A 57,508-nucleotide genomic window follows, 5' to 3' on the forward strand; every position below is an offset into this window, starting at 1 on the left:
GGGCGTCTCCCGCGAAGGCGGCCTGATCGACATGGGCGTCGAGCACGGCTTCGTCCGCAAGTCCGGCGCCTGGTACACCTACGAGGGCGACCAGCTCGGCCAGGGCAAGGAGAACGCCCGCAACTTCCTGAAGAACCACCCCGACATGGCCAACGAGATCGAGAAGAAGATCAAGGACAAGCTGGGGGTGGGGCCGCGCCTCGACAAGCCCACCGACGCCCCGGCGCCCGCGCCAGCCGCCGCCGCTCCTTCGGGCCGCGGATCCAAGGCCGCCACGCCGAAGCCCGGTGACGTCTGATCGGTAGCCGCGTGAGTGCCACCGACCCGCCAGAGGCGTCTCGCGACTGGGGCGCCTGGCCTGATGTCCCCACCCCGTCGCGGGGCCGCAAACGCAAGCGCGGCGGCCCCCCTTCCTCCGGATCCCCCGACGACACCGGCCTCGCAGACCACGCCAGTCCCGGTGCTCCCTCTTCATGGCCCGACACCCCACCCACCAACACCCCGCACCACGAGTCCGGACCCAGCGGAGATGGGCATGGCGGAGCCGGTCACGGCAGGTCCGGCCATAACGGAGCCGGTTACGGCGAGACTGACCATGGCGGAGACAGGCATGGCGGGGCCGGTTACGACGAGGCTGGTCCAGGCGGTTATGGCGGGGAGCCGGGCGGTAGGCGGGCGGCGAAGAGGCGAGGGTCGGGTGGCCGGAGTGGAAAGAGGGGGCGGTCAACGGGGGGAGGCCGTGGATGGACCCCTGATGGGCCTGACGAGGGTTCGACAGCCGCCGCCACACCTCCTGCCGATCCGGAGGCCGTGGCACGGGCCATCTGCCTGCGGCTGCTCACCATGGCCCCGAAGACTCGGGCCCAACTGGCCGAGGCTCTGCGCAAGCGTGACGTGCCCGACGAAGCGGCCGAGGCCGTGCTCGACCGGTTCTCCGAGCTGGGGCTGATCAACGACGAGGCGTTCGCCGAAGCCTGGGTCGATTCCCGGCACCACGGTCGGGGCCTGGCCAAACGCGCGCTGGCCGCCGAGCTCCGTCACCGCGGCGTCGACTCCGAGACGGTCAACGAGGCCGTCGAACGGCTCGACCCGGATCAGGAGCTGGAGACCGCCCGGCGCCTCGTGGGCCGCAAACTCTCCGGCACTCGCCACCTCGATTCCCAGGCTCGCACCCGCCGCCTCGCCGGCATGCTGGCCCGCAAGGGCTACCCTCCCGGCCTGGCCTTCCGAGTGATCAGGGAGGCGCTGGAACAGGAAGGGGTGGAGGTCGAGGATGATTTCTCCTGACTCTCTCCTCCCGGCCGGCGAATGACTCTCCTGTCCCGTCCGGCGAGCGTCGCTCACCCCGGTCATCGTCACCCGTGATCAGGCGCGAATAGTCCCGATCTTGACGGAAGGTGCCGGCGGACGAGGATGGGAGGATGCGCCTCCTGGCACGGCTACGTGCCGACCTCAGCACCGGCAAGAATCTCGAGATCTACCTCACTGCGCTGATCGCCCTGGTGGTCGGCGTGCTCGGCGTCTTCGATGTCGTCGATACGAAGGTGGTGGGCGCCGCCACACTGGCCACGCTCGCCCTGCTGGCTGTCAACGCGCTCGGGCCGAGACATCATGTGGCCGAGCTGGAGTCCCGGATCACGCGTCTCAACGAACTGGTCGAGGAGAGGATCGCCGGCGAGGTGGCCGCCGACGCCTTTCTCGCGACCACCCGGCAGGGGCTCGAGCAGCGGATCGTCCGGGCCGATGACATCCGCATCGCCGGCGTCACGCTGAGCCGGACCGTCCGCAACCACGTGGGCGAGTTGGAGAACCGGCTGCGCCGGGGGGCCTCCATCAAGGTCCTGCTGATCGATCCCGACGGGACGGCGCCTCTGGAAGCGGCTCGCCGGAGCACGATTCCCGATCGTCCTGAGGTCTTCGAGCATCGCATCAAGTCCACGATCGACCTGCTCCGCCACCTGGCCGACACTCCCGACGTGCCGGGCCGGATCGAGGTGCGGTTCATGTCGTTCGTGCCCGCGTTCGGCCTCGTCCTGATCGACGTCGACAGTGACGACGGGATCATCGACGTCGAGTTGGGGACGCACCGATCCCCTGGCCCTGATCCGGTGTTCACTCTCCGCGCACGGCACGACCACCGCTGGTACCAGCACTTCCATGCGGAGTTCGAGCGCATGTGGCAGGTCAGCCGCCCGGCCTCGGCGACTGACGGGTTCGCCACCAGCGGTGATAAGTTCTCCGAAGTGTAGTCTGTATACAGTCTCCCAAAACCCTCCCCTTCATGAGCAGACGCCAGCGCGTAATGATCACGATTACGGTGACCCCGCTTGCCGCGCCTGCTGATCGCCGACGAGCCACGACCGCCCCGGACCTGACCGTCCAAGCCGACGTGCTGGACGTGTTCCGCGACCGGCTGGGCGCGGCGTTCATCCCCCTTGCCCCCTTGAGAGGAACACGCGTTGTTCACCACCAGACCTGAGCTGACCGGAGACTTCGGCATGGTGGCCGGCACGCATTGGCTGGCCGCCGCCACCGGCATGAGCGTGCTCGAACGCGGCGGCAACGCCTTCGATGCCGCGGTGACCGCGGGGTTCGTGCTGCAGGTGGCCGAGCCGCACCTGAACGGTCCCGGCGGCGAGGTGCCGATCCTGCTGTGGAGCGAGGAGGAGCAGCGGGTTGCGGTGGTGTGCGGTCAGGGCGTCGCCCCGTCGGCCGCCACCATCGAGCGGTTCGCCGGCCTCGGGCTCGACGTCGTGCCGGGCACCGGGCTGCTCGCGGCCACGGTGCCGGGAGCGTTCGGCGGCTGGATGCTGATGCTGGAGCGGTGGGGCAGCTGGCGGCTGGCCGACGTGCTGGCGCCGGCGATCCACTACGCCGAGCGCGGTGTCCCGGTGCTGGAGCGGATCTCCGCCACGATCGAGCAGGTACGCGACCTGTTCACGGCCGACTGGCCGACGTCGGCGGCGACGTGGCTGCCCGGCGGCCAGGTGCCGGCGCCCGGCACGTCGCTGGCCAATCCGGTGCTGGCCGCGACCTACCGCCGGCTGGTGGCAGAGGCCCAGGCGGCCTCAGGCACCCGCGAAGGACAGATCGCGGCCGCCCGTGACGCCTTCTACCAGGGGTTCGTGGCGGAGGCGATCGCGGATTTCAGCGCCCGGACGGCCTGGCGTGACAGCTCGGGCGAGGTGCACGGCGGGCTGCTGACCGGCGACGACCTGGCCGGGTGGACGGCGTCCGTGGAGGAGCCGGTCACGTTCGACTACCACGGGCACACCGTGTGCAAGACGGGGCCGTGGGGCCAGGGCCCGGTCTTCCTGCAGCAGCTGGCGTTGCTGTCCGGGTTCGACCTGGGCGGGATGGGACATCTCAGCGCCGACTACGTGCACACGGTGGTCGAGTCGGCGAAGCTGGCCTTCGCCGACCGCGAGGCCTGGTACGGCGACACCGACGTGCCCCTGGCCGACCTGCTGAGCGAGCCCTACAACGCCGGGCGGCGCGCGCTCGTGGGAGCCGAGGCCAGCACCGAGCTGCGTCCCGGCAGCCCCGGCGGCCGGATCCCCCGCCTGCCTGCCCCTCCGCCGGCGACGAACGCGCCCGGCGTTCCGGGGGCGGTGGCGGGTGTAGGCGAGCCGACGGTCGGACGGGGCGTCGCCCAGCGGGGCATCGCCCCCGACGCCAAGCGGATCATCTCCCCCGACGGCGCCCAGCGGGTCACGCCCCCCGACGGCGCCGAGCGGATCGTCTCTCCCGGTGGCGGCGAGCAGGTCGTCTCCCCAGATGGCGCCGTGCGGGGCGACACCTGCCACGTGGACGTCGTCGACCGGCACGGCAACATGGTGTCCGCCACGCCCAGCGGTGGCTGGCTGCAGAGCTCCCCCACGATCCCCGAGCTGGGCTTCTGCCTGGGCACCCGGGCCCAGATGTTCTGGCTGCAGGAGGGGCTGCCCGCCTCACTGCGGCCGGGCGCGCGTCCGCGCACCACGCTGTCGCCGTCGTTCGCGCTGCGGGACGGCCGGCCGTGGCTGGCGTTCGGCACGCCGGGCGGCGACCAGCAGGACCAGTGGAGCCTCAACCTCTTCCTGGCCCTCGTGCACGGCGGCCTGAACCTCCAGGAGGCCATCGACGCCCCCATGTTCCACTCCGAGCACTTTCCCAGCTCGTTCTTCCCGCGCGAGTCCCGGCCCGGCGTCATGCACATCGAGGACCGGGTGGGCGCGGCGGTGGTGGCCGAGCTGCGCCGGCGCGGTCACAAGGTGGAGGTGCGGGATTCGTGGTCGCTCGGCAGGCTGAGCGCGGTCGCCCGTGACGGCGTGTTCCTGAAGGCGGCGGCCAACCCGCGCGGCGCCCAGGGCTACGCGGCCGGCCGCTGAGCCGGGCCCGTGACGGCCCCTGCCGACCGTGGCCGTGCCAAACCATGGCCCTCTCGGGCCGTGGCCGTGTCGGACCGTGGCCCTCTCGGACCATGGCCCTCTCAGACCGTGGCCGTGTCAGGCCACAGTGGCCTCGATGAGGTCGTCCACGACCTCGGCCAGGTCGTGGCCGCGGGCGTGCACCCGGCGCTGGCGCGTCGCTCCGGATCCTCGCCGGAGCAGCCGGTCCAGGCCCTCCTGGACGTACGCCAGGTCGCCCGCCTCGGCCATCGCGGGCCGTACGTGCTCGAAGAGGCGACCGGCCATGACCGGGGCGGGCACGAGCGTGCCGGCCCGCACGTCGAGGCTGTCGCCCTGCAGGCCGTCGCGGGCGGCGCGCCAGTAGGCGGCCCGCAGCACCTCCGACGGGATGGGCAGCCCCCGGTCGCCGCGCCGCACCTCGGCCAGCGCGGTGACGACGAGGGCGCGGATCAGGCCGATGATGGTGAGGCTGTCGCTGACGTCCAGCGGCACGTCGGCGACCCGTACCTCGACGGTGGGCAGTTTGGGCGACGGCCGGGCGTCCCAGAACACCGTCTTGGGGTCCATCAGCGCGCCGGACTCCGAGAGCGCGCGCAGGGCCAGCTCGTAGTCGGCGAACGTGGGGAAGTACGGCGGCGCCCCGGACACCGGCCAGCGCCCCCAGCTGATCACCCGCCAGGACGCGTAGCCGGTGTCACGGCCGACGAAGAACGGCGAGTTCGCGGCCAGCGCGATCAGCGTGGGCAGCCACGGACGCAGGTGGTTGCCCACGTAGACGGCGTGCTCCTCGTCGGGCACGTCGATGTGCACGTGCAGGGCGCAGATGCTGATCTCGTCGTGGAGCGCCCGGTAGAGCACCCGGCCCTGCTCGTAGCGGACGTCGTCGCTCAGCGGGGGCGGCATGACGTTGCCCAGCACCGGGATGCCGCTGGCGACGACGGCCAGACCGCACGACCGGGCGGCCCCGGCCACCTCCTTGCGCGTGGCGCGCAGCTGCGCGCCCAGCTCGGTGAGGTCGGCGGAGGGCGCCGTGCGGGCCTCCACCTGGAAGCGGGTGATCTCGTGGACCACGTCCAGCACGTCGGTCGCCGCGGCCAGCACGTCGGCGGCTCGCGGAGCCACGTGGCGGGTGTGCGGATCGACGACGAGGTACTCCTCTTCAATCCCGATCAACGGAACCACGACCCACCTCGCAGGGTAGTCAGGGAGCCTCCGTACCGTTTGTGCCCGTTGTCAGATCGCCGCGAAACTCCCCAGACCACGCAGGACACCGAACCCCACCCCTGCGGCCACTGCCCTCGGCAGGTGTCAGCGGTCGCCGCTCAGCACCGGATCGGTGACTCCGCCCGGGCAGGCCAGCCGCTCGATGTCCCATCCCGCGCGCCGGGCTCCGGCCTCGTAGGCGCTCTGGTAGAAGGCGAGCACGGCGCCGCGCGGGTCGGGCTCGGATCGGGCGTCGGCGTAGCGCAGCACGGCCAGGTGGCCGCCGCGCTGCTCGATCCAGCCGGCGGCGGCCGGCACGAGGGGTTCGCGGTCCAGTCCTTCGGGCTCGGGAGCGGTGTAGGAGTAGAAGGCCGGCTCGGGGAAGGCGTCGTCGCCGAACCAGAACCCCGAGCTGATCACCTCGCGCGAGTAGGCCTCGCGGGTCACCGGGTCGACGCTGGGCGGCTGGTCGATCACCCGGTCGGAGAACCTGGTGCAGGCGATGTCGAAGGTGTGCCAGAAGTGGTGCACCGGGCTGACCTTGCCCGAGTAGCCCGCGGCGAACTCCTCCAGCACCAGGTTGACCTGGCTGAGCACCTGCCAGTAGCGGGTGACCTGGACGGGGTCGTACTGGGCGTGCTCGGTGTCCTCGGCGAACGACCGGCCGGCGTCGGGCAGGTCGAACGGGTGGGGCAGGTCGATCTCGACCCGTACGTCCAGGAACGCCAGCGCCTCCATGGTGGCCCGGTAGAACGACGCCACGGACTGGCCGTACAGCGGGAAGGACACCTCCCGCCCGTCGAGCGTGGTCACGACCAGCCGGTGGCCGACGAGGTCGAAGTCGATCGTGAAGATCGGGTTGCCGTCGGCCTGTCCCATCGGCCGGGTGGTCAGCCCGCGGCCGGTGAGGTGGAACGGCGCGTTCCACCAGTGGTTGCGCCGGACCCCGGCGGCGAGCCGGATCTTGCCCACCACCTGGCAGAACCTGTGCATCGTGGCCTTGGTGGGCTGCCAGCCGGCCAGTGGCATCGCGGGGAAGAACTCCATGACGGCAGTCATTCCCCGGCTGAGGCGCTACACCGGGGAATCTACGGGACCGTAGCGGGCAGCGGAGACACCCTTGGTGTACGCCCAGTAGCGGTCGCCGTGCGACCAGTGCCACCACTCGGTCGGGTAGTTGACCAGGCCGGCCGGTTCGAGGGCGGCGGCCAGGATCTTGCGGTGGGCTCGGGCCTCGGCGGAGACGGTGGGGGCGGCCATGTAGCAGGCGTTGCCGCTGTCCTCCGGGTTGTCGTTCACCTCGGTGCCCATGTCGTACTCGGTGCCGTCGGGGGCGCACAGGGTCAGGTCGACGGCGGCGCCGGCGGTGTGCGGGGCGACCTCCACGGGCGACACGTACCGACTCGCCGCGATAAAAGCCTCGTCAGGCGACATGTCGGGGAAGGTGGCCTGGAGCTCGTCCCGATACTCCTCGAAGTACCGGCGCTGCGTCGCGACGGGCCGGTAGCCCTCGACGACCAGCAGGTGATACCCGTCAGGAAGGCGCCGCTCGGCCCGTTCGAGCCTGGCCAGCAGGCCCGCGCGCAGGTGGGCGTAGGCTCCGGTGTCGTCGGCCAGGCGCCGATCCACGCGCAGCCGCCCGCGCGCGTCGGCCAACGCCTCGCCGGACTCCCGCAGGGGGATCGCGGCCACCCGGGGGTCGGATATGAGCACAATGTCGCTCGATGGCTGCCACATGGGCAGAAATTCTCACACAGTGTCGGAGAAAACCTGTTCGCGAGCCTGTTCGAGCGCCGCCACCAGAGCGCCGCGCAGCACGGGGTTGCCCGCCACGCCGGTGGTGAGCACCCGGGGCTGGCTGGGGCAGATCCGGGCGACCGCCTCCTCGACCTTGGCCGCCAGCCTCGCCCCGCCGGCCCTGCCGACGTCGCCGGCCAGCACGATCAGGCCGGGGTCGAGCACCACGGCCACGGCGGCGGCGCCGACGGCCAGCCGGGCCGCCACCTCGCCGAGGAAGCCGTCGTCGCCGTGGCGCACCTGATCGGCCACCGACAGGCCGGGCACGCCGTGCGCCTCGGCCAGCTCGCGCAGCGCCGCCTGGCCCACCAGGCGCTGGTAGGACCCCGACTGGGGCTGGGAGACGTCGGCGGGCAGCGGCTCGCCCGGCACGGGCAGCCAGCCGATCTCACCCGCTCCCCCGCTGATCCCCCGGTGCAGCCTGCCGCCGAGCATGACGCCGAGGCCCTGGCCGACGCCGGCCCACATCACCGCGAAGTCGTCATGGCCGACGGCCGCGCCGTAGCGGTGCTCGGCCAGCGCGACCAGGTTGACGTCGTTCTCGATCGTCACGGGGACGCCGAGCGTCTCGCGCAGGCCGGCGAGCACGCCGACGTGCCAGGACGGCAGGTCGTAGGACCAGCGGACGTCGCCGCCGCGCGGGTCGACGACGCCCCTGGTGCCGATCACGAAGGCGTGCAGCCGGGAGCTGTCCACGCCGGCGGTCGCGCAGGCCCGCTGCACGGCGGCGTGCACCGCCTTGACCGGGTCCCTGAAGTCCGACGGGTTGAGCGTGATCTCGACCACGATGCGGCCTGTGATGTCCGCCACACCGACCTTGAGGCTGTCGGGCAGGACTTCGAGCCCGGCCACGTACGCGCTGGAGGGGACGACCGCGTAGAGGGTGGCGTGCGGACCCCGGCCGCCCGCGCGCTCCCCGGCCACCTCGACCAGGCCGCGCTCCTCCAGGCGAGACAGCAGCTGACCTGCGGTTACCTTGGAGAGCCCGGTCAGCTCGCCGAGCTCGGCGCGGGTGAGCGGGCCATCAGCGAGGAGGAGTTCGAGGGCCGAGCGGTCGTTCAGCCGGCGCAGCAGCCTGGGTGTGCCCGGGCTCTTGGTCATCCGCCCCGCCCCTCTCGTCACGATCGGCTAACAGGCGTTTCTTAAAGGAAAGTTTCTTGTTAGTTTAACAGCACTCGTCCGCGAGATCGACGTTCAGCCAGGTGCCGACCGTAGGCCAGCACCCGGGAAGGGAGAACCCTGTGAAGATCGCGAAGATCACAGCCACTACGGTCACCACGGCCGCGCTGGCCCTGGGTCTGGCCGCCTGCGGCTCCAGCGAGGCCCCCAAGGCGGAGCCGAGCACGGCCGCGTCCGCCTCCGGCCCCAAGTACGCGGGCAAGGAGCTGACCTTCTGGCGCCTGGGTGACAGCAACCCGGCCGCGCAGAAGTACACCGACGAGCTGGTGGCCGCGTTCGAGCAGCAGACCGGCGCGAAGGTCAAGGTCGAGTGGATCCCGTGGCCGCAGGTGAACGACAAGTTCACCGCCGCCGCGGCCGGCGGCGCCGGGCCCGACGTGACCGAGATCGGCAACGACCAGGTGCCCCTCTGGCAGAGCCAGGACGCCCTGGAGCCGATCACCGACGTCGTCGGCGCCGGCGACCAGGCCCAGATCCCCAAGAACCTCATGGGCCTGGAGACCATCGACGGTGAGACGTACGCCGTGCCGTGGGGCGGCGGCAGCCGCGCGGTCCTCTACCGCGCCGACTGGTTCAAGGAGCTCAAGCTCGAGACCCCGAAGACCTGGGACGAGCTGGTCGCCGCGGCCAAGAAGATCCAGGCCGAGAAGGGCAAGGACGTCGACGGCTTCGCCTTCAACGGCGGCTCCGACGCCAACCACCTGCTCGGCGCACTCGCCTGGACCGCCGGCGGCGAGTACGCCGTCAAGGAGGGCGACAAGTGGGTCGGCAAGCTGACCGAGCCGGGCTTCAAGGCCGGCTTCGCGCAGTACACCGGCCTGGTGACCGACGGCCTGTCCAGCAAGGCGCGGCTGACCCAGAACACCGTGGACATCCGCACCCGCTTCGCCAACAACAAGGTCGGCATGTACCTCACCGCGTCGTGGGACCTGCCCGGCATCGAGGAGGACAGCAAGGGCAAGCTCAAGGGCGACAAGCTGGCCTTCTTCCCGCTTCCGTCCAAGGACGGCGGCGAGGCCCAGTCCTTCCTCGGCGGCAACGACATCGCCGTGTGGGGCGGAGCCAAGGAGAAGGACGCCGCCAAGGACTTCGTGAAGCTCGCCTCCGGCAAGGAGTGGGGCGTCAAGTACGCCACCGACGGCGGCCTGCTCCCGGTCTACCCGGACGCCCTGGCCAAGCTGGCCGAGGACCCGGCCCAGGCGCCGTTCGCCGCCGCCTTCGCCAAGGCCAAGGCGTTCCCGGCCAGCCCCAACTGGACCGAGGCCAACGAGACCAAGGCGGTGCTGCAGAACGCGGCCCGCACGGTCATCGAAGGCAAGGCGACGGCCGACGAGGCGCTGGCCAAGGCCAACAAGGAAATCGAAGACATCCTCAACGCCTCCTGACCATGACCGACATGTCGACGCTCGCCCCGGGTGGAGAACGCTCCTCCACCCCGGGGCGGCCCCACCGCCCTCGTGGCCGGACCAAGGCGAGCGGCCTGCCCGTCTGGTCGATCCCGTACGTGCTGCTGATCCCCGGCCTGCTGGTGATCGGGGCGCTGCTGCTCTACCCGCTGGTCCAGGTCGGGATCATGGCCTTCCAGAAGGTCGGCCTGGCGCAGATCAGCGGCAGGCGGCCGACCGAATGGGTGGGCCTGGAGAACTTCACCCGGATCTTCGACAGCGAGATCTTCTGGTCCGCGCTGCGCAACACGGTCGTCTTCGCCGTCGTCGCGGTGACGCTGACGCTGGTCGTCGGCACCGCCGTGGGCGTCCTGCTCAACAACCTCGGCCGCAAGATGTCCACGTTCCTGGTGGTCGGCATCATGTTCGCCTGGGCCGTGCCGCCGGTGGCGCAGGGCATCATCTGGAAATGGTTGTTCGACGCCGAGGCCGGCATCATCAACTGGGCGCTCAACCTGCTGCCCGACTGGCTGTCCAGCCTGCTCTTCGGCCGGGCCGACTGGACCGGCGAGCCCTGGCTCAACGACGCCTGGTCCATCTACATGGTGCTGGCCCTCACCGTCGTCTGGGCGAGCTTCCCGTTCATCGCGGTGTCGGTGCTGGCCGGGCTCAAGGGCATTCCGTCCGAGCTGTACGAGGCGGCCAAGGTGGACGGGGCGTCGGCCTGGCGGACGTTCAGAAAGATCACTTTCCCGCTGCTCAAGCCCGTCTTCGCGGTGCTGACCGTGCTCTCGATCATCTGGGACTTCAAGGTCTTCAGCCAGCTGTACGTGCTCATGGGCGGCCCCGCCAACCGTGAGGCGTTCAACCTGTCGGTCTACTCCTACGCGGAGGCGTTCCGATCGCCGCCCCGGATGGGGTCGGGCGCGGCGATCGCCCTGGTGCTGACGGTGATCCTGCTGATCGTCACCGCGGTGTACGTCCGGCAACTGGTCAGACAGGAGGACCTGTGATGACCCCCCTCGCCCGCAAACGGCTCGGCAAGGTCGTCCTGAACGCCACCGCCCTCCTGGTGTTCGCGTTCGCGATCTTCCCCGTCTACTGGATGGTCTCGACCGCGTTCAAGGCCAACGACCAGATCTTCACCACCGAGTTCATCCCGTTCCCCACCCACTTCACCTTCGAGCACGTCGAGCGGGTGCTCACCGAGGGCGTGGCCGGCAACTCGATCTGGGTCTACCTGCGCAACAGCGCGATCGTGGCGCTCGGCACGGTGCTCATCGGCGCGGTCTTCTCGCTGCTCGCGGCGACCGCGGTGGCCAGGTTCAGGTTCAAGGGGCGCAACACGTTCCTCATCCTGCTGCTGGTCGTGCAGATGATCCCGGCGGAGGCGCTGCTCATCCCGCTGTTCCTCAGCGTCAAGCGGCTCGGCCTGTACGACCAGCTGCTCGGCCTGATCGTCGTGAACGTGGGCCTCACGCTGCCGTTCGGCATCTGGATGCTGCGCACGTTCGTCGCCGCGGTGCCCAAGACGCTGGAGGAGGCGGCCTGGATCGACGGGGCGAGCAGGTTCACCACGTTCTGGAAGGTGCTCTTCCCGCTGGTCGCGCCCGGCCTGGTGGCCACCAGCATCTTCTCCTTCATCACCGCCTGGAACGAGCTGATCTTCGCGCTGGTCCTGATGAGCGAGTCGTCCGGCTACACGATGCCCGTCGCCATCCAGTTCTTCTTCGGGCAGAAGGGCACCGACTGGGGGGCCATCATGGCCAGCTCCACGATGATGACCATCCCGGTCGTCGTCTTCTTCCTCCTGGTGCAGCGCCGCATGGTCTCCGGCCTGGTGGCCGGCGCCGTCAAGGGCTGACACCCCGCGGATCTCGTACGGCGCGCGGCACCGCGCCGCGCCCGACGCCGCACACCTTCCATCTGATGAGGAGCCATGAGTCAGAGTGATCGGGGGCTGCGCCGCCTCGCGGCCGGCACGCTGCTCGTCGCCTTCCAGGGCACCACGGCGCCCGGCTGGGTGTTGCGCGAGCTGGAGAACGGCCTGGGCGGGGTGACGCTCTTCGGGTTCAACGTGGCCGGCCCGGACCAGCTGAGGTCGCTCACCGCGTCGCTCCGGGGGGCCGGGGAGCCCGTGGTCTCGCTGGACGAGGAGGGCGGCGACGTCACGCGGCTGGCCTACCACGTAGGCAGCCCGTATCCGGGCAACGCCGCGCTCGGCGCGGTCGACGACGTCGAGCTCACCCACCGGGTCTACCGGGCGATCGGCTCGGAGCTGGCCGCCTGCGGGGTCAACCTGGACATGGCGCCCGACGCCGACGTCAACACCGAGGCCGACAACCCGGTGATCGGCACCCGGTCGTTCGGCGACGAGCCGGCCCTGGTCGCCCGGCACACGGTCGCCGCGGTCCGGGGCCTGCAGTCGACCCACGTGGCCGCCTGCGTCAAGCACTTCCCGGGGCACGGCGCCACCCGGGTCGACTCCCACCTGGCGATCCCCGTCGTGGACGTCACGCCGGACGTGCTGCGCGAGCGGGAGCTGGTGCCGTTCCGGGCCGCGATCGAGGCGGGCACCAGGTCGATCATGACGGCGCACGTGGCGGTGCCCTCGCTGACCGGCGACCTGCCGGCGACGCTGTCGGGCGCCGCGCTGACCGGGCTGCTCCGGGATGAGCTCGGTTACGACGGCGTGGTGATCACTGACGCGCTGGACATGGAGGCGATCACCGGCGGCGTCGGCCTGGGCGGCGGCGCGGTCCAGTCCCTCGCGGCCGGGTCCGACCTGCTCTGCCTGGGACCGCGCCCCGGCTACGACGACGTGCTGCGGATCATCGCGGAGATCGTGGCCGCGGTGGAGGACGGGCGGCTGCCGCCGGTCAGACTGGAGCAGGCCGCGGCCAGGCTGGCGGACCTGCGCGCCTGGTTCGCCGCCCCGGGCGAACCGGCGGCCGAGCAGAACGGCGTGGGCCTGCACGCCGCCCGCCGCGCGGTGCGGCTCACCGGCTCCACCGCACCACTCGTCGAGCCGCTGGTGATCGAGGTGGACACGCCGCCGACCATCGCGGTGGGCGACGTGCCGTGGGGCGTCGGGCCGTGGCTGCCGCAGGCCGAGGTCGTCCGGATCGAGCCCGCCGCCGCGGACGTGGCCGCGCTGCTGGCCAAGGCCGGCCGGCGGTCGCTGGTCGTGGTGGTCAAGGACGCCCACAGGTACGAGGCCAGCAGGTCGCTCGTCTCCGCCCTGGTGACCGCCCGCCCCGACGCCACGGTGATCGAGATGGGGCTGCCGATCTGGCGGCCGGGCAGCGCCGCCTACATCGCGACGTACGGCGCGGCCCGGGCCAACGCCCAGGCGGCCGTGGAGCTGCTCACGGCCTGAGCAGCGACTCCCGGGCCTGCTCCAGGGCGGCGAGCACGGCGCCGCGCAGCACCGGGTTGCGGTCGGTCACGGCGGTGGTGACCACCTGCGGGCGTACCGGGCAGACGCGGGCCACCGCCTCCTCCACCCGGGAGGTCAGCGCGGTGCCGCCCGCGTGACCGACCTCTCCGGCGAGCACCACGAGGCCGGGGTCGAGGATCACGCACACGGCGGCGACGCCCAGCGCGAGCCGGTGGGCTATCTCGTCGAGCAGCGGCTCGCCCCTGGAGCCGGCCGCCAGGGCGACCTCGACGCACTCCCCCGCGCTGCCGGCCGCGAAGCCGTAGCCCTGGGCCAGCTCGGCCACCGCCTCGGCGCTGACCAGCGACTGCAGGCCGCCAGCGAGGGAGGGCAGCCGGCCCGGCGCGGTGCGGATGTCCGCGGGCAGCGGCACGCCGGGCACCGCCAGGTAGCCGATCTCTCCCGCGCTGCCCGAACGGCCCCGGTGCAGCTTGCCGCCGAGCACGACCGCGAGGCCGAGGCCGCGGCTGGCCCACAGCAGCACGAAGTCGTCGCGCCCCTTGGCTGCTCCGTCGACCCTCTCGGCGATCGCGGCGAGGTTGACGTCGTTCTCGATCGTGACCTCGCGCTTGAGGTCGCCGGCCAGCGCCTCGTGGCTGCCCTCGTGCCAGCCCGGCAGGTCGAAGGCGTAGCGGACGTCGCCGGTGCGCGGGTCGACCACGCCCGGGGTGCCGATCACCACCCCGCGCAGCCTGCTGACGCCGATCTTGGCGCTGCGGCAGGCCTTCATGATCGCATCGTGGACGACGGGGACCAGGTCGTCCTGGCCGTCGGGCTCGAACGTCACCTCCGCCACCGTGTGGCCGTGGATGTCGGCGACGGCGGCCGAGACCAGCTCGGGCCCCACCTCCAGCCCGGCCACGTAGGCGCTGGAGGGGATGACGGAGTAGAGGGCCGCGTTGGGGCCGCGCCCGCCCGCCTGCGTGCCGACCACCTGGACCAGGCCACGCTGCTCCAGCCGGGAGAGTGTCTGCGAGGCGGTCACCTTGGACAGCCCGGTGAGGTCGCCGATCTGCCCCCGCGTCATCGGCCCGGTCGCGAGCAGCAGCTCCAGCGCGGCCCGGTCGTTGATCTCCCTGAGCAATCTGGGCACACCAGGACGTCGCTCCACGCTGTATCCCACCGTCATTTCGAAAAGGTTGTTGGAAGTTTAGCGCTCTTCGCCCGTTCCAGACTTTCCAAAGAACTCTTGGGAATGGCATAATCCCAACATGTCTTGGGAAAAGGACGAGCTGGTGCCGCTGCGGGCGCTGGCGAATCCGCTGCGGATCCGGATCGTGTCGCTGCTCACCGGCGCCTCCATGTCGGCCACCGAGGTCGCCAGGGAGCTGGACATCGCCCACGCCTCGGCCAGCTACCACCTGCGCCAGCTCGCCGACGCCGGATTCCTGGAGCAGGTCGACGAGCTGCCGTCGCCCGGCGGCCGGGGCCGGCCCCGGCGGCGCTACCGCTACGACCCGTCCAGCGGGCTGCGCATGGACCGCTCGACCGGCAGGCAACTGCTGCACGAGGCGCTGTTCACCGACCTCGCTCGCCGTCTGGAGCAAGCCCACGCCCAGCGGACGTCCATGGACGCGGAGGTGTGGCTGGACAGGTCGGTATGGGAGGAGGTCGTCGGGCTGATCGACCAGGCCGTGGCCATGGTCCACGACAAGGCGCGGCCGCCGCGCTCGGGCGACAGCGTCAAGGTCAGCATGACCGCCCTGCTCCTGGAGATGGGCGACGATCGTTGAGCCGCTCCCTGCTGCTGGGCACGGGACTGTGCTTCCTGTCGGTCGGCCTGCTCATCCCGATGATCCCGAGGTTCGTCACCGGCCCGCTCGGCCAGGGCACGGGCACGGTGGGCGTCTGCCTGGCGACCGCGGCCGTCACGGCGGTGCTCGCCCGGCCGCTCGCGGGCCGGCTGGCCGACCGCTGGGGGCGCGCGGCGACCGCCCGCGCCGGCGCCGTGGTGCTCGCGGGCGCCTCCTTCGCGCTGCTCCTCGCCGACTCACTGCCGGCGCTGCTGTCATCCCGGGCCGTGGCCGGCGTCGGCGAGGCCCTGGCCTACGTCGGCCTGGCCACCGCCGCGAGCGACCAGGGGCGTCCGGGCGCGGCGATGAACCTGTTCTCCATCACCGTCAACGTGGGCCTGCTCGCCGGGCCCGCGTTGGCCGAGGTCGTGCACTCCGCCGCCGGGTTCGACGCCGTGTGGGTGCTCTCCGGCGTCACCGCCGCCGGCGTGGCCGCCATTTCCTGGCTGTTCGGAGACCCCGCCGAACCCACCGGCCGGCGCGATGGCGGGCCACTCGTCCACCGCGCGGCGGTGCTCCCCGGCCTCGCCTACCTCGCGGCGGTGTGGGGCTACACCGCCTTCAGCGCCTTCATCCCGCTGCACGTCGCGACGCTCGGTCACGGGGCCAGCGGCGCCCACTTCCTCGTCTACGGCGGCGTGCTGCTCGCCGTACGGCTGGGCGGACACCGCCCGCTGGCCCGGATCGATCCGCGCAGGAGAGGCTTCGCCTCCCTCGCGCTCACGGCGGCCGGGCTGATCGGGCTCGCCGTCTGGTCCTCGATGGCCGGGACCCTGGTCGCGAGCGCGGTGATCGGGGCCGGGCAGGCGCTGGGGCTCCCGGCGTTCCTGGCGATCGCGGTCGCCGGCCTGCCCGCCGGGCAGCGCGGCTCCGCGGTGGCCACCACGACCGCGTTCTTCGACCTCGGTTTCCTGTCCGCAGCGCTCACCCTCGGCGCCGTCGCCCAGTCGCTGGGCCTGGCATCCGGCTTCGCCATCGCGGGCGGGGTGTCCGTCCTGGCGCTGCTGTTGTTCGTCCCCATGGCTCGCCGCGCGCGAGCCGTCGTCCCCTCTGGAGGCAGCCTTGACCATCACCCCAGCTGAGCTGGCCGACTACGCCGACATCGTCTTCGACGTGGCCGTGCCGATCCACGCCGACGACCGCGTGCTGATCAACGCCGAGATCGAGCACGCCCCACTGGCCCGGGCCCTGGCCGAGGCGGCGTACGCCCGGGGCGCCCGCCACGCCGACATCTGGTATTTCGACCCGTACGCCAAGCGCTCCCGGGTCCGCCACGCGGAGGCGACGACGCTGGCCGAGGTTCCGTCCTGGCTGGACGCGCGGAACGAGGAGCTGGAGCGCCACCATGGCGTCCTCGTCAACATCCGCGGCTTCGCGGCCCCCGACCTGCTCGCGGGCGAGGACCCGGTGCGGTCGGGCCTGGATCGCATGCCCAACCTCTCTTCGCGGCAACGGCTACAGCTCGGCAACCTGGTCCGGTGGACCGTGGTGCCGTGCGCGACGCCGGAATGGGCGCGCGCGGTCTTCGGCGAGCCCGACGAGGCACGGCTGTGGGGACACCTGCGCACCATCCTCCGACTCGACCGCCCCGATCCCCGGGCCGCCTGGGAGGAGCGCCTGACCGAGCTGTTGGCCCGCGCGGAGGTGCTCACCGAGCTGCGCCTCGACCGGGTCCGGTTCGAGGGGCCGGGCACCGACCTGACCATCGGCCTGCTGCCCGGCGCCCACTGGACGGCGGCCCGGCTCACCTCCGTCAAGGGGCACGGATTCCAGGCCAACCTCCCCACCGAGGAGGTGTTCACCACCCCCGACTTCCGCCGGGTGGAGGGCACGATCCGGTCGACGCGGCCACTCGCTCTCGCCGGGACCGTGATCCGCGACCTGGAGCTGACCTTCGCCGGGGGCGTGGTGACCGAGGTGCGGGCCAGCACCGGCGCGGACGTCGTGCGTACCCACCAGGCGACCGACGCCGGAGCCGCCCGGCTCGGTGAGCTGGCGCTCGTCGACGGCACCTCGCCGGTCGGCCGGTCCGGCGTGACCTATCTCGAGACCCTGCTGGACGAGAACGCCACCTGCCACCTCGCCTGGGGCGCCGGCCTGCCACCCGGCGTCCCGGCCGATCTGCGCGATCGGGACGCCGCCGCGCTCGACGCGGCCGGGGTCAACACCTCCGGAGTGCACGTCGACTTCATGGTCGGCGGTCCCGAGGTCACCGTCACCGGCATCCGGCACGACGGCGCGACGGTCGAGCTGCTCCGCGGCGATGAATGGCAGCTCTGACCGCCAGCCTCCCCGACGGGGAGCCTGCCTCGCCGCCGGCCTGGCAGACCCCCGAACCTGCCGGGTCGCCGGATATCCTGCCCGCCGCCCCTTGCCCCGGAGTCGCGTCGAACCTGAGGATGGCTCATGACCATCCCCCGGGTGCCCGCCCTGATGCTGGGTGTCGGCATCGTGCTCCTGTTCGACGTGCTCCGCGTGTTCCTGCCGTCGCTCATCACGCTGTTCGGGCAGGCGGGTTCCACCCCGCCCGAGCTGATGGGCCTCTACGCGGCCACCTGGTTCACGCTGCCGCTCCTCGCGCTGCTCCTGCCGTCCCGTTGGGCGCTCCTGGGCGGCGCGGTGGCGCTCGTCCTCGCGCGGGTGCTGCTCCAGGCCGGCGTCGAGCAGTTGTACGTCGCCTCGGCGGGCGTCACGGCCGGCCTCGTCTTCCTCACGGGCTGCGCCCGCGCCGTGCCCAGAGCGGCGGCACCCGCGGGGATCGTGGGAGGCCTGTCGTTCTCGATCCTGGCGCATCTGGTGCTCGACGGGGCTGATCTGGTCTGGCGGGACGGGGTGTTCTCGTGGCTCCCGGTGCTGACCCTCTGCGCCGCGTTCCTGGCGCTGGTGCGGATGTCTGCTTCTGCCGAGAAGGCTGAGCCCGCGCCGGCCGCCACCTGGTTCCTGTTCGGCCCGGCCCTGCTGTTGTTCGGGATGGCCGCCACCTCCTGGACCAAGGCGGCCGAAGGGCCCTCACTCGTGTGGACCGCGCTGGGCGTCGGGCCGGTGGCCGCGGCGGCCGTGGCCGCGATCACGACGACCCTGCGGCCGAGGCACCGGCCGGCCGTCCTCCTGGCCTGCGGTCTCGGGCTGGTGGCGGCCACGGCGAGCCTGTTCACGATGCCCTGGCCGGGCGTGGGCTCGGTGGCCGCGGCGGTGACGATCCTCTGCCTCGCCCCCCTTATCACCTCTTCCTCCCGATCAGGGGCCGAGGCCGGGCCCGAACCCTCCGGCAACACGACCGGACCCGAGGCGCGGGCGGAGACAGCGACCGGCGCCGGGACCCCGAACGGATCGGGCACCGAGCGCGGATCGGGCACCGGACGGGAGTCGGGCACCGGGAGCGGGGGCCGGCGGCAGGGGGTGGCGCTGATCGGCGGCGGGATCGTGTTCCTGGTGGCGATGTTCGCCTACTACGCCGCCTACGACCTGGACCTCGGCCTCCCGAATCAGGCGATCCCCATCGCGGTGTCGGTGCTGGCCGTCGCCGTGGGCCTGCGGCCGTCACGGACCCCGCTCCACGCCCACGCCCCTCGGTCCTGGGCGACCGGCCAGAACACCGTGCTGGCCGTCCTGATCGCTCTCGTCGCGACGAACATCGCCTGGCAACCCCAGCCCGCCGTACGGCCCGCCGAGGGTGACACGGTCAAGCTGATCACTTACAACATCCGGATGGGCTACGGGCTCGACGGGCGGCTGTCGCTGGACGACATCGCCACCTGGGCAGCGGCCCAGCGGCCGGACGTGGTGTTGCTGAGCGAGGTCGACCGAGGCTGGCTGCTGAACGGCGGCCACGACGACCTGGCCCGGATCGCCCGTGGGCTGGGCATGCGCTACCACTTCGCCCCGGCCGCCGACAACCTGTGGGGCGACGCCCTGCTCACTAACCTGCCGATCAAGAGCATCGCCTCGTACAAGCTGGGCCGGCACGACTACCCAACGGGCGCCCAGGCCCAGGCCGCCGTCCTGGACGTGGGAGGCAGGGAGCTGGGCATCGTGAACACCCACCTGCAGGCCCCGTCCGGGCAGGCGCCCGAGGTGGCGGCCATCGTGCGCGATCTGGCCGCCGGGCTCGACGCCGGGCAGGCCGGGCAGGCCGGCGACGCGCGGACCTCCGGAGGCGCGCCCAGGCCGGTCGTCCTGGCCGGCGACCTGAACACCGAACCGGCCGATCCCGAGATGCGGGTACTGGAGGCGGCCGGCCTGTCCGATCCGCTGATCGCGCTGGGTGATCCGCCCACCTCACCGGCCGAGGAGCCCGTCAAGCGCATCGACCACGTGCTGATCAGCCCGGGTGTGACCGCGGTTTCCGCGCAGGTTCCGCGTCTGCCGTACTCCGATCATCTGCCCGTTCTGACGACGTTGCGGCTAACCACTGTTGACCAGGAGGGATAATCGACAACATGCGCCTTTCCGCTCGGGTCGACTACGCCCTCCGTGCCGCCGCCGAACTCGCCGCCGCCGGGGCCGGCCCGACCACGGTGGGCGAGCTCGCCAAAGAGCAGGACATGCCGCCCAAATACCTGGAGAACATCCTGCTCCAGATGCGCCGTGCCGGTCTGGTGCGTGGCCAGCGAGGGCCCGAAGGGGGTTACGTGCTGGCCAGGCCGGCTGCGGAGATCTCGCTCGCCGACGTGATCAGGGCGGTCGACGGGCCGCTGGCCAACGTCCGCGGCGAGCGTCCCGAGCATGTCGGCTACCGTGGCCCCGCCGAGTCGCTGCAACAGGTGTGGATCGCGCTGCGCGCCACCGAGCGGTCGATCCTGGAGGAGGTCACGCTGGAGCAGGTGGCAGGCGGCGCCCTCCCCGAGCGTGTCCGCCAGCTCGCCGCCGACCCCGCCGCCTGGGACTGACAGCGCCCAAATCACCCGGCGCACAGAGCGGGGAGCCTCCCTGGGCACCGAGCGCGAGCCAGCCCGGCGTACAGAGCGCGAGCCGACCCAGCGCGCAGAGCGCGACCGCGCGGGGCGCCAGGGAGACGGCGAGGCGATTCCGGCGGGTTCTTAGACTGGGCGCATGCCCGAAGGAGACGCCGTCTACCGCACCGCCGCCCGGCTGCGGCAGGCCCTCGACGGGCGGGTGCTCACCCGGTCCGACTTTCGGGTCCCCCGGCACGCCACCGCCGACCTGAGCGGGCGGAGGGTGCTGACGACCGTCTCGCGGGGCAAGCACCTGCTCACCCGGGTCGAGGGCGGGCTGACCGTGCACACCCACCTGAGGATGGACGGGAGCTGGCGGGTCATGCCGGCCGGACGCCGCCCCGCTCCGGGTGACGTGGTGCGCCTCGTGCTGGCCAACGAACAGTGGCAGGCGGTGGGGATCAGGCTGGGCGTGGTCGATCTGCTGAAGACCGCGGAGGAGGCACGGGTCGTGGGCCATCTGGGGCCCGATCTGCTCGGCGACGACTGGGACCCCACCGAGGCCGTGCGGAGGCTGCGCGGCGACCCCGACAGGACGATCGGTGAGGCGTTGCTCGACCAGCGCAACCTGGCCGGCATCGGCACGATCTACCGTGCCGAGACGTTGTTCCTGCGCGGCATCTGGCCGTGGCGAAAGGTGAGAGAGATCGACGACCTGGAGGGAGTGGTCACGCTGGCGCACCGGCTGCTGGACGCCAACAAGGCGCACGGGGGCACAGTCACCACGGGCGATCGCCGCCCGACCGACCAGACGTGGGTTTACGGCAGGTTCGGCCGCCCCTGCCGCCGATGCGGCACCCGCATCAGTCGCGGGGAGATGGGAACACGGTCACAGGAACGTCTGATCCTGTGGTGTGACAAGTGCCAGCCGCGCTAGGCGGCCACCATGTCCTTGACTTCGGGGAACACGGAATCGGAGATCGATCCGGGGACCGACTCGGCAAGCGGGATCCGCTCGTGCTCGGGCGCGTCGGCGAGCACAGGGGCAGCCTGGAGCTCGGCCAGCGCGAACTGGTCGGAAACCTCACGAAGCACCTGCGACAGCGGCACCCCGAGAGCACCACAGATGGACGCGAGCAGCTCGGAGGACGCCTCTTTCTGGCCGCGCTCCACCTCTGACAGGTAGCCGAGCGAGACACGAGCCAGCGTGGACACCTCGCGGAGAGTGCGTCCCTGTCGCACCCTCAGCCGCCTCAACACGTCGCCGAGCAGCTGACGCAGCAAAATCATCTGTCGCTCCCTCCCCGGCGCGGATGTCTTCACCACGCCCCGCGCGATCGGATCGTGCCGCACATCCTTCTTCTTCGCTTCGTACATACTCCTCGCCGTCATCATCGGGCGTTGCCGCCCCTGGCTCGCCGCGCGTGGCTCTTTGCGTGACTCATCAGGCCCGCCTGCCGGGCGCTCGGTGCTTGCAGTTGGCTCACGGACCTCACTCACAGCTCCACCGTACCCGTATCCACGGACAGCGCGTGAGACCGTGGTTGGCATGTTCGCTCGGGACGTAACACGGTAATCATCCGGAATGTTCCCCCTTGTTCGCCTTCAGCACACTTGCTAGGAGATCTACAGCCTCGTCCACCGTCTTTACCCTGATACGTTCGCGTGACCCTCTCAGACTCAGTTCTCGTCGCCAGAATCTGCCGCCGGGCCCGCTGACCGCGACGAAAACCGTGCCGACCGGGCGGCCGTCCTGCGGCTCCGGCCCCGCCACTCCCGTCACGGCCAGGCCGTAGGTCGCGCCGCACACCCTGGCCACACCCAGCGCCATCTCCTCCGCGACCTCCGGATGCACGGCCCCCTCCCGATTGAGTAGATCTTCGGGCACGGCCAGCAACGTGTGCTTCAGATCGGTGGCGTAGGAGATCACCCCGCCTCTGAACGCCTTGGAGGACCCCGAGACCGAGGTGAACGCGGCCCCGATGAGCCCGCCGGTCAGCGACTCGGCCACGGCCACCGTGGCCGCCCGATCCACCAGCAGGGACAGCACCTCGGCCACGCCGGACATGGTCACTCCCCGCGTGCGCGTCGGGCCACCTGGCGGAGTTTGACGGCCCGTACGAGGTAGTCGACGCCCGTGGCCACGGTCACGACCAGCGCGGCGCCCATCACCACCCAGCGAACGGGGTCGGGCCCCCAGGGCAGGATGTAGAGGACGATCGCGCCGATCTGCAGCACGGTCTTGACCTTGCCACCATAGCTGGCCGGGATGACAGCGTGCCGGATCAGCACCAGCCGCAGCAGCGTGATGCCCAGCTCCCGGCCCAGGATGACGAGCGTGACCCACCACGGCAACTCGCCCAGGACCGAAAGACTCACCAGCGCCGCGCCCGTGAGCGCCTTGTCGGCGATCGGGTCCGCGATCTTGCCGAAGTCGGTGATCAGCCCGTAGCGCCTGGCCAGCTCACCGTCGAGGTGATCGGTGATCGAGGCCACCGCGAACACCGCCAGCGCGCCCAGACGCCAGCCCATGCCCGGCAGGAAGAGGCAGATGACGAAGAACGGGACGAGCACCAACCGGAGGACCGTGAGGACGTTGGCGATGTTCCACGGGCTCACCACGCGGCGCTCGTCCCTGGTCATGGACCGGCCTTGATGCGCGCGATCAGGTCAACCCCCTCGGCGTCGACCACGACGGCGCGCACGATCTGGCCCCGGACCAGGCCGATGCCCTGAACCGTGACGGAGCCGTCGACCTCGGGCCCCTGATGCGCCGCCCGGCCCTCGTAGCCGCCGTCGCCCAGGTCGTCGTCGATGAGCACGTCCACCTCGGTGCCGATGCGCTCCTCGGCGCGCTGCGAGGTCAGCTCCTCGGCCAGCTCGGTCAGCACGCGCACCCGCTCGTCGATGACCTCCTGGCCGAGCTTGCCGTCGAAGCCCGCCGCCTCGGTGCCGTCCTCGTCGGAGTAGCCGAAGACGCCGATCACGTCGAGCCTGGCCTGCTCCAGGAAGCCGACCAGCTCGCCGAACTCCTCCTCGGTCTCGCCGGGGAAGCCCACGATGAAGTTGGAGCGGACCCCCGCCTCGGGAGCTCGCTCGCGGATCGTCTCCAGCAGGTCGAGGAAGCGCTCGGGGTCGCCGAAACGGCGCATCCGGCGGAGCACCGGGCCGCTGGCGTGCTGGAAGGACAGGTCGAAGTAGGCGGCGACACCCTCGGTGCCGGCGATCACGTCGATCAGCCCCGGCCGCAGCTCGGCGGGCTGGAGATAGCTCGCCCGGACTCGGTCGATGCCCTCGACGGCGGCCATCCGGGGCAGCAGCCGCTCCAGCGCCCTCAGATCACCGAGGTCCTTGCCGTAGGAGGTGGAATTCTCGCTGACCAAGACGAGCTCGCGGACGCCGCGGTGGGCCAGCCAGTCGGCCTCGGCCACCAGCTCGTCCGGGTCGCGTGAGACGTAGGCGCCCCGGAAGGCGGGGATGGCGCAGAACGTGCAGCGCCGGTCGCAGCCGGAGGCGAGCTTGAGCGAGGCCACCGGGCTCTCGTCGAGCCGCTTGCGCAGGACGCGGGGGCCGCTGGCCGGCGCCACCCCCTCGGGCAGGTCACCGTGGCCGGGGATGCCGGCCCTCGACGCGCCGGCTCGTTCGACCGGCGAGATGGGGAGCAAGGTGCGGCGGTCGCGTGGCGTGTGGGGCTTGAGCGGCCGGCCCGCGAGGACGTCGTCGAGACGGCCGCCGATCTCGGAGTAGTCGTCGAAGGAGATGACCGCGCTGGCTTCGGGCAGCGCCTCGGCCAGCTCGTTACCGTAGCGCTCGGCCATGCAGCCCGCGGCCACCACCTTGGCTCCGGAGTCGGCGGCGGCGAGCAGCGTGTCGATCGAGTCCTTCTTCGCCGAGTCGATGAAGCCGCACGTGTTGACGACGACGACATCGGGGTCGTCGTCGCCCAGCTGCCAACCGGCAGCCTCCAGACGCGCGGCGAGCTCCTCGGAGTCGACCTCGTTGCGGGCGCAACCCAGGGTTATCAGCGATGCGGTTCGGCGGGATGACATGGTGAACCCTACGGTATCGGGAGTTGGACACCCCCGATGCACGGGCTACCGCCGAGGTGCCGCGGGAGGCCCGAAAGAACGGCGCACGATCTCGCCGCTATGCCCCGGATGGCCCAGATCCTGGCCGTTGACCTGGAGGGCCACCGCACCGGCGTCGCCGATCAGCAGGCTCACCCGGGACGCGGCCCGCCACGTGGAGCTCTTGCCCGCCTCCAGCGTGCCGGAGAACAGCTTGCGACCGCTGGAGTCGCGGACGTTGAGGAACGCGGGGCGCTCGGCCTTGACCCTGACCACCACCTCGTTGTCGCTCCCCCGGCCGGCGGACAGCGCGGACCCGCGCGGCTCCTCGGTGATCGGAGAGTTGGGCGGCACGCTGGGCGACGCCGACATCGGCTGCACCCCGACGGACCGGCCCTGCTCGGTGGCGCCCCCCATGACCCTGACCACGCCGAACACCACCACGATGGCCAGCGCGACGCCCAGCGCCATCGACCAGTTGGGGGCCCGTCGCTCGCGGATGCGGAGCTTGCGGTCGGTCTGGAACACCGCCGCGGCCCGCACCGGCACCGGCGCGCCGCCGTGTTGCTCGTCGTAGAGATGGACCAGGGTGTCGGGATCGAGCCCGACCGCCCGGGCGAGCACCTTGACGTGCCCGCGCTCGTAGAAGTCGCCCCCGCACTGGGCGTAGTCGTCTCGCTCGATCGCGTAGATGATGGCCTCGCGGATGCGGGTGGTCGCGCTCAACTGCGCGACCGTCAAGCCCGCCGACCGCCTGGCAGCCGCCAGTATGGCCCCTATGCTCTGCTCCTCCACGGCGCACGCCTCCCCGCCCCCGACGATGCGTAGTCGTTCACATTCAATCAGTCATCGCCGGGCGGGGTCGCATCGGGGTCATTCGCCACGCAAGTCGGCCAGCAAACCCGGCAGATCATCCGGTTTCACCAGCACTTCGCGGGCCTTCGACCCCTCGCTCGGGCCGACCACGTTGCGACTCTCCAGCAGGTCCATCAGCCGGCCCGCCTTGGCGAAGCCGACGCGGAGCTTGCGCTGCAGCATCGAGGTCGAGCCGAACTGGGTCGTCACGATCAGCTCGGCGGCCTGGATGACCAGGTCGAGATCGTCGCCTATGTCCTCGTCGATCTCGCGCTTGACCGGCGCGGCGGCGACGTCGTCGCGGTATTCGGCCTGCATCTGCGTCTTGCAGTGCGCGACGATCTCGGCGATCTCCTTCTCCGAGACGAACGCGTTCTGGATGCGGATGGGCTTGCTGGCGCCCATCGGCAGGAACAACGCGTCGCCCTGGCCGATCAGCTTGTCAGCGCCGGGCTGGTCGAGGATGACCCGCGAGTCAGTGAGGGAGGAGACGGCGAAGGCCAGCCGGGAGGGCACGTTGGCCTTGATGAGGCCGGTGACCACGTCCACCGAGGGCCGCTGCGTCGCGATGACCAGGTGGATGCCGGCGGCGCGGGCCAGCTGGGTGATGCGGACGATGGAGTCCTCGACGTCGCGCGGGGCAACCATCATCAGGTCGGCCAGCTCGTCCACGATGACCAGGAGGTAGGGGTAGGGCTGGTAGACACGCTCGCTGCCCGGCGGCGGCTGGAGCTTGCCGGCCCGGACGGCCTTGTTGAACTCGTCGACGTGGCGGAACCCACTGGCCGCCAGGTCGTCGTAGCGGCGGTCCATCTCGCCCACCACCCATTCGAGGGCCTCGGCGGCCTTCTTGGGGTTGGTGATGATGGGGGTGATGAGGTGCGGGATGCCCTCGTAGACCGACAGCTCGACGCGCTTGGGGTCGACCAGCACCATCCGCACCTCGTCGGGCGTGGCGCGCATGAGGATCGAGGTGATGAGCCCGTTGACGCAGACCGACTTGCCGGCCCCGGTGGCGCCCGCGATCAGCAGGTGGGGCATCTTGGCGAGGTTGGCGACGATGGTGCGTCCCTCGACGTCCTTACCGAGGCCGACGATCATCGGATGGTGGTCGGCCTGGGCGACCTGGGCCCGGAGCACGTCGCCGAGCGCGACCAGGTCCTTGTCGGCGTTCGGGATCTCCACCCCGATGGCCGACTTGCCGGGGATGGGAGACAAGATCCGGACATCCGCGGACTTGACGGCGTACGCGATGTTCTTGGTGAGAGCCGTGACCTTCTCCACCTTGACCGCCGGCCCGAGCTCGATCTCGTAGCGGGTCACGGTCGGCCCGCGGGTGAAGCCGATCACCTGCGCGTCGATGGTGAACTGCTCCAGCACGCTGGTCAGCGCGTTGACCACGGTGGTGTTGGCCTTGGTCTGGGGCTTGGGCAGGCTGCCCGGCTTGAGCAGCTGCAGGTCGGGCAGGCCGTATGGGCCGGCCTGAGGAGACAGCACGAGCTGCTCGACCTTGCGCGGCGCCGGGGTGGGCTGCGGCGGCTCCTGCCTGCGCGCCGAGGCGGGCGGCTCCTCGTCGTCGGTCAGGCCGGGCACGATCTCCGGCGAGTGGTCGCCGCGCTTGTCCTGGTCGGCGATCACCGGCGTGTCGTACGGCTTGATCAGGTCGCCGACCTCGGATGACGCGGGCTTCTTGGGCTTGGCCCGCTTCCTGCCCGGCTGCTGCCGCTCCTCAGCCGGGGCCTGTCGGTCGAACAGCAGGTGACGGAGCTCCGCGAGCCGCTCGGGGATCCGGTGCACCGGCGTGGCCGTGATCACCAGTACGCCGAACCCCGACAGCATGAGCAGCAGCGGGATGGTGATCCAGGACGGCAGGATGCTCATCGGCGGCGCCGAGACGAGGAAGCCGACGAGGCCGCCCGCCTGCGAGATGCGCTCCATCCCGTCGTTGGCCGTGCCCGCCGGGTAGGGGACGTCGTTGGCCACGTGGATGACGCCGAGCACGCCGACGAGCAGCGCGCTCCAGCCGATCACCATCCGCCCGGTGTCGGCGTTCTGGTCGGGATGGCGGAGGTAGCGCCAGGCCAGCAGGCCGAGCAGCAGCGGCAGGGCCCAGGCCAGCGAGCCGAACACGGCGTGCACGGCGGCGTTGACCATGCTGGGCACCGTCCCCTCGGACGTGCGCCAGGTCATCGCGGCGACCACGATCGCGCCCGCGAGGACCGCCAGCCCCACCCCGTCGCGCCGGTGGACCGGGTCGAGCTCGCGGGCGTTCTTGCCGAGCGCCCGCGCGGTGCTGCCGATGCCGTTGGCGAGCAGCATCCACAGGCCGACGACCAGCTTACCGATCATCGTGAAGACCCAGCTGATCGGGTCCTGGTGGGTCATGGGCGGCTTACGAGCCGACGCAGCCCCCTTCGCCCTCGGTCGCCCCGACGACGTGGCTCCCCGCTTCGCGGGGGTCGATCGAGGTGAGGTCGACCGCTTCGCCGGCCCCTTCGCTGCGCTTTTCGGCGGACGGGTGGCCATGATGCCAAAGGTACGTCGGAGACACGGCCGAGCGCACTCAGGCACGCCGATCAGAGACGAACCGTGTCGAACGCGGCCCGCATGGCGGCCACCTCGGCGGCCAGATCCTTGATCGTGTCGCGCAGCCCCTCGTCGCCCGAGGAGGTGCCGGCCAGGCCGGCCAGCCGGGCCTCGACGGCGGACAGCCGCTCGGCGAAGTCGGCCAGGGCGCGCGAGTCGCGCGACAGCACCGTGTCGTTCTGCACCAGATCGCACAGCAGCGCGGCCTGCTCCTGGAGGACGGCGTTCTTGCGGAACAACTCGATGAAGACGGTGACCTTGGAGCGCAGCACCCACGGATCGAACGGCTTGGTGATGTAGTCGACCGCCCCGACGGCGTAGCCGCGGAAGGCCGCGCCGCTGCCCGTGTCGGTGCCGGTCAGGAAGATGATGGGCACGTCGCGGGTCTGGTCGAGCCGTTTGATGTGGCTCGCGGTCTCGAATCCGTCCATGCCCGGCATCAGCACGTCGAGCAGCACCACCGCGAAGTCGTGGCGCAGCATCAGTTTCATCGCGTCCTGCCCCGACCTGGCCTTGAACAGCCGTTGCTGCAGCGGGCGCAGCACCGCGTCGAGCGCGATCAGGCTCTCCTCCTTGTCGTCGACGAGCAGGATCTTGACCTGGCGGTTCATTCGGCGGCCTTCCTCTCCCCCGCGAGCCAGCCGCGCATGACGTCCAGCAGATGATCCAGATCAACCGGTTTGGGCACGTAGTCGGAGGCGCCGCAGGAGATCGTCTTCTCCCGGTCGCCCGGCATCGCCTTGGCCGTCAGGGCGATGATCGGCAGGTCGGCGAACCTCGGCATGGACCGCACGGCGACCAGCGTCTCGTAGCCGTCCATCTCGGGCATCATCACGTCCATCAGGACCAGCGCGATCTTATCCTCGCGTTCGAGCACCTCGATGCCCTCCCGTCCGTTCTCGGCGTAGATCACCTCCATGCCGAGGCGGCCGAGCACGTGGGTGAGGGCGTAGACGTTGCGGATGTCGTCGTCGACGATGAGCACCCGCTCGCCGGCGAACGCCTCACCGGCCGGGCCGTCGCTCATCTCGCCGAGCCTGGTCGCGGAGTGCCACAGGTCGTCGGCGTCGGCACTGGGCCACTCGGCCTGCTGCTGGACCGCGCGGCTCTCGACCGTCCCGCGCACCGGCTCGGCCCGCCGGCCGGTCGCCTGCGCCGCGTCGTGCTCCGCCTGCTCGGCCGTGACGGTCGAGGTGAGGCAGCGGGCGGGCACGTACAGCGTGAAGGTGCTGCCTCTGCCCGGCTCGCTGCTGGCGTGGATCTCGCCGCCGAGCAGCCGGGCGATCTCGCTGCTGATCGACAGGCCGAGGCCCGTCCCGCCGTACTTGCGGCTGGTGGTGCCGTCGGCCTGCTGGAACGCGCCGAAGATGGCGGGCAGTTTGTCGGGCGCGATGCCGATGCCGGTGTCGCTGACCGCGAAGGCTACCACGTCGGCGGCGTCGCGGAGCGCCGGACTGTCGAGGCCGCGGGCGATGGAGACCGCCAGCCTGACCTCGCCGGCGGAGGTGAACTTGACCGCGTTGGACAGCAGGTTGCGCAGGATCTGCTGGAGCCGCCGCTCGTCGTTGAACAGCTCGCGCGGCACGCCGGGGGCGATCTCGATCTCGAAGGTGAGACCTCGGTCGACGGTCAGCGGCCGGAACGTGGCGTCGACGTAGTCGAGGAGCTTGCTCAGCGGCAGCTTCTCGGGCCGTACGTCCATCCGCCCCGCCTCGATCTTCGACAGGTCGAGGATGTCGTTGATCAGCTGGAGCAGGTCGCTGCCCGCGTTGTGGATGGTGGTGGCGAACTCGACCTCCTGCGCCGACAGGTTGTCCTCGGGGTTGTCGGCGAGCAGCCGCGCCAGGATGAGCAGGCTGTTGAGCGGCGTGCGCAGCTCGTGGGACATGTTGGCGAGGAACTCCGACTTGTAGCGCGACGAGGTGGCCAGCAGGTGCGCCTTCTCCTCCAGGGCGGCGTTGGACCTGCGCAGCTCGGCCTGCTGGCGCTGCAGCTCGTCGGAGCGGCCCTGGAGCTGCTGGGCCAGCCGCTGCGACTCCGACAGCAGCGACTCGGTGCGGGCGTTGGCGATGATCGTGTTGATGGCCACCCCGATGGTGACCACGAACTGGTCGAAGAAGGCCAGGTGGACGTCGCTGAACCGGCTGAAGGACGCCAGCTCGATCACGCCGAGCACGTTGTCCTCGAACAGGATCGGCAGCACGACCACGCTGGCGGGGGCCGCCTCGCCGAGCCCGGTGTGCACCTTGATGTAGCCGGAGGGCACGTCGCTGAGCAGGATGCGCTTCTTCTCCAGCGCCGCCTGCCTGATCAGGCCGGGGCCTGGCGTGCCCGTGCCGGGCAGCACGTCCCTGTCGTGGGCGGCGCCGTAGCCGGCGATGAAGGCCAGCTCGCCGTCGAGCGACCCGGAGCCGGCCAGGAAGAACGCACCGAACTGGGCGCTGACCAGCGGGGTGAGCTCCCGCAGGATGAGGTCGGCGACCTCGACCAGGTCGCGGTGGCCCTGCATGAGGCCGGCGATGCGGGCCAGGTTGCTCTCCAGCCAGTCCTTGGCCCGGGTGGTCTCGCGCAGGTTGGCCACCATCAGGTTGACGTTGTTCTTCAGCTCGGCGACCTCGCCCTTGGCCTCAAGGCTGATGGCGCGGCTCAGATCGCCCTGGGCGACGGCGCTGGCCACCTCAGCGATGGCCCGCACCTGGGTGGTGAGGTTGCCGGCCAGCTCGTTGACGTTCTTGGTGAGGCGTTCCCAGGTGCCGTAGACCCCCTCGACCTCGGCCTGACCGCCGAGCCTGCCCTCGGAGCCGACCTCGCGGGCCACCCGGGTCACCTCGGAGGAGAAGGAGGACAGGGTGTCGACCATCGTGTTGATGGTGGTCTTGAGCTCGAGGATCTCGCCCCGGGCGTCGACGTCGATCTTCTTCGACAGGTCGCCGTTGGCCACGGCGGTCGCGACCTGCGCGATGTTGCGCACCTGGCTGGTCAGGTTGGACGCCATGAAGTTGACGTTGTCGGTGAGGTCCTTCCACACGCCGTTCACCCCGCGCACCTGCGCCTGACCGCCCAGGCTGCCCTCGGTGCCGACCTCGCGGGCCACCCGGGTCACCTCACCGGAGAAGGCGGACAACTGGTCGACGGTGGTGTTGATGGTGGTCTTGAGCTCGAGGATCTCGCCCCGCGCGTCGACGTCGATCTTCTTCGACAGGTCGCCGTTGGCCACGGCGGTCGCGACCACCGCGATGCTGCGCACCTGACTGGTCAGGTTGGACGCCATGAAGTTGACGTTGTCGGTGAGGTCCTTCCACACCCCGCTCACCCCGCGCACCTGCGCCTGACCGCCGAGCCGCCCCTCGGTGCCGACCTCCCGCGCCACCCGCGTCACCTCGCCGGCGAACGCGGACAACTGGTCGACCATCGTGTTGATCGTGTCCTTCAGCTGAAGGATCTCGCCCCGCGCGTCGACCGTGATCTTCTTCGACAGATCGCCGTCGGCCACGGCCGTCGTGACCTGCGCGATGTTGCGCACCTGACTGGTGAGGTTGTCGGCCATGAAGTTGACGTTGTCGGTGAGGTCCTTCCAGGTGCCCGAGACGCCCTTGACCTCGGCCCGCCCGCCCAGCTGCCCCTCGGTGCCGACCTCGCGCGCCACCCGCGTCACCTCGTCGGCGAACGCGGACAGCTGGTCGACCATCGTGTTGATGGTGTTGGTCAGCTCCAGGATCTCACCCTTGACCTCGACCGTGATCTTGCGGCTGAGGTCGCCCTTCGCGACCGCGGTGGCCACCTGGGCGATGCTGCGCACCTGGGTGGTGAGGTTGTCGGCCATGAAGTTGACGTTGTCGGTGAGGTCCTTCCACACCCCGCTCACCCCGCGCACCTGCGCCTGACCGCCGAGCCGCCCCTCGCTGCCGACCTCCCGCGCCACCCGCGTCACCTCCGCGGCGAACGCCGACAGCTGGTCGACCATCGTGTTGACGGTGTCCTTCAGCTGAAGGATCTCGCCCTTGACGTCCACGCTGATCTTGCGGCTCAGGTCGCCCTGGGCGACCGCGGTGGCCACCTGGGCGATGTCGCGCACCTGGGTGGTGAGGTTAGAGGCCATGAAGTTGACGTTGTCGGTGAGGTCCTTCCACACCCCGCTCACCCCGCGCACCTGCGCCTGACCGCCGAGCCGCCCCTCGGTGCCGACCTCGCGCGCCACCCGCGTCACCTCGTCGGCGAACGCCGACAACTGCCCCACCATCGTGTTGATCGTGTCCTTCAGCTGAAGGATCTCGCCCCGCGCGTTGACCGTGATCTTCTTCGACAGGTCGCCGTTGGCCACCGCCGTCGTGACCTGCGCGATCGAGCGGACCTGGGTGGTGAGGTTGGACGCCATGAAGTTGACGTTGTCGGTGAGATCCTTCCAGGTGCCGAGCACCCCCTTGACCTCGGCCCGGCCGCCCAGCTGCCCCTCGGTGCCGACCTCGCGCGCCACCCGCGTCACCTCGCTGGCGAACGCCGACAGCTGGTCGACCATCGTGTTGACGGTCAGCTTGAGCTCCAGCAGCTCGCCGGTGGCCTCGACCGTCACCTGCCGGGTCAGGTCGCCCCTGGCCACGGCCGTGGTGACCACCGCGATGTCGCGCACCTGCGCGGTCAGCCGGGCCGCCATGGCGTTGACCGCCTCGGTCACGTCGCGCCAGCTGCCCGACATGCCCTGCACCTTGGCCCGGCCGCCCAGCCGCCCCTCGGTGCCGACCTCACGGGCGACCCGCGTCACCTCGCCGGAGAACAGCGCGAGCTGGTCGACCATCCGGTTGACCGCCTTGCCCATCAGACGCAGGCCGCCACGCAGCGGGCGGTTGTCCTCCTGCAGGTCGACCCGCTGCGACAGGTCGCCGTCGGCGACGGCGTTGAGCACCCGGGTGGCCTTGGCGGCCGGGATCACCAGCGCGTCGATCAGCGCGTTGACGGCCGTCACGTTGACCGCCCAGCCGCCCGCGCCGGGGCTCGGGGTGAGCCGCTCGTCGAGGTGGCCCTGCCTGGCCACCTCGACGCGGACCCGGGTGAGCTCGCCGGTCAGGTGCTCGTTGCGGTCGACGACCTGGTTGAAGGCCATCGCCAGCTCGGCCAGGAAGGGATCTGAGGGCAGGTCGAGGCGCGCCCGGAAGTTGCCGTCACGTAGCCGCTGAAGGGCCACGAGCAGCGGCCTGAGGTCCGCCTGCCGCAGGGTGTCGGGGGCGAGAGGGGGTTCCAGCTGCGCGACCACGGCTGCCTTCTTCACAAGTGGAGGCATGAACGGCCCACAGTCTGCCACCCTGAGAGTAACCGAACTGCCACATCGAGTGATGTTCTAGGACGGATAGTGGAAACCACCCGCGTGTCGAGCACGGGCTTCGACGGCACGCCCCATGCCCCGGCGGCCGCCCGCCGCTTCGTCCGCCAGGTGCTCGGCGAGTGGCACCTGGGCCACCTGGCCGAGGACGCCGTGCTGCTGACCAGCGAGCTCGTCACCAACGCGGTGGTGCACGCGGGCACCGGCATCGAGCTGACCTGCCGCCTGGACGCGCACGCCGCGCCGCCACGGCTGGAGATCGAGGTAGACGACCACCACCCCACGCGGACCATCCCGGCGACCGGCTCGCCGCCCGGCGACGCCATGGCCACCTCCGGGCGCGGGCTCGCGCTGGCCGGCCTGCTCGCCGACGCGTGGGGCGTCACCTACTCCGGCACCGCCAAACGGGTGTGGGTCCGCATGGAGTTCGCCGACGGATCGGGCGCCCACGATGTCGCGCGGGGCACCCCGGCCGCGGCGCCGGCGGCGGCCGCCGCGCCCGTCGAGACCCTGCACGTCGGGGTCATCGTGGCCGACTTCGACGGGCGCGTGGTCTCCTGGAATCCCGAAGCCGAGGCGCTGCTCGGCTGGCCGTCCGAGCAGGCCACGGGCAGGCCGCTGGCGGAGCTGGTCGCCTGGCGCGGGCACGGCTCCTACTCGCTGTCGCTGGCCGACACGCTCAACCTCGGCCGCTGGCGCGGCGAGTCCCGGATGCGCCACCGCGACGGCCGGTTGGTCCCGGTCTACATCTCCCATCTACGCACGGAGGGCCGCGCCAGGGACCGCCGGGCGATCTGGATGGTGGTGGCCAACGACCACAGGTACGTCCTGGCCGGCCCGCCGGCGCCGCTCAGGCGGGAGCCGGGCAGGCGCATCAAGGACCTGCTCGACCGCGACCGGCCGCTCGCCGAGGTGCTCGACACCATCGCCCAGATCGTCCACACATCCAGCGGGGGCGACGCCTCGTACGTGCTGCTGCGCGGTGAGAGCGGCAACCGGTTCGGTGTCGCGGCCGGGGCGGGCGCGACGGCGGGGCTGGTCGGGCTGGTGGCGGCGGGGCTGTTCGGCGTGGACCGCACGGCGCCCGCGGTCGTCGACGACCTGCTGGCCGGAGACGTGGCCCTGGCCGAGCAACTGCGGGCCAGGTCACTGGTGTGCGCGCCGCTGCGCGTGTCGGGCGAGGTGATCGGCTATCTGGTGGCGGCGGCCGCCGAGCCGGGCAGGTTCGACCAGGAGCTCACGGTCAGCCTGCAGCACATCGCCGACCAGGTGGCGGTGACCGTGCAGCGCGAGCGAACCGCCGAGCAGGAGCGCGCCCACCGGGGCCGGCTCTCGTTCCTGGCCGAGGCGGGCGAGCTGCTGGCGGGCGTGCACGACGAGGAGCTGATCGCGGCGCTGACGGCCCAGCTGGTCGTACCCAAGATCGCCACCTGGGCGGCGGTCTACCTGACCGACCTGACGGGCATGACCAGGCTGGCGCACGTGTGGCACACCGAGGAGCGGCACAACGCCGCGCTGCGCACGTCGCTGCCGTCCGTCCCGCAGGCGACGCTGGGCGAGATCAGCTGGCCGGTCGGCGCGGAGAGCGTGCTGTCGTTCCCCCTGCTCATCCAGGGCAGGTCGCACGGCGCGCTGGTGATCGGACGGGTCGAGCCGACGCTCCCGCTGGAGGTGGCCGACCTGCTGGCCGACCTGTGCCGGCTGGTCGCGCTCAACCTGCACACGGCCATGCTCTACACGCGGCAGGCGACCACCTCGCGGGTGCTGCAGCGCAGCCTGCTGCCGATGGGCGTGGCCACCATGCCGGGCCTGGAGTCGGCCGTCGTGTACGAGCCCGCCGAGGAGGGCGCCGACGTGGGCGGCGACTTCTACGACCTGTTCACGGTGGGCGACCACTGGTGCTTCGCGCTGGGCGACGTGTGCGGCAGCGGCCCGGAGGCTGCGGCCGTCACGGGGCTGGCCCGCCATGCCGTACGCCTGCTCGCCAAGGAGCACTACACGGTGGCCGACATCCTGCACCGGCTGAACGAGACGCTGCTGGAGGAGAACGAGGAGGGACGTTTCCTCAGCCTGCTGTGCGGCGAGCTCACCCCGCTGCCGCAGGGCGGGGCGCTGTGCACGATCGCCTCGGCGGGGCATCCGCCGCCCCTGCTGCTGCGCGCGGACGGCGAGGTGCGGGCCGTGGCCAGCCCGCAGCTACTGCTCGGCATCGAGTACGAGGCCAGGTTCTTCGTGGAGACGTTCGAGCTGGCGCCCGGTGAGGTGCTGCTGTGCGTGACCGACGGGGTGACCGAGCGGCGCGACGGCGACCGGCTGCTCGACGACGACGACGGGCTGGCCCGGCTGCTGTCGGGTTGTACGGGGCTGAGCGCGCACGCCGTCGCGGAGCGGGTGCGGCAGGCGGTCGACTCGTTCGGCCCGGAGCCGGTCGGCGACGACGTGGCCCTGCTGGTGCTCCGGGCCACGGCGACGCTGCGCGCCGGTCAGCCGGTGAACCGGTAGGTGGTGCTGGAGGTGAAGCGCTCGCCCGGCCGCAGCACGGTCGACGGGAAGCCGGGCTGGTTGGGCGAGTCGGGGAAGTGCTGGGTCTCCAGGCAGAGCCCCGCGTGCGGGCCGTAGGGCGTGGCGGCCGGGTCGAGCATGCCGCCCGCGTAGAACTGCACGCCCGGCTCGGTGGTGGTGACCTCCATGGTGCGGCCGGTCTCGGGCTCGACCACCGTGACGCCACCGTCGAGGACGAAGCAGTGGTCGTAGGCGCCGCCCTGCCGCTCGCCGATGGCGTGCGGCTCGGTGAAGTCGAACGGCGTGCCCTTGACCGGCGCGAGCTCGCCCGTGGGGATCTTGACCGCGTCGACGGGCAGGTAGTGCTCGGCGTCGATGCGGACCACGTGGCCGAGCACGTCGCCGCGGCCGGCCAGGTTGAAGTAGGAGTGATTGGTCAGGTTGAGCACGGTCGGCGCGTCGGTCTCGGCGGTGTAGTCGAGGCGGATCGCCTCGGCCTCGAGCGTGTAGGTGACCGAGGCGTTGAGGGTGCCCGGATAGCCCTGGTCGCCGTCGGGGCTGGTGAGGGTGAGCGTGATGGACGAGCCGGTGACGTCGGCGACGGTCCACACCTTGCTGTCGAAGCCGTGGACTCCGCCGTGGAGGCTGTTGGGGCCGTCGTTGACCGGCACCTGGTATTCGGTGCCGTCGAGGGTGAAGCGGCCGCCCGCGATGCGGTTGGCGTATCTGCCCGCGACGGCTCCGAAGTAGCGGCTGCGGGTCAGGTAGTCGTCGAGCGTGTCAAGCCCGAGGACGACGTTGAGGCCGTACACCTCCAGCGTCTGGAGGACGGCGCCGTAGCTGAGCACGGCGGCCCGCAACGGCCCGGAGGACAACTCGAAGCGCTCCACGCGCTCTCCCGACGGCATGGTTCCGAACGTCATGAGTGTGCCTCTCCCGTGGATTCGCGGATGATCAGCGCGGTCTCCAGCATCGTTACCCCGGTGGCCACCTCGGAATCGACCGACTGGAGGAGCATGTCGACGGCGATGCGCCCGGCGGTGGCGGTCGGCATGGCGATGGTGGTCAGCTTCGGCCGGCCGAGGCGTCCGGCCACGATGTCGTCGACGCCGATCACGCTGATGTCGCCGGGCACGTGCACGCCGCGCTCGGCGAGCCCCTCGATGAGGCCGATGGCGACCAGGTCGTTGTAGGCGAGCACGCCGGTCGCGCCGGAGGCGATCACCTCGGCGGCGGCGGCCCGGCCGCCCTGCTCGGTCGGCGGGTTGGGGCCGAGGAAGGCGACGTCGACCTCGCTCATCGCGGCGGCCGCCTCCTGCATCTCCTTGCTGGTCCACGACCCGCTGGGGCCGGTGACCAGGGCGAGCCGGCGGTGGCCGAGCCCGGTGAGATGCTCGACGGCGAGCCGCGCCCCCCGCCCCACGTCCATCAGGACCGTGGCCATCCCCTTGACCCGGCGGTTGACCAGGACGAACGGCACCTCCTGGCGCAGCCGCTCGATGGTGCGGTTGGTGAGGCGGGGGCTGCACAGCAGCACGCCGTCGACCTGCTTGGTGAGGGTCTGGATCAGCTCTTCCTCGACCTTGGGATCCTCGTCGGTGTCGGCCACGAACACGTGGTAGTCGCGTAGTCTGGCCTGCGCCTGCGCCGCCTTGATGAGGGGCGGGAAGAACGGGTTGGCGATGTCGGCCACGATGAGGCCGAGGTTGTGGGTGCGGCCGGTGGTCAGCGCCCGGGCCGCCCGGTTGGGCCGGTAGCCCAGGTCGTCGGCGACGGCGAGCACCCTGACCCGGGTCTCGGGGTTGACCAGATGGGGTGCGGAGAAGGCGCGTGACACCGTGGAGACGTGCACCCCGGACACCCGGGCCACGTCGCGAATCGTCACCGCCACGCTGGGCCTCCTCCGACCATGACCTGTACTTTAGTGCAAGCGTTTGTATCGTTGTCAATCGACGATCGACCCGCCCTGCCTCGCATCCTATCCCTCATGTGACCACTCGTCGTGCTCTGGTGACGGTCTCACCGCTTGACGTTTTCGAAGCCGAACCTCAATACTTTTTGCAACCGGTTGCTGCAAGATCCCAGGAGTGGTGGAAGACCCGATGACACGAACACTGGTGACCGGCAGCGCCGGCCGACTCGGGCGCAGTGTGGTCGCCACCCTGGCGCAGACGGGCCACGAGGTCGTCGGCGTCGACGTCGGCTCCGGCACCCCCGACGAGGCGGCCGTCACGCTGCCGGCCGACCTGACCGACCTGGGCGAGACCCACGACGTCATGGCGCGCTTCCGGCCCGACGTCGTCGTGCACCTGGCCGCGATCGCGACCCCGTTCAGCCGGACCGACGGCCTGACCTTCCGCACCAACACGCAACTCGCCTTCAACGTGTGCGCGGCGGCGAGCAACCTCGGCGTCGGCAGAGTCGTGGTGGCCAGCAGCCCGACCGTCATCGGCTACGGCGCCCCCGGTGGCTGGCGGCCCCGCTACCTGCCGATCGACGAGGAGCACCCCACCGAGCCGTGGAACTCCTACAGCCTGTCGAAGCTCACCGCCGAGCAGACCATGGCGGCCTTCGCGCGCGGCTCGGCCACCCGGTTCGCCGCGGTGCGGCCGTGCTTCGTGGTGGCGCCCGAGGAGTGGGCGGGCGCGCCCACCCAGTCCGGTCACACGATGGCCGAACGACTCGACCGGCCGGACATCGCCGGGGTGTCGCTCTTCAACTACATCGACGCCCGGGACGCCTCCGAGCTGATCGCCGTACTGGCCGAGCGGCTGTTCGAGCTGCCCAGCGGCGAGGTGTTCTTCGCCGGCGCGGCGGACGCGCTGGCCCGTGAGCCCCTGGCGGAGCTGCTTCCCACGGTCAACCCCGCGACCGCCGCGACCGCCGCGCGGCTGACCGGCACCTCCCCCGCCTTCACCTCGGCCAAGGCCGAACGCATGCTCGGCTGGACCGCCAAGCGCAGCTGGCGCAGCGAACTGGAGACCCCATGAACCTCAGCGGAATCCTCTTCTTCCCCATCACCCCCTTCGACAACGACGGCGAGCTGGCCGAGAAGGTGCTGGCCGAGCACCTGCGGCGAGGGCTCGAACACGGCCCCGGCGGCGTGTTCGCGGCCTGCGGCACGGGTGAGTTCGCCGCCCTGTCGGAGTCGGAGCACGCGGCCGTGGTGCGGGTGGCGGTCGAGACGGCGCGGGGGCGGGTGCCGGTGTTCGCGGGGGCGGGCGGGCCGTTCGGCACGGCGCTGCGGCAGGCGAGGGCCGCCCGCGAGGCCGGGGCCGACGGGCTGCTGCTCATGCCGCCGTACCTGTCGACGGGCACCGAGGAGGGGTTCGCCGCCTACGTGCGGGCGGTCGCGGAGATCCTGCCGCTCATCGTCTACCAGCGCGGGGCGGTGGTGCTCTCGCCCGAGCGGGTGGTGGAGCTGGCCCGGATCCCGGGTGTGATCGGCCTGAAGGACGGCGTGGGCGACATCGACCTGATCCAGCGCACCGTGCTGGCCGTGCGCCGCGAGGTCGGCGACGGTTTCCGGTTCTTCAACGGGCTGCCGACGGCCGAGCTGACCATGGGGGCCTACCGCGGCATCGGGGTGGAGCTCTACTCCTCCGCGGTCTTCGCCTTCGCGCCGGAGATCGCCACCGCCTTCCGCGACGGCGCCGCCGATCTGCTCACCGAGTTCTACGAGCCGCTGGTACGGCTGCGCTCGAAGGTCCCCGGCTACGCCGTGTCCCTGGTCAAGGCCGGGGTGCGGCTGGGCGGCCTGGACACCGGGCCGGTCCGGCCGCCGCTGGTGGATCCCACGCCCGAGCACGTGGCCGAGCTGGAGGCGTTGATCACGCACGGGCGGGCGCTGGCGGGTGCCCGTGATTCGTGACCTCACGGTACGGTCGCGCACGGCCACGCTGCCCCGCCCGTGGGGGCCCGACGTACCCGTCAACCACGTCCTGGTCGTCGAGGTGACCCTGGACGACGGCCGGACGGGCACCGGCTTCTCCTGGACGCCGCGGATCGGGGCGCGGGCCGTACACGCGCTGCTGGAGCACGACATCCGGGAGGCCGTCATCGGCCTCGACCCGCACCCGGAGGTGGTGTGGGACCTGCTCTGGCGGCACCTGCGCGAGGCCGGGGCCGGCGGCGTCACCACGATCGCGCTGGCCGGGCTCGATCTCGCCCTGTGGGACCTGCGCTGCGGCGAACGCGGACTGGTCGAGGTGCTGGGCAGACGCCGGGACAGCGTGCCGGTCTACGGAAGCGGCGTGAACCTGCACTACTCGCTGGAGGAGCTGGTCGCGCAGGCCGGGCGGTGGAAGGCGGCCGGCTACCCGGCGGTCAAGATCAAGGTGGGCCGGCCCGCCCTGCGCGAGGACGTCGAGCGGGTGGCGGCGGTCCGCGAGGTGATCGGGCCGGAGACGCTGCTGATGATCGACGCCAACCAGCGCTGGGACCTGCACCGCGCCCGCCGCGCCGCCGAGGCCCTCGCCCCCTACGACCCGCACTGGCTGGAGGAGCCGCTGCCCGCCGACGACGTCGCCGCGCACGTCGAGCTGCGGCGGGCGACCGGCGTGCCCCTCGCGGTCGGCGAGAACGTCTACACCGTCTACGGCTTCCGCGACCTGCTGGTGGCGGGCGCGTGCGACGTGGTGCAGCCCAACGTGGTCAGGGTGGGCGGGATCACCCCGTTCCTGCGCATCGCCGAGCTGGCCCGGGCCTTCGACGTGCCGGTCCATCCGCACCTGCTGCCCGATCTGTCCGGGCAGCTCGCGCTGGCGCTGCCGCTGCCGTGTCTGGCCGAGGAGGTGGAGGACGCCTCGTTCGCGGCCCTCGGCCTGCTGGCCGAGCCGTACCCCGTCCAGGTCCGCGGCGCGGAGCTGCGGGCCGGAGAGCACCGGGGCCTCGGGTTCCACTGGAGCGACGAGCCCTCACGACAAAAGCCCTGACCACAAGAACCCTGACGACGAGAGAGGCGCTGAGAGAGGTGACCAGGTGACGACGCGTGTCGTGCTGGCCGGGGCCCACGGCTACGGCTCCCACTACCTGGACCGGCTGCGGCGGCTGGCCCCCGACCTCGAGCTCGCCGGCATCTGCGACGTGCGGCCGGTCGACCCGGCGTCGCTGGCCGGGCTCGGCACGCCGGAGTTCTCCGCCGACCTGGCCGGCCTGCTCGGGCGGACCGGCGCGCGGATCGCGATCCTCGCCACCCCGATCCCGACGCACGCCGAGCTCGCGCTGGCCGCGCTCGACGCGGGCGCGCACGTGCTGGTGGAGAAGCCGACTGCGGCCACGCTGGCCGACTTCGACCGGATGGAGCGGGCCGCCGCCAAGGCCGGGCTCGCCTGCCAGGTGGGGTTCCAGAGCCTCGGCTCGGCGGCCGTCCCGGCGGTGCGCGAGCTGGTCGCGAGCGGCGCGATCGGCCGCGTCACCGGCGTCGGAGTGGCCGGCTCGTGGCCGCGGCCCGCCTCCTACTTCACCCGGAGCGCCTGGTCGGGCCGGCGCCGGCTGGACGGCGCCGACGTGGTGGACGGCGCGCTCACCAACCCGTTCGCACACGCCCTGGCGACCGCGCTGGCCGTGGCGGGAGCCGAGGACCGGGACGCCGTCGCGTCGGTGGAGGCCGAGCTGTTCCACGCCAACGCCATCGAGTCGGACGACACGTCGGCCGTCCGGATCACGACGGTGAGCGGCCTGCCGATCGTGGCCGCCGTGACCCTCTGCGCGGCCGAGCGGGACGAACCGTACGTGCTGGTCCACGGTGAGCGGGGGCGGATCAGGCTCACGTACACGACGGACGAGGTCCAGGTGGACGACGGGCCAGTGCGCCGCTACGAGCGGACCGACCTGCTGAAGAACCTGGTCGAACACGTCCGCTCGGGCGCCGGTCTGCTCGTGCCGATCCAGCGGACGGGCGGGTTCATGCGGGTCATGGAGGCCATCAGGCTGGCGCCCGACCCGCTGCCGATCGCCGAGGACCACCAGGACCGCTCCGGTGACGGCCCCGTGCTGCCCGGCATCGCGGGCGTCGTCGGCGCCTGCGCCGACCGGCTGGCTCTCTTCTCCGAGCTCGGGGTGAGCTGGGCGGTGCCGCTCGCCGTCTCGGGCGCGGTCGTCGCGGAGTACGTCACCCGCCCGGAGCTGCCGCTCACCGCCGCGCCCCGCCCCTACCTGCATCCGGTACGGACCCTCGGCGGCGTGGTGGTGACCGAGGAGCGGCCCGAAGACCATCCGCACCACCTCGGCGCGGGCCTCGCCGTGACCGACCTGGGCGGCCGCAACTTCTGGGGCGGTCGCACGTACGTCCGCGATCAGGGCCCCACCTGGCTCGACGACCACGGCGTGCAGCGGCACGTGTCTTTCGCGGGACGCGACGCCACGGGGTTCACCGAGACGCTGCTGTGGGAGCGGCCGGGCGAGAAACCGCTCGTCCGGGAGGAACGGACCGTCCGGGCCGCGCCGCTGTCGCGCGGCTGGGCGCTGCGGTTCGCCTTCACCCTGCGCAACCTCACCGACCGGCCGCTGACCGTGCGGAGCTCGGCCACCAAGGGCCGGGCGGGCGCCGGATACGGCGGTTTCTTCTGGCGCGCGCCCGTCGCCTCCCGCCGGGTGCGCGTGTTCACCGCCTCGGCCGAGGGTGAGTCAGACGTCCACGGCTCCCGGGCGCCCTGGCTGGCGCTGGCGTCCGACGACTGGACGCTCGTCTTCGCCCAGGACCGCGTCTTCGCCCAGGACTCGGGCGACCCGTGGTTCGTCCGGGTCGCCGAGTATCCGGGGGTCGGCACCGCCCTGGCCTGGGACACGCCGCTGGAGTTCGGGGCCGAGTTGTCCCGCGGCGTCGCGGTGGCGGTGGCCGACGGCCGCCTGTCCGCCGAGCAGGCCGCTGCCCTGGCCGCCGAGCTCTGAGCCCCCCGCGGCCGGCCCGGTGCGTGACCGCTGGATCGCGCGGCCCTCCGGCGAGCCGATGCGCGCTCCCGCCGCCGGCCCGGCTCACGTGCCGGTCAGGCGGGTGCCGTCGGCGGTGAGGCGGACGGGGCGGCCGGTGGCGGCCGAGCGGTTGGCCGCCACGCCGACCAGGACGCTCCGGATGCCGTCGCGGTAACCGGCCGGGCGGCCGAGGGGGTCGTCGCCAGGACCGCGGAAGACGTCGTCGAGCAGGAGCCGGTCGCCGCCCCCGTGGCCGCCGTCCCCCTGCTCGATCGGCACCTCCTCCGGCGGGTGCCAGTGACGGTGCAGGGTGAGCCGCTCCCAGGAGCCGGTCACGTGCTCCTTGCTCGCCGCGCTCGGGTCCACGGCGGCATGCGGCGGGGTCCAGGGCCGCTCGCACACCTCCAGCTCGACGCGTCCCTCGGTGCCGTTGAACACGACCCGATACCCCTCGGACGGCGCGTACGCGGTGAGCGAGTAGGTGAGCGTGGCCCGGTTCGCGTAACGGACGAGAACCGCCATGGTGTCGTCGATGGTCACGCCGGGGCCGAAGACGTCCTGGTCACGGAGGTAGCCGTCCTCGTGCTCGGCGTCCAGGTAGAGCCGCTGCAGCCGTTCGTCGGCGGAGATGTCCAGGATGAACGGGTCCGTACCGAGACCGGGCGCGCCCTGGCCGCGCGCCGGACGCGGCCCCCGGGGCAGCGCCTGGCCGTAGAAGCGCAGCTCCGTCTGCGCGAAGACCAGCTCCGGCGCCGCGCCGAGCCACCAGTTGACCAGGTCGAAGTGGTGAGTGGACTTGTGCACCAGCAGCCCGCCCGAGCTGGCGCGGTCGCGGTGCCAGCGCCGGAAGTAGTCGGCGCCGTGGATGGTGTCGAGCCGCCACTCGAAGTGCACGGACGTGACGTCGCCGATCGCCCCGTCGCCGAGCAGCCGCTTCACCGCCGAGTTACGCGGCGAGTAGCGGTAGTTGAACGTCACGACCAGCCGGCCCGGGGCACGCTCGGCCGTCTCGGCGATGGCCGCGCAGCTCTCGGCGTCGACGGTCAGCGGCTTCTCCACGATGACGTCCAGCCCGGCGTCCAGCGCCGCGCACACGTAGCCGGCGTGCGTGGCGTCGATCGTGCAGACCACCACGGCGTCGGCCGTCTCCAGCAGCTTGCCGTAGTCGTGCGGCGCGAAGCACGGCACCGGGCGGCCGACGCGTTCGACGTAGTAGTCCATGCGGGTCTGGTTGGTGTCACAGAAGGCGACGATCGTCCCGGTGTCGCGCCAGTCGCCCAGCAGCGCGTCGACGTACATCTGGGCACGGTGGCCGAGCCCGACGAAGGCGTACCTGGTGCTCAACTGCTCTCCCCGAGTCCGGGATGGCGGCCGGGAGCCGTGCGGGGCCCCCGGCCGGGCGGAGGTGGTCAGCCCGCGATGGCGGCGTTCGCCTCCGCCAGGAACTTCTGGGCGGCCTGGTCCGGGGTCACCTTGCCGAAGAGGAGCTCCTCGGTGTTGCGCTTCAGGATGTCCTCCATCTGGAGCGCGCCCTTCGGCGGGGCGACGATCGGGCTCAGCTCGCTCTTGACCTGGTCGACGAAGGCCAGCGTCTTCTGGTCGACGGGCGGCAGCTTGTCCTTCACCGCGGCGAGCACCTTGGCGTTGGTCGGCAGGCCGCGGTCGCTCAGCAGGATGCCGGCCGCGTCGGGGTCGTTGACCAGGAAGTCGATCAGCTTGGCGGCTTCGGCCGGATGCTCCGACTTGGCCGAGGCGGTGTAGAACATGGCCGGCTGCAGGAACATCCCGCTGGTGCTCGCGCCCTCCGCCTTGGGCATCCGCAGCAGGGTGAGCTCCTGGCCCGACGACTTGGACAGGGCGTTGAGCTGGTTGCTCCACCACATGCCCATCGCTCCGGCGTTGGTGCCGAGCAGCGACTGCTCCGGGCCGGTCGCGCCGATCTCGGCGCTCTTGGCGGCGTCGGGCGAGCCCTTGGTCTCGATGAGCCGCTGGTGGATCGACCACCAGGCCTTCAACGTCTCGGCCGAGACGCCCATCTTGGTGCCGTCGTACATCTTCTCGCCGCGCTGGGCCGCGAAGATCTGCAGCCAGGCGGGGTTGGGGTTGTACTCGGCGCCGGTCACGCCGCCCGCGCCGGAGATGTCCTTCGCCAGGCCGATCCACTGGTCCCAGGTCCAGGAGGCGTCGTCGGGCAGTTTCTGCTTCGCCTTCTCCAGCACCGAGGGGTTGGCGATCATGGAGAACGCGTTGACGCCGGTGGGAATGGCGTACTGTTTGCCGTCGATCTGCCCGCTGGTGAGGACCTGCTGGTCAAGGTCGGCGGCGGGCACCTTGCCGGACAGGTCGGCCAGCGCGCCACGGCCCGCGTACTCACTCAGGCCGCGGATCTCGATGCTCATGACGTCGGGGGCGTCGTTCGCGGCGACCTTGGTGGCGATCTTCTCGTAGTAGCTGTCCCAGTTGGAGAAGTCGCCCTCGACGTCGATCGTCGGGTTCTTCTCCTCGAACTTCTGGATGACCTGGTCGGTGAGCTTCTGCCGGGCGTCGCTGCCCCAGTAGGCGAACGTGATCCGGACCTTGTCACCGCCCGCCGCCTCGCCACCGCCGTCGCCGCCGCAGGCGCCGGCCCCGGTCATGAGCGCGGCAGAGACGACCACGGCCGTCCACATCTTCTTGCGAGAGCTGGGATTCACAGCTCTACCTCCTCTTGGAGAGTTGGGGGGTGTGGAGGATCACTTGAGACCGGTGGTCGCCATGCCACGGATCAGGTACTTCTGCCCGGCCAGGAAGAACCCGAAGATCGGCCCGAGCGAGACGATGGACATCGCGAACATCGGCCCCCAGGACGACTCCCCGCTGGAGTCCAGGAACTGGCGCAGGGCGACGGCGACCGTGAGGTTGTCGCTGTTGGTCAGGTAGAGGTTCTGGCTGAAGAAGTCGTTCCAGGTCCAGATGAAGGTGAAGATGCCGGTCGTCGCGAGCGCCGGCGTGCACAGCGGGATGATGACCCGCAGGAAGATCCGCCAGTAGCCGGCGCCGTCGATGGCGGCGGCCTCGTCCAGCTCTCTCGGCAGGGTGCGGATGAACTGCACCATCAGGAAGATGAAGAACGCGTCCGTGGCCAGGAACTTGGGCACGACCAGCGGCCAGATCGTGTTGATCCAGTCGAGCTCGGCGAAGACGATGTACTGCGGCACGACCGTCACGTGGTGCGGCAGCATGATCGAGCCGAGCATGATCGCGAACCAGAGCTTCTTCAGCGGGAAGTCCAGCCGGGCGAACGCGTAGGCGGCCAGCGAGCAGGCGACCAGATTGGCCGCCACGCACAGGCCGGTGATGACGGCGGAGTTCCAGAGGTAGTAGCCGAAGGTGTGCTTGAGCGCGGTCCAGCCGTCGCCGTAGTTGTCCAGCGTGACCTCACTCGGCCACAGGCCCGGCTCCCGGAAGATCAGCTCCTCCGGTTTCAGCGAGCTGGACACCATCCAGAACAACGGATAGAGCATGATCAGGCCGAACCCGATCAGCAGGAGGTGCTTGAGCAGCCGGCCGCCCCGCGGTAACGGGCGGAACAGGAACGGGGCCGCGTTACTTCGTGTCGCCATAGAAGACCCAATACTTCGACGCGATGAAGTTCACGCCGGTCAAGCCGGCGATGATGAGCAGGAGGACCCACGCCATGGCGGCCGCGTAGCCCATCTCGTAGCTCTTGAAGCCCTTCAGGTACAGGTAGAGCGTGTAGAAGAGCGTGGAGTCGACCGGCCCCCCGTTGCCGCCGCTGACGATGAACGACTGGGTGAACGACTGGAACGACTTGATCACTTCGAGCACGAGATTGAAGAAGATGATCGGAGTCAGCAGGGGCAGCGTGATCGACCAGAACTGACGGATCCTGCTGGCCCCGTCGACCGCCGCGGCCTCGTAGTAGCTCTGCGGGATCTGCCGCAGCCCGGCCAGGAAGATCACCATGGGCGCCCCGAACGTCCACACGTGCAGGATGATCAGCGTGCCGAGCGCGGTGTCGGGGTCTGACACCCAGCCGGTGCCCTCGATGCCGAACAGCCCCAGCAGTGAGTTGACCAGGCCCTCGGTGCCGAAGATCTTGCGCCACAGGATGGCGATGGCGACGCTGCCGCCGAGCAGCGAGGGCAGGTAGTAGACCGAGCGGTAGAACGGCAGGCCGCGCAGCCCCCGATCCAGCGCCAGTGCCAGGGCCAGGGCGAAGGCCAGCTGGAGCGGCACCGACACGACCACGTAGATCGTGGTCACCTTCAGGGAGGCGAGGAACCGGTCGTCCTCGGTGAACATCTTGTCGTAGTTGTCCAGCCCGACCCACTTCGCCGGCTCCAGCAGGCTGTAGTCGGTGAACGACAGGTACAGCGAGGCCAGGATCGGGCCGACGGTAATCACGAACAGGCCGATGAACCAGGGCGCGAGGAAGACGTAGGCGGTGCGGGCCTCGCGCCTCCTGTGAACGTTCACCTGTCTGACGTGACGCCGCCTCCCGGGCGGTTGCGGAGGCGGCTGGGCCACAGGCGCGCGTTCCGGCGTTACGGAGACTGAGTCGGACATGGATGCATACATCCCTCATTCCAGGGCCTGCCCGGCGCGGCGGGATCGGATAGCGCCTTCCTATAGGGGACGCGAAAGTTCCGTCAACCCTTTGCAGGCGTTACAAACCCGTTATCGATATATCGTTAACTGAGAAACCCCTGTTCAGAGGCGCACAGCAGCCAGCGGGGCGCGGTTAACGTTTTTGCTCATACTCGGATGTCCTACAACCGGTTGCACACTGGGAGCGTGACCGCCGACAGGAACCTCGCCGGAGGCGCGGGCCCTGACCGGCTGCTGCCCAGATCGGTTGAGCGCGAACAATGGCGTCCAGATATCTGGACGCCATCCTCTATCCTGACATTTCGGAGTTGTCGGCTAGATGGGACGATCATGGAGCGGCAGCTGGTCAAGTCCGCCGAGCGGACCGTACGCATCCTGGAGGCCCTCGCCACCTCCCCCGAGCCCCTGACCCTGTCGGAGCTCCAGCAGCGCACCGGCTTCCCCCGCAGCAGCCTGCACGCCCTGATGCGTACGCTGGTCGAGCTCAACTGGGTGGAGACCGACAGGGCCAGAGGTGTATTCGGCATCGGCCCGCACGCCCTGCTGACCGGCACGGCCTACCTCGACAAGGATCCGGCGCTGCCGTTCGCCCAGCAGACCCTGGAGGACCTTCGCGCGGAGACCGGCCAGACCGCCCACTTCGCCCGCCGCGACGACGCGCACGTCCTCTACCTGGCCACCCGCGAGTCGCGCGAGGCTCACCACGTGATCCCCCGGGTCGGCCGCCGGCTGCCCGCCCACGTGACGGCGCTCGGGCAGGCGCTGCTCGCCCAGCTCACCGACGACGAGGTCGCCGCCCTCATGCCCGACCCGATGCCGGTCATGACCGAGCACACGATCATCGACCTGGCCGAGCTGACCGGCGAGCTCGACCAGGTCCGCACCCGAGGCTGGGCCTACGAACGGGAGCAGGGCACCCCCGGCGTGGCCTGCGTGGCGGTCGCCGTCGACTACCGCATCCCCGCCACGGACGCGATCAGCTGCTCGATGCCGGTGAGCCTGCCTCCCGCCGAGGTCGAGAAGATCACCGACGCGGTCATCGACCACACCCGCAAGCTGGCCGCCACTCTCAGGCGGGAGGGCATCCGCTAGCCGTTCACGCGGCCGGCCGGTGTCCCGGCGACTCCTTTCGGCACGGACGGCCACGCGAACAACGGCCGGACCTCAGCCCCAGGGGCACCCACTGAAGGGTCACCTACTGAAGGGTCGCCCGAACGATCGCGCCGACTTCGGGCCCCGCCTGGGTGACCACCGCGCCACCCGACGCCCAGATGCCCGAACGGCCGGCGGCCCGCGAGAACCCGCCGCCGGTCGACCCGGCGAAACTGGCCACCGCCACCCAGACCCGATGGTCGGTGGCGACCCGGCGGGCACGCTCGTCCTGGACCGCCGACTCCTCCGGGGTTTTCAGTGTCCCGGCGACATAGGCGTCGACGCCCAGGGCGGCGACGTCGGCAGCGTGCTCCGGGACACCGGTGTCCTTACAGACGGCGAGCCCCAGCCGCCAGCCGTCGACCTGGAGCACGGCCGGCTTGTCGCCGGCGGTGAACCGTTCGGCCTCCTCCGTGCCCAGCCACATCTTCCGGTAAGCCACACTCGCCCTGGTGCCGTCAACGGCCAGGATCGCGATGTACGCCCGGCCCGCCTCACCGCCCACCGGAGCCCCTGCCAGTGCCAGGGACCCGGTCTCGGCGCACGCCTCGATGAGGGGAGCCAGTCGCTGATCATCGGCCGAGATCGCGGGAGCGTCCAGTTCGTACCCTGTCAGCGACAGCTCGGGAAAGACCACCACTCTGGCCTCGGCGGCCCTGACCGCCTCGGCGTGCGCGACCGCGTTCGCGGCCACGTCGTAGGGCAGGCACGACGGCTGGGCAACGGCAATGACGAGCGGCTCACGCATACGCGACTCCCCGGCAGGCGAAATGAACTCTCATACTAAATCGGCTCCCCTTTTCACGATCATCCGCCATCCCTCGACATCCCGGCGCCCTCACCCACACCCCGGTGAGCTCAGGGCGCGTCACATCTGGGATGACGGCGTACCAGATGGCAGGATCCGGCCTATGCCGCACTTCCCGCGCCACCCGCTGGAGCCGAGCCCCGACGAGACACGCCAGATGGGCGAGGCCGTCCTGGACCTCGTGGCGGACTTCATCCGCGACCTGCCCACCATGCCCGCCTTCGACCTCGACGGCGCGCAACGACTCGCCGCGAACCTCCGCGAACGGGCTCCCGAACACGGCACTCCGCTCCCCGTTCTCCTCCAGACGGTCGCCGAAGCGTCCACCCGAGGCGCCACCACCACGGGCCCCGGCTACCTCGCGTACATCCCGGGCGGCGGTCTCTATGCGGCCGCGCTCGCCGACTTCCTGGCGTCCGCGCTCAACAAGTACGTGTCCGTGTGGAACCTCGCGCCCGTCTGCGCCCAGCTCGAATGGACGGCGATCCGCTGGCTGTGCGACCTGTTCGGCTATCCGGAACAGGCCCGCGGCATCCTCACCAGCGGCGGCTCGCTCGCCAACTTCTCGGCCATCGTCACCGCCCGCGCCACGCGCCTGGGCGAGGACTTCCTCGACGGAGTCCTCTACGTGACCGGCCAGACACATGCCTCCTCGGCCAAGGCCGCCATGCTGGCGGGCATCCCCCAGCGGAACGTACGGATCGTGCCCACCCAGGACACCCTGGCCATGGACCCGCTCGCCCTCACCCGGCTCGTCGAGGAGGACCGCGAAGCCGGGCTGCGCCCCTTCCTGGTGGTCGCCAGCGCCGGCACGACGAACACCGGCGCCATCGACCCGCTCGACGACCTGGCCACGATCGCCCGCGCGCAGCGCCTCTGGCTGCACGTGGACGCCGCCTACGGAGGACCGTTCCAGCTCACCGACCGCGGGCGGGACCTGCTCTCCGGCATCGAACGGGCCGACTCCATCACACTCGACCCGCACAAGGCGATGTTCCTGCCGTACGGCACCGGCGCGCTCATCGTCCGTGACGGCGCCCTGCTGCGGGAGGCGCACCACCTGTCCGCCGACTATCTGCAGGATCTCGGCGCGGAGGACGAGATCCCGAACTTCTCCGAATACTCCCCCGAACTGACCCGCGACTTCCGCGGCCTCCGTCTCTGGCTGCCCATCAAGCTGCACGGCCTGGCCGCCTTCCGGGAGGCCCTGGAAGAGAAACTCGACCTCGCCCGGTACGCGTACGACTCGCTGCGCGAGGCCGGCTTCGAGGTGCCCTGGGAGCCCCGGCTGACCACGGTCGCGTTCCGCTGGATCCCGGAACGAGGCGACACCGAGGCGTTCAACGCCGCACTGCTGAAACAGGTCAACGACGGGGGCCGTGTCTTCCTGTCGAGCACGCTCATCGACGGCACTTACATGCTGCGGATCAGCGTGGTCAGCTTCCGCACCCACCGTGACCGCGTGGACGAGGCCCTGCACGCGATCCGCACCGCCCGCGACACCCTGACACGGTGACGCCCGCACCACGTGGCACAGCACTACGGCCAGCCGATCGCACCCAGCCCTGGCCGAGCCCCTGCCTCCGCTTCTAGCAAGGCCGAGAACCTACCTCAGGCGGCCGACTCCAGTCACGAACCAGCCGACGACCGTGGCGACCCCGGCGATGACCACTCTCCTCCCTCGCGCTCCTCCCTCGCGCTCCTCCCTCGCGACGCCCTCCTCAGAACTCACAACCATCCTCGGTCCTGCGAACCTGGCCACGAGGTGTGCCACGGACGGGCTGTTCCAAGCCCGGCACGGCCCCACCTCCGGAGGCGGCACGGCCACCCAATGAGTCAGCGCTCCAGTACGCCGTCAACCCGACGCGGCACACCCAACGAACCGGCCTCCTTCAACACGTCCGGCAGCAACTCCTCAGGCCAGTCCTGGTAAGCCCTCGGGACGAGCCATCGATCGATGGCCGTGGCGCCGACCGACGTGTGCGCAGGGGCAGTGGAAGAGGGCCACGGACCGCCATGGTGCATCGCCCAGCACACGGCGACCCCGGTGGGCCACCCGTTCCAGATCAGCCGTCCGGCCTTCCGTCCGAGCACCTCGGCGACCTCAGCCGCCTCGTCTGGATCGGTCGCATGCACGGTCGCCGTCAACGAGCCTTCCAGCCTTTCCAGCACCACCCGCAGATCCGAAATATCGCGATAAGTGACGACGATGGACGCCGGCCCGAAACACTCCTCGGCAATTTCGGGCAGCTTCCCGGCGAACGTGTCCAAATCCGTGGTGAACACCTTCGGCGTCACCGCCCAGCTCCCCTCGCCCGGCTTGCCCTCGGCCAGCAGGGCAAGCTCCCCGAGCCGATCCAGCCCGCCCAGGTAGCCGTCTCTGATCCGCTCGGCCAGCATCGCCCCTCCAGCGCTGCCCTCGACCGCGGCGGCCACCGCCTCGCGCAACTCGCCGTCCTCCGGCACGAACATCAGCCCAGGATTGGTGCAGAACTGCCCCACCCCCAGCGTCAGCGAGGCAGCGAACCCCGACGCGACCTCGGCCATGGACGCGGACGGCAGCACGACGACTGGATTGACACTGCCCAGCTCGCCGAAGAACGGAATCGGCACCTCGCGCTCGTCGATCAAGGCCTGGATCGCCTTGCCCCCGGCGACCGAGCCGGTGAACCCGGCGGCCACCACCTCGGGGTGCCGCACCAGGTCCGCACCGGCCTGCATCCCCTGCACGAGCCCGAGCAGATCCGGATACGGCAGAGCGTTCCGTACGATCTTCGCGACCCGCTCAGAGGTGTTCGGATGCCCGGGATGGGCCTTCACCACTACCGGACAGCCCGCCGCCAACGCGGAGGCCGTGTCACCGCCGGCCACCGAGAACGCGAACGGGAAGTTGCTCGCCGCGAACACCGCGACGACACCCGGGAGCGGATGCTTCATCCGGCGCACATCCGGACGAGGTGGCGTGGCCGAGGGGTCGGCGTGGTCGATCACGGCGTCCAGATAGCCGCCATCACGGACCACCTGGGCGAACAGCCGGAACTGCCCCACCGCACGGGCGACCTCGCCGCGCAGGCGTACCTCTCCAAGCGCCGTCTCCTGGTCGGCGAGCCGCCACAGCTCGTCGACATGTGCGGCGAGAGCGTCGGCGATCGCCTCCAGCGCGAGCGCCCGCTCGGCCGCCGGGGTGACCCGCCAGGCCACGCCGGCGATCGTCGCGGCGGAGACGATCAGGTCGACCCCGTCACGGTCCGTTTCGGGCAGGGCGGCCCCCAAGGTCTGCCCGGTCCTCGGGTCGTGTCCGTAGATCATCGATTGGCCCTCCGGAGTCTTGTCACTTCTTCAGCCCGATTCTTACAGTTGCGGCGGCTTGTCCACAATTCTGGCAAACGTTCACATATATGGACGCGCCTCCCAGCTCCACGTCCGCACGTCGAGCTGGACCCCAGCACCGCACATACGGGGCGTCGCCCCGGACGGCGACGCCGCCCTTTCGGATACGACTCATGCAAGACGGCGAAGGCGTCGGGCAGACAACATCGACGGACAGCGGACGACGGAGGACGGAGGACGGACGGCATCGACGGACAGCGGACGACGGAGGACGGAGGACGGAGGACGGAGGACGGACGGCATCGACGTCGGCATCGGCGGTCCGCGGCGGCGTTGGCGTTGGGGCCGACATTGGGGCCGACGTTGGGGCCGGTTCAGGTCGGTGGCTAAGCACCACCAGGCTCACCCCGCCCGCGCCCCATAGGTGTCGACCACCTACCATCAGAAGCACCAGAAGCACCAGAAGCACCAGACGGTCGGCGCTTAGCTGGAGCCATCGGCGGGAGAGTGAAGCTCCTCAGCTCACTTGAGCCAACCAGCTCACATGGGCGCCGCCGAACGCTCCCTCACGCTCTCCAACAGCGGCCATCAGCCAGTGAGCCGTCTCCTCCGCCCGTTTGATCACATCGGCGGGATATCCCAGCGACACCTGATGATCAGCGAACTCGTCCTCGTCATCCAGAATCAACCGCCCATCCCGCATTCGGATCACGTCAAGGTCAAGATCGACCATGGTCACCTCGCCATCCCTCCATTCGGGCACCGTCGTCACATCCACATAGATCTCCACCTTGTGCGGCGGCGCGTTGAAGGACGCGGTCCACCAGGCATCCCGCGGAAACAGCATGATGCTCGCGGTCCTGGACATGACCGGTGGCCCCGTGCCCTTGCGCGCGTACGTCCCGCTGGGCACCGCGACCCATACGCCGTGCTCGTCCTCGTCAAGGAGCGTCGCCGCATGATTCCAGTGCAGCGCTCCACCGTATTTTCGAAAGACGACCTGCACTTCCCTCATGCCCCGGACGTTAGCGAACCCAGGAGCAACCGTCCTCACCCTGTGGCCACCAACCGCGTGACAACCACATCACCCACGCAGCCGCCTCGAGAAGCCTTCACTAAGTCGCGCCCACCAGCCCACTTTCATATGCCGCGATAACGAGCTGCGCGCGATCCCTGGCTTCGAGCTTGGCCAGTAACCGGCTGATATGGGTCTTGACCGTGGCCAAGCTCAGCTGCAGGTAGGCGGAGATCTCATTGTTTGACAGCCCACGAGCGATGAGCGTGAGCACCTCCCGCTCCCGCTCGGTCACCCCTTCGAGCCCGCGCACGCGGGGCACAGCCGGAGTGCGGGTGAACTCTTGGATCAGCCGGCGCGTCACGGTCGGAGCCAGCAACGCGTCGCCACCGGCCACCACCCGGATGGCCGTCAGCAATTCGGCAGGCGGAGTGTCCTTGAACAGAAACCCACTGGCCCCCGCGCGAAGGGCGTCGTAGACGTAGGCATCCAGGTCGAACATGGTCACGATCAGTACGCGGGAGACATCACCGATGCGCCTGGTGGCCTCGATGCCGTCCATCTCCGGCATCCGGACATCCATGAGCACCACGTCGGGTCGTTCCTCCAACGCCACGGAGACCGCTTCCGCTCCCGTGGATGCCTCGCCCACAACGATCAGGTCGGGCTCCGAGTCGACGAGCACTCGGAAGCTTCCCCTGAGGAGTGCCTGATCATCGGCGATCAGCACTCGGATCATGAGACACCTCCAGGTGAAGCGTGGACGTTCGGCAGACGGGCCAGAACCCGGAACCCTTGCCCAGGAACACCTCCCGCCTCGAAATCCCCGCCGTACATCATGATCCGCTCACGCATTCCGATCAGCCCATGCCCTGCCCCTTCGGCAGGGATCACACGGCGGCCAGGCCCGTCGTCCATCACCTCGATCCGGACCTCCCGCTCTTCGGCGACGACCGTCACGCGGCAGAGCGTGGGCGCTGCATGCTTGACCACGTTGGTGAGCGCCTCCTGCACGATCCGGTAGACCGACAACTCCATCCCCTCGGGTAACCGCTCCCCCGACGGCCCGAGCCGGACGTCGAGATCGACGTCGACGCCCGCCATCCTGGCCTGCTCAGCCAACCCCGCAAGCCCGCTGAGGCCGGGAGCGGGATCGAGATCGGGCGGCTCGGCGGAGCGGAGGACGCCGAGGAGATGGCGCATCTCCACAAGCGCGCTCCGGCTCGCGGTCTCGATCACCCGCAGCGCGGCCTGTGCCTCTTCAGGCTTGGTGTTCATGACATGGTTGGCCACGCCCGCCTTGACCGCGATCAGGCCCACACTGTGCGCGACCACGTCGTGCAGCTCACGGGCGATGCGCAGGCGTTCCTCCGTCACCGCCTGCTCGGCGAGCCAATCGGCGTCGCGGGCAGCGTAGACCCTTCGTTCACCTACGGCGCGACCGACCGTCCATGCCCCACCCAGCGCGGCGATGCCGATGAGAGGCACGTCGAGATGCGTCATCCAGGGCGGTGCCCCCGTATGCGACGACTCTCCGGCAAGGACCAGACCGCCCAGCGTGATCAGAGTGAGCACCGCGATCGCCGTGGTCGGCACCCAGGCCCCGGGGGTATCGACCAACGCGACCACGTAGAGCGCGTAAGCAGGTGAGACGTAGGCGAAGCTCACGGCACCGAGTAGCACGGCCAGCACCGCGAGCGCCAATGTGAGGCAGAAGATGGGCATCGGCCATCGCCTCCGCAGGGCCAGCGGCATCCCCAGCGCGAAGGGGATGACCAGCCTCGCCCACGACGGCAGACCCGAGGCGTTGGTCGCTGCCGTCAGGAACAGAAGGGAAAACGCCAATCCGGCCAGCAGATCAAGGACCATCAGCTGGTCTCGGCTCAGCCGCCTGACGAAGAGGGGGTGTGGCTCGTGCACGCGTTGAAGGTAGCCGGTTCGGCGGCCCGAGGACGTCAGCCCAGGGTCTGACCTTGATATTCGGACCGTGGTCTGATGTGCCGAGCGCCCGCTCTGCCACATCGTTTACGGCGTGATCGAACTCAGGCAACTGACCAAGCACTACGGCGTCACGCTCGCGGTGGACGACCTGACCTTCACGGTGACACCCGGCCATGTGACGGGCTTCCTCGGCCCCAACGGATCGGGCAAATCCACGGCCATGCGGCTGATCCTCGGCCTCGACGCGCCCGACTCAGGAGAGGCCCTGGTCAACGGGCGGCCCTACACCTCGCTGAGTCTGCCCATGCGTCAGGTGGGCGCGCTGCTCGACGCCAACGCCGTGCACGGTGGACGCAGTGCTTACCACCATCTGCTGTGCCTGGCCCGCACCAACGACATCGGCCCGCGGCGAGTGACAGAGGTGCTGGAGCAGGTGGGGTTGGCCGGCGCGGCCCGCAGGCGGGTGGGGGGTTTCTCACTGGGCATGAAACAGCGGCTCGGCATCGCGGCCGCCCTGCTGGGTGACCCCGGGGTGTTGATGTTCGATGAGCCGGTCAACGGGCTCGATCCCGGCGGGGTGCGCTGGATCCGCGACCTCATGCGCACACTCGCAGCAGAGGGCCGGACGATCCTACTGTCCAGCCACCTGATGAGCGAGATGGCGTTGACCGCCGACCGCATCGTCATCGTCGGCCGGGGCAGACTGATCGCGGACACCACTGTGGACGCGCTGACCGCTAGCCATCCCACCCTCGAAGACGCCTACATGGCGTTGACGGCCAGCAGCGCGCAGTTCGAGGCCTCACCATGAGAGCCGCCCTTTCGTCCGAATGGCTGAAACTACGTTCGGTCACCTCGACCTTCCGCGCCATCGGGGCAGCGGCTCTCATGATGGCCCTGGGCCTGGTGTGGACGTTCTATGCCGGCGAGCTCGCGGACGAACGCGAGTCGATCGGGACAGCGGCCCCCGAGCAGGGGCTCCTGTCGCTGGTTCAGATGAGTTTGGCGGTGATCGGCGTGCTCGCGATCACCTCGGAGCACGCCACCGGCACGATCCGTGCCAGCCTGACCGCCGTACCCAGACGAGGTGCGCTGCTACTGGCCAAGGCGGGAGTGGTCGGCGCTGTCACGTTCGTTGCGGCACACACGATCATCTTGACCACCTACGGCGTGTGTCGTCTGATCGCGGGTGACCGCCAGTTGGGCTTCAACGAAATCACCTTCTCCCACGATCTGCCGATGCTGCTCACCTCTGGACTGTCGGTGACCGTGCTCGCGCTGGTGGGCCTGGGGCTGGGTTTCGTCACTAGGTCGACGGCGGGGGCGATCGTGTCGGTGGTCTCACTGTTGTTCGTCCTGCCGGCCGCCGCCATTTACCTGCCCCCATCGTGGAACACCCGGGTCGCTGCGTACATGCTGCCCAACCTGGTGCCGCAGATCGCCGACCAGCAGTTGTCGAGACGGGTCGGCGACGGCCCCCTGTCCCCGTGGGTCGCGCTGACGGTGCTTCTCGGCTACGCGGTCGCCGCGTTGACCATCGGCTTCTTCATGCTGAGGAGGCGCGACGCGTGATCTCTTCCACCGACAGATCAGGGAGTCTCCGGACGCAAGGAGTCTCAGTGCACGTCATCGCCTCGGAGTGGCTGAAGGTCCGTTCGGTCCGTTCCAGCCACCTCATCCTGATTCTCAGCCTCGGCGCCATCCTCTTGGGCGTCGGCCTCGCATGGATGGCCAGCGGGATGTACGACAGCGCTCCGCCCGCACAGCAGTCGAGAGCACGCCTCGCAAAGCTGGAGGAAGCGCTGGTATTCGTGCCGCAGCTCTGTCTGGGGGTTTTGGGTGTTCTGGCGATCACGTCGGAGTACGCGACAGGGACGATCAGGGCGAGTCTCACGGTCGTGCCGAGGCGTTGGCCGGTGCTGACGGCGAAAGCCACGGTTGTGGGCGCGCTCGGGCTACTGACAGGCGCGACGACGGTGTTCGGCACGTACTTCCTATGCCGCTGGGTGGTCGGCGACCGGTTTGCGGGCGTCTACACCGCCCCATTCCTCGACAAGCTACCGACGCTGATCACCACTGGGCTCTCGGTCGCCGTGTTCGCCCTGCTCGGCTTGGGACTGGGTGTGATCCTGCGTTCGACGGCCGGGGCGATCACCATCCTCGTCGGATTCGTCTACGTGATCCCGATGATCGTCGGCAATCTGCCCGAGCCGTGGAGTGAGCTGCTCGGCTCGGTGATGATCGGGTCGCTCCCCCGCCAGATCACCGGCGACGACCTCACGTACTCCGTGTACGGCTCGCTCCTGCCGCCCCCAGCGGCGGCCACGGCACTC

General features: G+C 70.7%; 48 protein-coding genes and 1 pseudogene (2 of these 49 running past the window's edge). 25 read left to right on the plus strand and 24 right to left on the minus strand.

Translation table 11 applies throughout. The features are described from left to right. From recA to AC5L3X_RS12720, 5 genes are all read left to right on the plus strand, one after another. Positions 1-298, plus strand: the end of a protein-coding gene (gene recA, locus AC5L3X_RS12700; protein WP_189123656.1) for a recombinase RecA. It extends 797 nt beyond the left edge of the window; 298 of the gene's 1,095 nt are visible here — the last part of the coding sequence; the start codon falls outside the window, past its left edge; its stop codon occupies positions 296-298. 11 nt (positions 299-309) lie between these two features. Beyond that, a complete protein-coding gene (recX, locus tag AC5L3X_RS12705; RefSeq protein WP_494857140.1) occupies positions 310-1,287 on the plus strand; it encodes a recombination regulator RecX in 978 nt (325 codons plus the stop codon). A gap of 134 nt (positions 1,288-1,421) precedes the next feature. Next, the gene (locus tag AC5L3X_RS12710) at positions 1,422-2,249 is read left to right on the plus strand and encodes a DUF5919 domain-containing protein (protein WP_494857142.1); all 828 of its coding nucleotides are present in this window, start codon (positions 1,422-1,424) and stop codon (positions 2,247-2,249) included. Positions 2,250-2,281: 32 nt separating this feature from the next. After that, the gene (locus tag AC5L3X_RS12715) at positions 2,282-2,479 is read left to right on the plus strand and encodes a hypothetical protein (protein WP_494857143.1); all 198 of its coding nucleotides are present in this window, start codon (positions 2,282-2,284) and stop codon (positions 2,477-2,479) included. A gap of 19 nt (positions 2,480-2,498) precedes the next feature. Then, positions 2,499-4,370, plus strand: a complete 1,872-nt coding sequence (locus tag AC5L3X_RS12720; protein WP_494857236.1) for a gamma-glutamyltransferase family protein — start codon at positions 2,499-2,501, stop codon at positions 4,368-4,370. Between the two features lie 117 nt (positions 4,371-4,487). Here AC5L3X_RS12720 and AC5L3X_RS12725 read toward each other — a convergent pair whose 3' ends face one another. The 4 genes from AC5L3X_RS12725 to AC5L3X_RS12740 form a co-directional block, all read right to left on the minus strand. Next, positions 4,488-5,573 (minus strand): carboxylate-amine ligase, encoded by a 1,086-nt coding sequence (locus tag AC5L3X_RS12725; RefSeq protein WP_189123652.1) that lies wholly within the window; start codon positions 5,571-5,573, stop codon positions 4,488-4,490. Between the two features lie 126 nt (positions 5,574-5,699). Further along, complete coding sequence (locus AC5L3X_RS12730; protein ID WP_494857145.1) at positions 5,700-6,641, minus strand: DUF5996 family protein; 942 nt, start codon at positions 6,639-6,641, stop codon at positions 5,700-5,702. A gap of 27 nt (positions 6,642-6,668) precedes the next feature. Further along, positions 6,669-7,331 carry a M15 family metallopeptidase gene (locus tag AC5L3X_RS12735; protein ID WP_494857146.1) on the minus strand — a complete coding sequence of 221 codons (663 nt, stop codon included), beginning with the start codon at positions 7,329-7,331 and terminating at the stop codon, positions 6,669-6,671. A gap of 12 nt (positions 7,332-7,343) precedes the next feature. Then, entirely contained in the window at positions 7,344-8,492 is a 1,149-nt protein-coding gene (locus AC5L3X_RS12740) for an ROK family transcriptional regulator (protein WP_189123649.1), read from the minus strand. Between the two features lie 140 nt (positions 8,493-8,632). Between AC5L3X_RS12740 and AC5L3X_RS12745 the strand changes: the two genes are divergently transcribed. The 4 genes from AC5L3X_RS12745 (at position 8,633) to AC5L3X_RS12760 (ending at position 13,334) form a co-directional block, all read left to right on the plus strand. After that, positions 8,633-9,955 carry an extracellular solute-binding protein gene (locus AC5L3X_RS12745; RefSeq protein ID WP_494857147.1) on the plus strand — a complete coding sequence of 441 codons (1,323 nt, stop codon included), beginning with the start codon at positions 8,633-8,635 and terminating at the stop codon, positions 9,953-9,955. 11 nt (positions 9,956-9,966) lie between these two features. Beyond that, on the plus strand, positions 9,967-10,968 hold the full coding sequence (locus tag AC5L3X_RS12750; protein WP_494857149.1) for a carbohydrate ABC transporter permease: 1,002 nt from the start codon (positions 9,967-9,969) through the stop codon (positions 10,966-10,968). Next, positions 10,968-11,819 carry a carbohydrate ABC transporter permease gene (locus tag AC5L3X_RS12755; RefSeq protein WP_494857237.1) on the plus strand — a complete coding sequence of 284 codons (852 nt, stop codon included), beginning with the start codon at positions 10,968-10,970 and terminating at the stop codon, positions 11,817-11,819. Before AC5L3X_RS12750 ends, AC5L3X_RS12755 begins: the two co-directional genes overlap by 1 nt. A 75-nt stretch (positions 11,820-11,894) precedes the next feature. Next, positions 11,895-13,334, plus strand: coding sequence for a glycoside hydrolase family 3 protein (locus AC5L3X_RS12760; RefSeq protein WP_494857151.1), 1,440 nt, complete (start codon positions 11,895-11,897; stop codon positions 13,332-13,334). Here the strand turns inward: AC5L3X_RS12760 and AC5L3X_RS12765 are convergent. Beyond that, positions 13,324-14,505, minus strand: a complete 1,182-nt coding sequence (locus AC5L3X_RS12765) for an ROK family transcriptional regulator (RefSeq protein WP_189123645.1) — start codon at positions 14,503-14,505, stop codon at positions 13,324-13,326. The two genes, AC5L3X_RS12760 and AC5L3X_RS12765, sit on opposite strands and share 11 nt — an antisense overlap. A 100-nt stretch (positions 14,506-14,605) precedes the next feature. Here AC5L3X_RS12765 and AC5L3X_RS12770 point away from each other — a divergent pair, with 100 nt between their 5' ends. From AC5L3X_RS12770 to AC5L3X_RS12795, 6 genes are all read left to right on the plus strand, one after another. Further along, positions 14,606-15,127, plus strand: coding sequence for an ArsR/SmtB family transcription factor (locus AC5L3X_RS12770; RefSeq protein ID WP_494857153.1), 522 nt, complete (start codon positions 14,606-14,608; stop codon positions 15,125-15,127). Continuing rightward, the gene (locus AC5L3X_RS12775; RefSeq protein WP_494857154.1) at positions 15,124-16,269 is read left to right on the plus strand and encodes an MFS transporter; all 1,146 of its coding nucleotides are present in this window, start codon (positions 15,124-15,126) and stop codon (positions 16,267-16,269) included. Before AC5L3X_RS12770 ends, AC5L3X_RS12775 begins: the two co-directional genes overlap by 4 nt. Beyond that, positions 16,250-17,467, plus strand: a complete 1,218-nt coding sequence (locus tag AC5L3X_RS12780) for an aminopeptidase (RefSeq protein WP_494857155.1) — start codon at positions 16,250-16,252, stop codon at positions 17,465-17,467. The genes AC5L3X_RS12775 and AC5L3X_RS12780 overlap by 20 nt, the downstream gene beginning before the upstream one ends. Positions 17,468-17,593: 126 nt before the next feature. After that, entirely contained in the window at positions 17,594-19,618 is a 2,025-nt protein-coding gene (locus tag AC5L3X_RS12785; protein WP_494857156.1) for an endonuclease/exonuclease/phosphatase family protein, read from the plus strand. 8 nt (positions 19,619-19,626) lie between these two features. Further along, positions 19,627-20,076, plus strand: coding sequence for an RrF2 family transcriptional regulator (locus AC5L3X_RS12790; RefSeq protein ID WP_189123641.1), 450 nt, complete (start codon positions 19,627-19,629; stop codon positions 20,074-20,076). A gap of 163 nt (positions 20,077-20,239) precedes the next feature. Further along, complete coding sequence (locus AC5L3X_RS12795) at positions 20,240-21,019, plus strand: DNA-formamidopyrimidine glycosylase family protein (RefSeq protein ID WP_494857157.1); 780 nt, start codon at positions 20,240-20,242, stop codon at positions 21,017-21,019. Here the strand turns inward: AC5L3X_RS12795 and AC5L3X_RS12800 are convergent. The 8 genes from AC5L3X_RS12800 to AC5L3X_RS12835 all read right to left on the minus strand — a co-directional run bounded on the left by AC5L3X_RS12800 (position 21,016) and on the right by AC5L3X_RS12835 (position 32,688). Further along, on the minus strand, positions 21,016-21,372 hold the full coding sequence (locus AC5L3X_RS12800) for a helix-turn-helix domain-containing protein (protein WP_113701653.1): 357 nt from the start codon (positions 21,370-21,372) through the stop codon (positions 21,016-21,018). The two genes, AC5L3X_RS12795 and AC5L3X_RS12800, sit on opposite strands and share 4 nt — an antisense overlap. Positions 21,373-21,658: 286 nt before the next feature. Next, positions 21,659-22,150: a CinA family protein gene (locus AC5L3X_RS12805; RefSeq protein ID WP_494857158.1), complete on the minus strand. Its 492-nt coding sequence runs from the start codon at positions 22,148-22,150 to the stop codon at positions 21,659-21,661. Between the two features lie 2 nt (positions 22,151-22,152). Further along, positions 22,153-22,725 (minus strand): CDP-diacylglycerol--glycerol-3-phosphate 3-phosphatidyltransferase, encoded by a 573-nt coding sequence (gene pgsA / locus AC5L3X_RS12810; protein WP_189123638.1) that lies wholly within the window; start codon positions 22,723-22,725, stop codon positions 22,153-22,155. After that, positions 22,722-24,131: a 30S ribosomal protein S12 methylthiotransferase RimO gene (rimO, locus tag AC5L3X_RS12815; protein WP_494857159.1), complete on the minus strand. Its 1,410-nt coding sequence runs from the start codon at positions 24,129-24,131 to the stop codon at positions 22,722-22,724. The genes pgsA and rimO overlap by 4 nt, the downstream gene beginning before the upstream one ends. Positions 24,132-24,176: 45 nt before the next feature. After that, positions 24,177-24,944: a helix-turn-helix domain-containing protein gene (locus AC5L3X_RS12820; protein WP_189123636.1), complete on the minus strand. Its 768-nt coding sequence runs from the start codon at positions 24,942-24,944 to the stop codon at positions 24,177-24,179. A 78-nt stretch (positions 24,945-25,022) separates the two neighbouring features. Next, positions 25,023-27,530, minus strand: coding sequence for a DNA translocase FtsK (locus tag AC5L3X_RS12825; RefSeq protein WP_494857160.1), 2,508 nt, complete (start codon positions 27,528-27,530; stop codon positions 25,023-25,025). Positions 27,531-27,580: 50 nt separating this feature from the next. Continuing rightward, positions 27,581-28,201, minus strand: a complete 621-nt coding sequence (locus AC5L3X_RS12830; RefSeq protein WP_494857161.1) for a response regulator — start codon at positions 28,199-28,201, stop codon at positions 27,581-27,583. Next, entirely contained in the window at positions 28,198-32,688 is a 4,491-nt protein-coding gene (locus AC5L3X_RS12835) for a HAMP domain-containing protein (protein ID WP_494857238.1), read from the minus strand. Before AC5L3X_RS12835 ends, AC5L3X_RS12830 begins: the two co-directional genes overlap by 4 nt. A gap of 246 nt (positions 32,689-32,934) precedes the next feature. On the opposite strand from AC5L3X_RS12835, the gene AC5L3X_RS12840 reads away from it, so the two are divergent. Further along, positions 32,935-35,406, plus strand: a complete 2,472-nt coding sequence (locus AC5L3X_RS12840) for a SpoIIE family protein phosphatase (protein ID WP_494857162.1) — start codon at positions 32,935-32,937, stop codon at positions 35,404-35,406. Here AC5L3X_RS12840 and AC5L3X_RS12845 read toward each other — a convergent pair. Both AC5L3X_RS12845 and AC5L3X_RS12850 read right to left on the minus strand, forming a co-directional pair. Next, the gene (locus AC5L3X_RS12845; protein WP_494857163.1) at positions 35,388-36,329 is read right to left on the minus strand and encodes an aldose epimerase family protein; all 942 of its coding nucleotides are present in this window, start codon (positions 36,327-36,329) and stop codon (positions 35,388-35,390) included. The two genes, AC5L3X_RS12840 and AC5L3X_RS12845, sit on opposite strands and share 19 nt — an antisense overlap. Continuing rightward, positions 36,326-37,297: a LacI family DNA-binding transcriptional regulator gene (locus tag AC5L3X_RS12850; protein WP_189123630.1), complete on the minus strand. Its 972-nt coding sequence runs from the start codon at positions 37,295-37,297 to the stop codon at positions 36,326-36,328. The genes AC5L3X_RS12845 and AC5L3X_RS12850 overlap by 4 nt, the downstream gene beginning before the upstream one ends. 211 nt (positions 37,298-37,508) lie before the next feature. Between AC5L3X_RS12850 and AC5L3X_RS12855 the strand changes: the two genes are divergently transcribed. The 4 genes from AC5L3X_RS12855 to AC5L3X_RS12870 are packed head-to-tail and all read left to right on the plus strand — an operon-like array spanning position 37,509 to position 42,297. Then, positions 37,509-38,396, plus strand: coding sequence for an NAD-dependent epimerase/dehydratase family protein (locus tag AC5L3X_RS12855; RefSeq protein WP_494857164.1), 888 nt, complete (start codon positions 37,509-37,511; stop codon positions 38,394-38,396). Then, on the plus strand, positions 38,393-39,277 hold the full coding sequence (locus tag AC5L3X_RS12860; RefSeq protein WP_494857165.1) for a 5-dehydro-4-deoxyglucarate dehydratase: 885 nt from the start codon (positions 38,393-38,395) through the stop codon (positions 39,275-39,277). The genes AC5L3X_RS12855 and AC5L3X_RS12860 overlap by 4 nt, the downstream gene beginning before the upstream one ends. Continuing rightward, positions 39,270-40,340, plus strand: a complete 1,071-nt coding sequence (locus tag AC5L3X_RS12865) for a mandelate racemase/muconate lactonizing enzyme family protein (RefSeq protein ID WP_494857239.1) — start codon at positions 39,270-39,272, stop codon at positions 40,338-40,340. Before AC5L3X_RS12860 ends, AC5L3X_RS12865 begins: the two co-directional genes overlap by 8 nt. Positions 40,341-40,386: 46 nt before the next feature. Continuing rightward, positions 40,387-42,297, plus strand: coding sequence for a DUF6807 family protein (locus tag AC5L3X_RS12870; RefSeq protein ID WP_494857166.1), 1,911 nt, complete (start codon positions 40,387-40,389; stop codon positions 42,295-42,297). Positions 42,298-42,381: 84 nt separating this feature from the next. Here the strand turns inward: AC5L3X_RS12870 and AC5L3X_RS12875 are convergent, their stop codons facing one another. The 4 genes from AC5L3X_RS12875 to AC5L3X_RS12890 form a co-directional block, all read right to left on the minus strand. Continuing rightward, a complete protein-coding gene (locus tag AC5L3X_RS12875) occupies positions 42,382-43,662 on the minus strand; it encodes a Gfo/Idh/MocA family protein (RefSeq protein WP_494857167.1) in 1,281 nt (426 codons plus the stop codon). Between the two features lie 65 nt (positions 43,663-43,727). Beyond that, positions 43,728-45,011 (minus strand): ABC transporter substrate-binding protein, encoded by a 1,284-nt coding sequence (locus AC5L3X_RS12880; RefSeq protein ID WP_494857168.1) that lies wholly within the window; start codon positions 45,009-45,011, stop codon positions 43,728-43,730. A gap of 39 nt (positions 45,012-45,050) precedes the next feature. After that, positions 45,051-45,920, minus strand: a complete 870-nt coding sequence (locus tag AC5L3X_RS12885) for a carbohydrate ABC transporter permease (RefSeq protein ID WP_494857169.1) — start codon at positions 45,918-45,920, stop codon at positions 45,051-45,053. Next, positions 45,904-46,887: a carbohydrate ABC transporter permease gene (locus tag AC5L3X_RS12890; protein ID WP_494857170.1), complete on the minus strand. Its 984-nt coding sequence runs from the start codon at positions 46,885-46,887 to the stop codon at positions 45,904-45,906. The genes AC5L3X_RS12885 and AC5L3X_RS12890 overlap by 17 nt, the downstream gene beginning before the upstream one ends. Before the next feature lie 372 nt (positions 46,888-47,259). Between AC5L3X_RS12890 and AC5L3X_RS12895 the strand changes: the two genes are divergently transcribed. Beyond that, positions 47,260-48,021, plus strand: coding sequence for an IclR family transcriptional regulator (locus tag AC5L3X_RS12895; RefSeq protein WP_494857171.1), 762 nt, complete (start codon positions 47,260-47,262; stop codon positions 48,019-48,021). 103 nt (positions 48,022-48,124) lie between these two features. Here AC5L3X_RS12895 and AC5L3X_RS12900 read toward each other — a convergent pair whose 3' ends face one another. Beyond that, positions 48,125-48,829 carry a carbon-nitrogen hydrolase family protein gene (locus tag AC5L3X_RS12900; RefSeq protein WP_494857172.1) on the minus strand — a complete coding sequence of 235 codons (705 nt, stop codon included), beginning with the start codon at positions 48,827-48,829 and terminating at the stop codon, positions 48,125-48,127. 163 nt (positions 48,830-48,992) lie between these two features. Here AC5L3X_RS12900 and AC5L3X_RS12905 point away from each other — a divergent pair, with 163 nt between their 5' ends. Then, a complete protein-coding gene (locus tag AC5L3X_RS12905) occupies positions 48,993-50,405 on the plus strand; it encodes a pyridoxal phosphate-dependent decarboxylase family protein (RefSeq protein WP_494857173.1) in 1,413 nt (470 codons plus the stop codon). Between the two features lie 320 nt (positions 50,406-50,725). Here AC5L3X_RS12905 and AC5L3X_RS12910 read toward each other — a convergent pair whose 3' ends face one another. The 4 genes from AC5L3X_RS12910 to AC5L3X_RS12925 form a co-directional block, all read right to left on the minus strand. Next, positions 50,726-52,198 carry an aldehyde dehydrogenase (NADP(+)) gene (locus AC5L3X_RS12910; RefSeq protein ID WP_494857174.1) on the minus strand — a complete coding sequence of 491 codons (1,473 nt, stop codon included), beginning with the start codon at positions 52,196-52,198 and terminating at the stop codon, positions 50,726-50,728. Between the two features lie 538 nt (positions 52,199-52,736). Beyond that, positions 52,737-53,234 carry a DUF402 domain-containing protein gene (locus AC5L3X_RS12915; protein ID WP_494857175.1) on the minus strand — a complete coding sequence of 166 codons (498 nt, stop codon included), beginning with the start codon at positions 53,232-53,234 and terminating at the stop codon, positions 52,737-52,739. A gap of 100 nt (positions 53,235-53,334) precedes the next feature. Further along, the gene (locus tag AC5L3X_RS12920) at positions 53,335-53,973 is read right to left on the minus strand and encodes a response regulator (RefSeq protein ID WP_494857176.1); all 639 of its coding nucleotides are present in this window, start codon (positions 53,971-53,973) and stop codon (positions 53,335-53,337) included. Then, positions 53,970-55,154 carry a sensor histidine kinase gene (locus AC5L3X_RS12925; RefSeq protein ID WP_494857177.1) on the minus strand — a complete coding sequence of 395 codons (1,185 nt, stop codon included), beginning with the start codon at positions 55,152-55,154 and terminating at the stop codon, positions 53,970-53,972. Before AC5L3X_RS12925 ends, AC5L3X_RS12920 begins: the two co-directional genes overlap by 4 nt. Before the next feature lie 112 nt (positions 55,155-55,266). On the opposite strand from AC5L3X_RS12925, the pseudogene AC5L3X_RS12930 reads away from it, so the two are divergent. The 3 genes and pseudogenes from AC5L3X_RS12930 to AC5L3X_RS12940 form a co-directional block, all read left to right on the plus strand. After that, positions 55,267-55,974 (plus strand): annotated as a pseudogene (locus AC5L3X_RS12930) (ABC transporter ATP-binding protein); the annotation flags it as partial. Between the two features lie 8 nt (positions 55,975-55,982). After that, complete coding sequence (locus AC5L3X_RS12935) at positions 55,983-56,747, plus strand: DUF2705 family protein (protein ID WP_494857178.1); 765 nt, start codon at positions 55,983-55,985, stop codon at positions 56,745-56,747. 47 nt (positions 56,748-56,794) lie between these two features. Then, a protein-coding gene (locus AC5L3X_RS12940) for an ABC transporter permease (protein WP_494857179.1) crosses the window boundary here: on the plus strand, positions 56,795-57,508 show its 5' portion. It continues 63 nt past the right edge of the window; 714 of the gene's 777 nt are visible here — the first part of the coding sequence; its start codon is at positions 56,795-56,797; the stop codon falls past the right edge of the window.

Source organism: Nonomuraea sp. CX421 (genome assembly GCF_059358955.1).

What these genes read in the sequence shown, in the direction of transcription:
- AC5L3X_RS12710 (WP_494857142.1), top strand. Translation starts at nt 1,422, where the DNA reads ATGCGCCTCCTGGCACGGCTACGTGCCGACCTCAGCACCGGCAAGAAT.
- AC5L3X_RS12715 (WP_494857143.1), top strand. Translation starts at nt 2,282, where the DNA reads ATGAGCAGACGCCAGCGCGTAATGATCACGATTACGGTGACCCCGCTT.
- AC5L3X_RS12720 (WP_494857236.1), top strand. Translation starts at nt 2,499, where the DNA reads ATGGTGGCCGGCACGCATTGGCTGGCCGCCGCCACCGGCATGAGCGTG.
- AC5L3X_RS12730 (WP_494857145.1), bottom strand. Translation starts at nt 6,641, where the DNA reads ATGGAGTTCTTCCCCGCGATGCCACTGGCCGGCTGGCAGCCCACCAAG.
- AC5L3X_RS12735 (WP_494857146.1), bottom strand. Translation starts at nt 7,331, where the DNA reads ATGTGGCAGCCATCGAGCGACATTGTGCTCATATCCGACCCCCGGGTG.
- AC5L3X_RS12740 (WP_189123649.1), bottom strand. Translation starts at nt 8,492, where the DNA reads ATGACCAAGAGCCCGGGCACACCCAGGCTGCTGCGCCGGCTGAACGAC.
- AC5L3X_RS12750 (WP_494857149.1), top strand. Translation starts at nt 9,967, where the DNA reads ATGTCGACGCTCGCCCCGGGTGGAGAACGCTCCTCCACCCCGGGGCGG.
- AC5L3X_RS12755 (WP_494857237.1), top strand. Translation starts at nt 10,968, where the DNA reads ATGACCCCCCTCGCCCGCAAACGGCTCGGCAAGGTCGTCCTGAACGCC.
- AC5L3X_RS12760 (WP_494857151.1), top strand. Translation starts at nt 11,895, where the DNA reads ATGAGTCAGAGTGATCGGGGGCTGCGCCGCCTCGCGGCCGGCACGCTG.
- AC5L3X_RS12770 (WP_494857153.1), top strand. Translation starts at nt 14,606, where the DNA reads ATGTCTTGGGAAAAGGACGAGCTGGTGCCGCTGCGGGCGCTGGCGAAT.
- AC5L3X_RS12785 (WP_494857156.1), top strand. Translation starts at nt 17,594, where the DNA reads ATGACCATCCCCCGGGTGCCCGCCCTGATGCTGGGTGTCGGCATCGTG.
- AC5L3X_RS12790 (WP_189123641.1), top strand. Translation starts at nt 19,627, where the DNA reads ATGCGCCTTTCCGCTCGGGTCGACTACGCCCTCCGTGCCGCCGCCGAA.
- AC5L3X_RS12795 (WP_494857157.1), top strand. Translation starts at nt 20,240, where the DNA reads ATGCCCGAAGGAGACGCCGTCTACCGCACCGCCGCCCGGCTGCGGCAG.
- AC5L3X_RS12800 (WP_113701653.1), bottom strand. Translation starts at nt 21,372, where the DNA reads ATGATTTTGCTGCGTCAGCTGCTCGGCGACGTGTTGAGGCGGCTGAGG.
- AC5L3X_RS12805 (WP_494857158.1), bottom strand. Translation starts at nt 22,150, where the DNA reads ATGTCCGGCGTGGCCGAGGTGCTGTCCCTGCTGGTGGATCGGGCGGCC.
- pgsA (WP_189123638.1), bottom strand. Translation starts at nt 22,725, where the DNA reads ATGACCAGGGACGAGCGCCGCGTGGTGAGCCCGTGGAACATCGCCAAC.
- rimO (WP_494857159.1), bottom strand. Translation starts at nt 24,131, where the DNA reads ATGTCATCCCGCCGAACCGCATCGCTGATAACCCTGGGTTGCGCCCGC.
- AC5L3X_RS12825 (WP_494857160.1), bottom strand. Translation starts at nt 27,530, where the DNA reads ATGGCCACCCGTCCGCCGAAAAGCGCAGCGAAGGGGCCGGCGAAGCGG.
- AC5L3X_RS12830 (WP_494857161.1), bottom strand. Translation starts at nt 28,201, where the DNA reads ATGAACCGCCAGGTCAAGATCCTGCTCGTCGACGACAAGGAGGAGAGC.
- AC5L3X_RS12835 (WP_494857238.1), bottom strand. Translation starts at nt 32,688, where the DNA reads ATGGCCTTCAACCAGGTCGTCGACCGCAACGAGCACCTGACCGGCGAG.
- AC5L3X_RS12845 (WP_494857163.1), bottom strand. Translation starts at nt 36,329, where the DNA reads ATGACGTTCGGAACCATGCCGTCGGGAGAGCGCGTGGAGCGCTTCGAG.
- AC5L3X_RS12855 (WP_494857164.1), top strand. Translation starts at nt 37,509, where the DNA reads ATGACACGAACACTGGTGACCGGCAGCGCCGGCCGACTCGGGCGCAGT.
- AC5L3X_RS12860 (WP_494857165.1), top strand. Translation starts at nt 38,393, where the DNA reads ATGAACCTCAGCGGAATCCTCTTCTTCCCCATCACCCCCTTCGACAAC.
- AC5L3X_RS12885 (WP_494857169.1), bottom strand. Translation starts at nt 45,920, where the DNA reads ATGGCGACACGAAGTAACGCGGCCCCGTTCCTGTTCCGCCCGTTACCG.
- AC5L3X_RS12890 (WP_494857170.1), bottom strand. Translation starts at nt 46,887, where the DNA reads ATGTCCGACTCAGTCTCCGTAACGCCGGAACGCGCGCCTGTGGCCCAG.
- AC5L3X_RS12895 (WP_494857171.1), top strand. Translation starts at nt 47,260, where the DNA reads ATGGAGCGGCAGCTGGTCAAGTCCGCCGAGCGGACCGTACGCATCCTG.
- AC5L3X_RS12900 (WP_494857172.1), bottom strand. Translation starts at nt 48,829, where the DNA reads ATGCGTGAGCCGCTCGTCATTGCCGTTGCCCAGCCGTCGTGCCTGCCC.
- AC5L3X_RS12905 (WP_494857173.1), top strand. Translation starts at nt 48,993, where the DNA reads ATGCCGCACTTCCCGCGCCACCCGCTGGAGCCGAGCCCCGACGAGACA.
- AC5L3X_RS12910 (WP_494857174.1), bottom strand. Translation starts at nt 52,198, where the DNA reads ATGATCTACGGACACGACCCGAGGACCGGGCAGACCTTGGGGGCCGCC.
- AC5L3X_RS12915 (WP_494857175.1), bottom strand. Translation starts at nt 53,234, where the DNA reads ATGAGGGAAGTGCAGGTCGTCTTTCGAAAATACGGTGGAGCGCTGCAC.
- AC5L3X_RS12920 (WP_494857176.1), bottom strand. Translation starts at nt 53,973, where the DNA reads ATGATCCGAGTGCTGATCGCCGATGATCAGGCACTCCTCAGGGGAAGC.
- AC5L3X_RS12935 (WP_494857178.1), top strand. Translation starts at nt 55,983, where the DNA reads ATGAGAGCCGCCCTTTCGTCCGAATGGCTGAAACTACGTTCGGTCACC.